Origin of the sequence: Nonomuraea sp. NPDC050478 (genome assembly GCF_044458265.1) — a bacterium.
In the GTDB taxonomy this organism is placed as follows: domain Bacteria; phylum Actinomycetota; class Actinomycetes; order Streptosporangiales; family Streptosporangiaceae; genus Nonomuraea; species Nonomuraea ferruginea.
Genome location: NZ_JBITHT010000007.1, coordinates 504,976 through 560,790, shown reverse-complemented (window position 1 = coordinate 560,790; position 55,815 = coordinate 504,976). Strand labels below are relative to the sequence as shown.

54 protein-coding genes (2 of these 54 cut by a window edge) are annotated in these 55,815 nt (G+C 71.6%); 39 read left to right on the top strand and 15 right to left on the bottom strand.

Translation table 11 applies throughout. The annotated features are described in order from the left end of the window. The 5 genes in view from ACIBF7_RS35440 to ACIBF7_RS35420 are tightly spaced (at most 15 nt apart) and all read left to right on the top strand, a layout consistent with a single transcriptional unit that may run on beyond the window. Positions 1–782, top strand: the 3' portion of a protein-coding gene (locus ACIBF7_RS35440) for a dihydrodipicolinate synthase family protein (RefSeq protein ID WP_397199092.1). The gene continues 112 nt to the left of window position 1, outside the view; only the last 782 of its 894 coding nucleotides appear in the window; its start codon lies off the left edge, out of view; the stop codon is at positions 780–782. Next, the gene (locus ACIBF7_RS35435) at positions 779–1,780 is read left to right on the top strand and encodes a proline racemase family protein (RefSeq protein WP_397199091.1); all 1,002 of its coding nucleotides are present in this window, start codon (positions 779–781) and stop codon (positions 1,778–1,780) included. The genes ACIBF7_RS35440 and ACIBF7_RS35435 overlap by 4 nt, the downstream gene beginning before the upstream one ends. Beyond that, positions 1,777–2,766, top strand: coding sequence for a proline racemase family protein (locus ACIBF7_RS35430; RefSeq protein WP_397199090.1), 990 nt, complete (start codon positions 1,777–1,779; stop codon positions 2,764–2,766). Before ACIBF7_RS35435 ends, ACIBF7_RS35430 begins: the two co-directional genes overlap by 4 nt. Continuing rightward, positions 2,763–3,716, top strand: a complete 954-nt coding sequence (locus ACIBF7_RS35425) for an ornithine cyclodeaminase family protein (RefSeq protein ID WP_397199089.1) — start codon at positions 2,763–2,765, stop codon at positions 3,714–3,716. Before ACIBF7_RS35430 ends, ACIBF7_RS35425 begins: the two co-directional genes overlap by 4 nt. 15 nt (positions 3,717–3,731) lie before the next feature. Then, on the top strand, positions 3,732–4,406 hold the full coding sequence (locus ACIBF7_RS35420) for a GntR family transcriptional regulator (protein WP_148031291.1): 675 nt from the start codon (positions 3,732–3,734) through the stop codon (positions 4,404–4,406). On the opposite strand, the gene ACIBF7_RS35415 is transcribed toward ACIBF7_RS35420, so the two are convergent. After that, positions 4,403–5,314, bottom strand: a complete 912-nt coding sequence (locus ACIBF7_RS35415; protein WP_397199088.1) for an EamA family transporter — start codon at positions 5,312–5,314, stop codon at positions 4,403–4,405. The two genes, ACIBF7_RS35420 and ACIBF7_RS35415, sit on opposite strands and share 4 nt — an antisense overlap. 109 nt (positions 5,315–5,423) lie before the next feature. On the opposite strand from ACIBF7_RS35415, the gene ACIBF7_RS35410 reads away from it, so the two are divergent. Beyond that, the gene (locus ACIBF7_RS35410; protein WP_222708920.1) at positions 5,424–6,623 is read left to right on the top strand and encodes an MFS transporter; all 1,200 of its coding nucleotides are present in this window, start codon (positions 5,424–5,426) and stop codon (positions 6,621–6,623) included. On the opposite strand, the gene ACIBF7_RS35405 is transcribed toward ACIBF7_RS35410, so the two are convergent. Together ACIBF7_RS35405 and ACIBF7_RS35400 are read right to left on the bottom strand one after the other, a co-directional pair. Then, on the bottom strand, positions 6,624–7,349 hold the full coding sequence (locus ACIBF7_RS35405; RefSeq protein ID WP_148034523.1) for an ABC transporter permease: 726 nt from the start codon (positions 7,347–7,349) through the stop codon (positions 6,624–6,626). A gap of 53 nt (positions 7,350–7,402) precedes the next feature. Next, the gene (locus ACIBF7_RS35400) at positions 7,403–8,311 is read right to left on the bottom strand and encodes an ABC transporter ATP-binding protein (RefSeq protein WP_148031294.1); all 909 of its coding nucleotides are present in this window, start codon (positions 8,309–8,311) and stop codon (positions 7,403–7,405) included. A gap of 196 nt (positions 8,312–8,507) precedes the next feature. On the opposite strand from ACIBF7_RS35400, the gene ACIBF7_RS35395 reads away from it, so the two are divergent. The 10 genes from ACIBF7_RS35395 (at position 8,508) to ACIBF7_RS35350 (ending at position 18,316) form a co-directional block, all read left to right on the top strand. Further along, positions 8,508–9,731, top strand: coding sequence for a multidrug effflux MFS transporter (locus ACIBF7_RS35395; RefSeq protein WP_397199087.1), 1,224 nt, complete (start codon positions 8,508–8,510; stop codon positions 9,729–9,731). Between the two features lie 91 nt (positions 9,732–9,822). After that, positions 9,823–10,542: a metalloregulator ArsR/SmtB family transcription factor gene (locus tag ACIBF7_RS35390; protein WP_148031296.1), complete on the top strand. Its 720-nt coding sequence runs from the start codon at positions 9,823–9,825 to the stop codon at positions 10,540–10,542. Continuing rightward, positions 10,539–11,951, top strand: a complete 1,413-nt coding sequence (gene sufB, locus ACIBF7_RS35385; protein WP_148031297.1) for a Fe-S cluster assembly protein SufB — start codon at positions 10,539–10,541, stop codon at positions 11,949–11,951. The genes ACIBF7_RS35390 and sufB overlap by 4 nt, the downstream gene beginning before the upstream one ends. Next, positions 11,951–13,072 carry a Fe-S cluster assembly protein SufD gene (gene sufD, locus ACIBF7_RS35380; protein ID WP_397199086.1) on the top strand — a complete coding sequence of 374 codons (1,122 nt, stop codon included), beginning with the start codon at positions 11,951–11,953 and terminating at the stop codon, positions 13,070–13,072. Before sufB ends, sufD begins: the two co-directional genes overlap by 1 nt. Beyond that, the gene (locus ACIBF7_RS35375) at positions 13,069–13,386 is read left to right on the top strand and encodes a non-heme iron oxygenase ferredoxin subunit (protein ID WP_148031299.1); all 318 of its coding nucleotides are present in this window, start codon (positions 13,069–13,071) and stop codon (positions 13,384–13,386) included. The genes sufD and ACIBF7_RS35375 overlap by 4 nt, the downstream gene beginning before the upstream one ends. Before the next feature lie 3 nt (positions 13,387–13,389). After that, the gene (sufC, locus tag ACIBF7_RS35370) at positions 13,390–14,136 is read left to right on the top strand and encodes a Fe-S cluster assembly ATPase SufC (protein WP_148031300.1); all 747 of its coding nucleotides are present in this window, start codon (positions 13,390–13,392) and stop codon (positions 14,134–14,136) included. After that, positions 14,133–15,395 (top strand): cysteine desulfurase, encoded by a 1,263-nt coding sequence (locus tag ACIBF7_RS35365; protein WP_397199085.1) that lies wholly within the window; start codon positions 14,133–14,135, stop codon positions 15,393–15,395. Before sufC ends, ACIBF7_RS35365 begins: the two co-directional genes overlap by 4 nt. A 2-nt stretch (positions 15,396–15,397) precedes the next feature. Further along, positions 15,398–15,838 (top strand): Fe-S cluster assembly sulfur transfer protein SufU, encoded by a 441-nt coding sequence (sufU, locus tag ACIBF7_RS35360; RefSeq protein ID WP_148031302.1) that lies wholly within the window; start codon positions 15,398–15,400, stop codon positions 15,836–15,838. Continuing rightward, on the top strand, positions 15,835–16,194 hold the full coding sequence (locus ACIBF7_RS35355) for a metal-sulfur cluster assembly factor (protein WP_148031303.1): 360 nt from the start codon (positions 15,835–15,837) through the stop codon (positions 16,192–16,194). The genes sufU and ACIBF7_RS35355 overlap by 4 nt, the downstream gene beginning before the upstream one ends. Before the next feature lie 304 nt (positions 16,195–16,498). Further along, positions 16,499–18,316 (top strand): DEAD/DEAH box helicase, encoded by a 1,818-nt coding sequence (locus ACIBF7_RS35350; RefSeq protein ID WP_148031304.1) that lies wholly within the window; start codon positions 16,499–16,501, stop codon positions 18,314–18,316. Between the two features lie 597 nt (positions 18,317–18,913). On the opposite strand, the gene ACIBF7_RS35345 is transcribed toward ACIBF7_RS35350, so the two are convergent. Together ACIBF7_RS35345 and ACIBF7_RS35340 are read right to left on the bottom strand one after the other, a co-directional pair. Beyond that, entirely contained in the window at positions 18,914–19,843 is a 930-nt protein-coding gene (locus ACIBF7_RS35345) for an RNA polymerase sigma-70 factor (protein ID WP_397199084.1), read from the bottom strand. After that, positions 19,840–20,751: an NAD(P)-dependent oxidoreductase gene (locus tag ACIBF7_RS35340; RefSeq protein ID WP_271275614.1), complete on the bottom strand. Its 912-nt coding sequence runs from the start codon at positions 20,749–20,751 to the stop codon at positions 19,840–19,842. Before ACIBF7_RS35340 ends, ACIBF7_RS35345 begins: the two co-directional genes overlap by 4 nt. Positions 20,752–20,897: 146 nt before the next feature. Between ACIBF7_RS35340 and ACIBF7_RS35335 the strand changes: the two genes are divergently transcribed. The 3 genes from ACIBF7_RS35335 (at position 20,898) to hisG (ending at position 22,971) form a co-directional block, all read left to right on the top strand. Further along, the gene (locus ACIBF7_RS35335; protein WP_397199083.1) at positions 20,898–21,665 is read left to right on the top strand and encodes an SDR family oxidoreductase; all 768 of its coding nucleotides are present in this window, start codon (positions 20,898–20,900) and stop codon (positions 21,663–21,665) included. 134 nt (positions 21,666–21,799) lie between these two features. Next, positions 21,800–22,063, top strand: coding sequence for a phosphoribosyl-ATP diphosphatase (locus ACIBF7_RS35330; RefSeq protein ID WP_397199082.1), 264 nt, complete (start codon positions 21,800–21,802; stop codon positions 22,061–22,063). A gap of 62 nt (positions 22,064–22,125) precedes the next feature. Continuing rightward, entirely contained in the window at positions 22,126–22,971 is an 846-nt protein-coding gene (gene hisG / locus ACIBF7_RS35325) for an ATP phosphoribosyltransferase (protein WP_148031309.1), read from the top strand. Positions 22,972–23,044: 73 nt separating this feature from the next. On the opposite strand, the gene ACIBF7_RS35320 is transcribed toward hisG, so the two are convergent. After that, positions 23,045–24,334, bottom strand: a complete 1,290-nt coding sequence (locus ACIBF7_RS35320) for an aminotransferase class V-fold PLP-dependent enzyme (RefSeq protein ID WP_397199081.1) — start codon at positions 24,332–24,334, stop codon at positions 23,045–23,047. Between the two features lie 9 nt (positions 24,335–24,343). Further along, positions 24,344–25,393 (bottom strand): EAL domain-containing protein, encoded by a 1,050-nt coding sequence (locus ACIBF7_RS35315; protein WP_364230529.1) that lies wholly within the window; start codon positions 25,391–25,393, stop codon positions 24,344–24,346. Positions 25,394–25,512: 119 nt separating this feature from the next. Here ACIBF7_RS35315 and ACIBF7_RS35310 point away from each other — a divergent pair, with 119 nt between their 5' ends. Then, entirely contained in the window at positions 25,513–26,160 is a 648-nt protein-coding gene (locus tag ACIBF7_RS35310; protein ID WP_364230532.1) for an acVLRF1 family peptidyl-tRNA hydrolase, read from the top strand. Between the two features lie 19 nt (positions 26,161–26,179). On the opposite strand, the gene ACIBF7_RS35305 is transcribed toward ACIBF7_RS35310, so the two are convergent. Further along, entirely contained in the window at positions 26,180–26,998 is an 819-nt protein-coding gene (locus ACIBF7_RS35305) for an NAD(P)H-binding protein (RefSeq protein WP_364230535.1), read from the bottom strand. 97 nt (positions 26,999–27,095) lie between these two features. Here ACIBF7_RS35305 and ACIBF7_RS35300 point away from each other — a divergent pair, with 97 nt between their 5' ends. The 12 genes from ACIBF7_RS35300 to ACIBF7_RS35245 all read left to right on the top strand — a co-directional run bounded on the left by ACIBF7_RS35300 (position 27,096) and on the right by ACIBF7_RS35245 (position 41,134). Continuing rightward, positions 27,096–27,662 carry a TetR/AcrR family transcriptional regulator gene (locus tag ACIBF7_RS35300; protein ID WP_397199080.1) on the top strand — a complete coding sequence of 189 codons (567 nt, stop codon included), beginning with the start codon at positions 27,096–27,098 and terminating at the stop codon, positions 27,660–27,662. A gap of 93 nt (positions 27,663–27,755) precedes the next feature. Next, complete coding sequence (locus tag ACIBF7_RS35295; protein WP_364230541.1) at positions 27,756–28,793, top strand: LacI family DNA-binding transcriptional regulator; 1,038 nt, start codon at positions 27,756–27,758, stop codon at positions 28,791–28,793. A gap of 30 nt (positions 28,794–28,823) precedes the next feature. Further along, positions 28,824–28,955, top strand: a complete 132-nt coding sequence (locus ACIBF7_RS35290; protein WP_397199079.1) for a hypothetical protein — start codon at positions 28,824–28,826, stop codon at positions 28,953–28,955. A 439-nt stretch (positions 28,956–29,394) separates the two neighbouring features. Then, a complete protein-coding gene (locus ACIBF7_RS35285) occupies positions 29,395–30,024 on the top strand; it encodes a YesL family protein (RefSeq protein WP_397199078.1) in 630 nt (209 codons plus the stop codon). Between the two features lie 56 nt (positions 30,025–30,080). Then, on the top strand, positions 30,081–31,580 hold the full coding sequence (locus ACIBF7_RS35280; protein ID WP_397199077.1) for an extracellular solute-binding protein: 1,500 nt from the start codon (positions 30,081–30,083) through the stop codon (positions 31,578–31,580). A 59-nt stretch (positions 31,581–31,639) separates the two neighbouring features. Then, a complete protein-coding gene (locus tag ACIBF7_RS35275; RefSeq protein ID WP_397199076.1) occupies positions 31,640–32,617 on the top strand; it encodes an ABC transporter permease in 978 nt (325 codons plus the stop codon). Positions 32,618–32,630: 13 nt separating this feature from the next. Further along, the gene (locus ACIBF7_RS35270) at positions 32,631–33,530 is read left to right on the top strand and encodes a carbohydrate ABC transporter permease (RefSeq protein WP_397199075.1); all 900 of its coding nucleotides are present in this window, start codon (positions 32,631–32,633) and stop codon (positions 33,528–33,530) included. Positions 33,531–33,535: 5 nt separating this feature from the next. After that, positions 33,536–36,154: a Tat pathway signal sequence domain protein gene (locus ACIBF7_RS35265; RefSeq protein ID WP_397199074.1), complete on the top strand. Its 2,619-nt coding sequence runs from the start codon at positions 33,536–33,538 to the stop codon at positions 36,152–36,154. Between the two features lie 122 nt (positions 36,155–36,276). Then, the gene (locus ACIBF7_RS35260; RefSeq protein WP_219547720.1) at positions 36,277–37,875 is read left to right on the top strand and encodes an ABC-F family ATP-binding cassette domain-containing protein; all 1,599 of its coding nucleotides are present in this window, start codon (positions 36,277–36,279) and stop codon (positions 37,873–37,875) included. Positions 37,876–37,988: 113 nt separating this feature from the next. Continuing rightward, positions 37,989–38,204 carry a helix-turn-helix domain-containing protein gene (locus tag ACIBF7_RS35255; protein ID WP_020547488.1) on the top strand — a complete coding sequence of 72 codons (216 nt, stop codon included), beginning with the start codon at positions 37,989–37,991 and terminating at the stop codon, positions 38,202–38,204. A gap of 119 nt (positions 38,205–38,323) precedes the next feature. Continuing rightward, positions 38,324–39,157 carry an enoyl-CoA hydratase/isomerase family protein gene (locus ACIBF7_RS35250; protein WP_397199073.1) on the top strand — a complete coding sequence of 278 codons (834 nt, stop codon included), beginning with the start codon at positions 38,324–38,326 and terminating at the stop codon, positions 39,155–39,157. Between the two features lie 90 nt (positions 39,158–39,247). Beyond that, positions 39,248–41,134, top strand: coding sequence for an ABC transporter ATP-binding protein (locus ACIBF7_RS35245; protein ID WP_148031318.1), 1,887 nt, complete (start codon positions 39,248–39,250; stop codon positions 41,132–41,134). Here ACIBF7_RS35245 and ACIBF7_RS35240 read toward each other — a convergent pair. Further along, the gene (locus tag ACIBF7_RS35240) at positions 41,106–41,987 is read right to left on the bottom strand and encodes a sulfotransferase (RefSeq protein WP_271275625.1); all 882 of its coding nucleotides are present in this window, start codon (positions 41,985–41,987) and stop codon (positions 41,106–41,108) included. The genes ACIBF7_RS35245 and ACIBF7_RS35240 overlap by 29 nt on opposite strands. Before the next feature lie 51 nt (positions 41,988–42,038). On the opposite strand from ACIBF7_RS35240, the gene ACIBF7_RS35235 reads away from it, so the two are divergent. Further along, positions 42,039–42,932, top strand: a complete 894-nt coding sequence (locus tag ACIBF7_RS35235) for an LD-carboxypeptidase (RefSeq protein ID WP_148034529.1) — start codon at positions 42,039–42,041, stop codon at positions 42,930–42,932. Between the two features lie 40 nt (positions 42,933–42,972). Further along, on the top strand, positions 42,973–43,830 hold the full coding sequence (locus ACIBF7_RS35230) for a hypothetical protein (protein WP_397199072.1): 858 nt from the start codon (positions 42,973–42,975) through the stop codon (positions 43,828–43,830). A 3-nt stretch (positions 43,831–43,833) separates the two neighbouring features. On the opposite strand, the gene ACIBF7_RS35225 is transcribed toward ACIBF7_RS35230, so the two are convergent. Beyond that, complete coding sequence (locus tag ACIBF7_RS35225; protein WP_397199070.1) at positions 43,834–45,603, bottom strand: glycoside hydrolase family 15 protein; 1,770 nt, start codon at positions 45,601–45,603, stop codon at positions 43,834–43,836. Positions 45,604–45,618: 15 nt separating this feature from the next. Next, on the bottom strand, positions 45,619–46,221 hold the full coding sequence (locus ACIBF7_RS35220; RefSeq protein WP_219547725.1) for a YitT family protein: 603 nt from the start codon (positions 46,219–46,221) through the stop codon (positions 45,619–45,621). A gap of 63 nt (positions 46,222–46,284) precedes the next feature. Between ACIBF7_RS35220 and ACIBF7_RS35215 the strand changes: the two genes are divergently transcribed. Continuing rightward, entirely contained in the window at positions 46,285–47,715 is a 1,431-nt protein-coding gene (locus ACIBF7_RS35215; protein WP_148031323.1) for a PLP-dependent aminotransferase family protein, read from the top strand. Positions 47,716–47,719: 4 nt separating this feature from the next. On the opposite strand, the gene ACIBF7_RS35210 is transcribed toward ACIBF7_RS35215, so the two are convergent. Further along, positions 47,720–48,328, bottom strand: coding sequence for a trimeric intracellular cation channel family protein (locus ACIBF7_RS35210; protein ID WP_148031324.1), 609 nt, complete (start codon positions 48,326–48,328; stop codon positions 47,720–47,722). A gap of 10 nt (positions 48,329–48,338) precedes the next feature. Continuing rightward, on the bottom strand, positions 48,339–49,832 hold the full coding sequence (locus ACIBF7_RS35205; RefSeq protein ID WP_397199069.1) for a peptide MFS transporter: 1,494 nt from the start codon (positions 49,830–49,832) through the stop codon (positions 48,339–48,341). A 135-nt stretch (positions 49,833–49,967) separates the two neighbouring features. Between ACIBF7_RS35205 and ACIBF7_RS35200 the strand changes: the two genes are divergently transcribed. The 3 genes from ACIBF7_RS35200 to ACIBF7_RS35190 all read left to right on the top strand — a co-directional run bounded on the left by ACIBF7_RS35200 (position 49,968) and on the right by ACIBF7_RS35190 (position 53,282). Then, entirely contained in the window at positions 49,968–51,803 is a 1,836-nt protein-coding gene (locus ACIBF7_RS35200; protein WP_397199068.1) for an AMP-dependent synthetase/ligase, read from the top strand. Positions 51,804–51,872: 69 nt separating this feature from the next. Next, complete coding sequence (locus tag ACIBF7_RS35195) at positions 51,873–52,679, top strand: hypothetical protein (RefSeq protein ID WP_397199067.1); 807 nt, start codon at positions 51,873–51,875, stop codon at positions 52,677–52,679. Positions 52,680–52,805: 126 nt separating this feature from the next. Then, positions 52,806–53,282: a hypothetical protein gene (locus tag ACIBF7_RS35190; RefSeq protein WP_364230567.1), complete on the top strand. Its 477-nt coding sequence runs from the start codon at positions 52,806–52,808 to the stop codon at positions 53,280–53,282. Between the two features lie 48 nt (positions 53,283–53,330). On the opposite strand, the gene ACIBF7_RS35185 is transcribed toward ACIBF7_RS35190, so the two are convergent. Continuing rightward, on the bottom strand, positions 53,331–54,083 hold the full coding sequence (locus ACIBF7_RS35185) for a carbon-nitrogen hydrolase family protein (RefSeq protein WP_397199066.1): 753 nt from the start codon (positions 54,081–54,083) through the stop codon (positions 53,331–53,333). Positions 54,084–54,218: 135 nt separating this feature from the next. Between ACIBF7_RS35185 and ACIBF7_RS35180 the strand changes: the two genes are divergently transcribed. Then, complete coding sequence (locus ACIBF7_RS35180) at positions 54,219–55,382, top strand: histidinol-phosphate transaminase (protein WP_271275634.1); 1,164 nt, start codon at positions 54,219–54,221, stop codon at positions 55,380–55,382. 116 nt (positions 55,383–55,498) lie between these two features. Here the strand turns inward: ACIBF7_RS35180 and ACIBF7_RS35175 are convergent, their stop codons facing one another. Further along, positions 55,499–55,815 carry the 3' end of a CAP domain-containing protein gene (locus ACIBF7_RS35175; RefSeq protein ID WP_271275635.1) on the bottom strand. It continues 640 nt past the right edge of the window, so only the last 317 of its 957 coding nucleotides appear in the window; its start codon lies beyond the right edge, outside the window; its stop codon occupies positions 55,499–55,501.

Here is a 55,815-nt window from a genome sequence, read left to right as displayed (position 1 = left end):
TGGAGAGCGGCTGCGACGGCGTCGTCCCCAACGGCTCGCTCGGCGAGTACCAGACCCTCACCCCCGAGGAGCGCGCCAGGGTCCTGGAGACCGCCGTCGAGGCGGTCGGCGGCGACCGCGTGATGGCCGGCGTCGGCGCGTACGGCGCGGCCGAGTCGCGGCGGTGGGCCGAGAAGGCCGCCGAGCTGGGCTGTGGGTCGGTGCTGCTGCTGCCGCCGAACGCCTACCGGGCCGAGGACCGGGCCGTCTTCGCGCACTATCGTGAGGTGGCCGGAGCCGGGGTGCCCGTCGTCGCGTACAACAACCCCTACGACACCAAGGTCGACCTGACCCCGGCGCTGCTGGCCAGGCTGCACGAGGAGGGGCTGATCGTGGCGGTCAAGGAGTTCACCGGCGACCCGCGGCGCGCCTACGAGCTGGCCGAGCTGGCCCCCGGGCTCGACCTGCTCATCGGCTCCGACGACGTGCTGCTGGAGCTGGCGCTGGCCGGGGCCAAGGGCTGGATCGCGGGCTACCCGAACGCGCTGCCCGTCTCCAACGTCGCCCTCTACCAGGCCGCCACGGCGCACGACCTGGCGACGGCGCTGCCGCTCTACAAGCAGCTGCACGCGCTGCTGCGCTGGGACTCCAAGACCGAGTTCGTCCAGGCCATCAAGCTCTCCATGGACCTCGCCGGCCGCCGCGGCGGCCCGTGCCGCCAGCCCCGGCAGCCGCTCACCGCCGAGCAGGAGGCGGCCGTCCGCGCCGTCACCGAGAAGGCGCTCGCGGAGGGCCTGCGATGAGGACCAGGCGGGTCTTCCACGCCGTCGACTCGCACACCGAGGGCATGCCGACCCGGGTCATCACCGGCGGCGTCGGGGTCGTCCCCGGCGCCACCATGGCCGAGCGGCGGGTCCACTTCCGCGACCACCTCGACCACGTACGCAAGCTGCTGATGAACGAGCCGCGCGGCCACGCCGCCATGAGCGGCGCCATCCTGCAGCCGCCCACCCGGCCCGACGCCGACTGGGGCGTGCTGTTCATCGAGGTGTCCGGGCTGCTGCCGATGTGCGGCCACGGCACCATCGGCGTGGCCACCGTGCTCGTCGAGACCGGCATGGTCGAGGTCACCGAGCCCGTCACCACCGTCCGGCTGGAGGTCCCGGCCGGGCTGGTGGAGGTGGACGTGGCGGTCCAGGACGGCATGGCGATGTCCGTGACGCTGCGCAACGTCCCGTCCTACGCCGACCGGCTCGGCGCCGTCGTGGAGGTCCCCGGGTACGGGGAGATCCGCTACGACCTGGCGTACGGCGGCAACTTCTACGCCATCGCCGACCTCGACGCGTACGGGCTGCCGTTCGACCGCAAGGCCGGCGGGGAGATCCTCGCCGCCGGGCTGGCCACCATGGAGGCGATCAACGCCGCCGCCGAGCCGGTGCACCCGGAGGACGACCGCATCCGCGGCTGTCACCACGTCTACCTCGCCGCCCCCGGCTCCGACGCCCGCCACTCGCGGCACGCCATGGCCATCCACCCCGGCTGGTTCGACCGCTCGCCGTGCGGCACCGGCACCAGCGCCCGGATGGCCCAGCTGCACGCCCGCGGCGAGCTGCCGATCGGCCGCGACTTCGTCAACGAGTCGTTCATCGGCACCCGGTTCGTGGGCAGGCTGCTGGAGGACACCAGGGTCGGCGGCAGGACCGCCGTGGTGCCGTCCATCACCGGCCGCGCCTGGATCACCGGCACCGCCCAGTACTTCCTGGACCCGCGCGACCCCTTCCCGGAGGGCTTCGAGCTGTGACCATCCCCACGACCATCCCGACAACCGTCACGACGGTCGACTACCACACGGCCGGCGAGCCGTTCCGGATCGTCACCGGCGGCGTCCCCGACATCCCGGGCGCCACCGTCCTGGAACGCCGCGCCAACGCCGCGTCCGCCGACCACGTCCGCAGGCTGCTCTGCCACGAGCCGCGCGGCCACGCCGACATGTACGGCTGCTTCCTCGTACCGCCCGACGACCCCGGCGCGCACCTCGGCGTGCTGTTCTGGCACAAGGACGGCTACTCCACCGCGTGCGGCCACGGCACGATCGCGCTCGGCGTGCACGCCGTGCGCGAGGGCCTGGTCGAGGCCGCCCCCGACGGCGAGACGGACGTGGTCATCGACGTGCCCTCCGGCCGCGTCACGGCGCGGGTGCGCCGCGCCGGCGGCCGCGTCACCGCCGTCACCTTCGTCAACGTCCCCTCGTACGTGGTCGCGCGCGGCGTCGAGGCCGCCGGGGTGAAGGTCGATGTCGCGTACGGGGGAGCGATCTACGCCTCGGTGCCGGCCGCGGCCGTGGGGCTGAAGGTCGGACCCGAGCACCTGACCGAGCTGATCGCCTGGGGACGGCGCATCAAGGCGGACCTGGCCGGGCACCCGGCGGCCCGCCACCCGGGCGACGACCGGCTGTCCGGCGTGTACGGGGTCATCTTCCACGAGGAGCTGGACGGGGAGCCCGGGTACGCGTGCCAGCGCAACGTGACGGTGTTCGCCGACGGGGAGGTCGACCGGTCGCCGTGCGGGTCGGGCACCGCCGCCCGGCTGGCGCTGCTGCACGAGGACGGGCTGCGCGACCCGCTCGTGCACGAGAGCGTCGTCGGCACGACGTTCCTGGGACGGGTGACCGGCGTGACCGATGCCGGGGTGATCCCCGAGATCGAGGGCATGGCCTACCGCACCGGGCGGCACTCCTTCGAGCTCGACCCCGACGATCCGCTCGGCACCGGGTTCACGCTGCGATGAGCGGCCTGCCCTACCTCGACGCGGCCGCCGTGGCGCGGCTGGTGCCCGCCGCGCGTGCCGTACAGCTGCTGGAGGACGCGCTGCGCGCCGGGCTCGACCCCGACGAGACGCCGCGGCGGCCCGTGGTCGAGCTGCCCGCCGGGCAGCTCCTGCTCATGCCCGCCGCCTTCGGGCGCTACGCCGGCGTGAAGGCGGCCACCGTCGCGCCCGGCAACGCCGCCCGCGGGCTGCCCCGCATCCAGGGCACCTACCTGCTGTACGACGGCGAGACCCTGGCGCCGCTGGCCGCCATGGACGGCATCGCGCTCACCTCCCTGCGCACGCCGGCCGTCTCGGCGCTGGCGGCCCGCCACCTGGCCGACCCCGGCGCGGGCGACCTGGTGGTGTTCGGCACCGGGCCGCAGGCGTGGGGCCACGTCCTGGCGTTCGGCGAGGTCCGCCCGCTGCGCCGGGTCACCGTCGTCGGCCGCGACCCGGCCCGCGCGGAGGACTTCGCGGCCCGCTGCGCGGCCCTCGGCCTGGAAGCGGGCGCACTCACCGCGCGGGTGACGGACGAGGTGGCGGAGGCTGTCGGAGGGGCCGATCTCATCGCCTGCTGCACGACCGCCAGGGAGCCGCTGTTCCCCGGCGGGCTGGTCCGCGACGGCGCCACCGTCGTCGCCATCGGCTCGCACGAGCCGGACGCGCGGGAGCTCGACGGCGACCTGATGGCCCGCTCTACGGTGGTCGTGGAGGCCAGGACCGCCGCGCTCGCCGAAGCAGGCGATGTCGTCATCCCGATCAGCCACGGTACGATCACCACCCACCATCTCGCCGGCGACCTCGCCGACCTGGTAGCCGGCCGGGTGGCCGCCGGGGCCGGGCCGCGCGTGTTCAAGGGCACCGGCATGGCATGGGAGGACCTGGTGGTCGCGGCCGCCGCGTACGAAGCCTGGCATGGTGAGACCTGAGCGAAGGGAAGGGCGATGGCTGCCGAGGACCGGCTCGACCTGCCGATGGTGGGCGAGCGGCAGAGCCTGCGCGAGCAGGTGGCGCAGGCGCTCAGGGCGGCGCTGATCACCGGCGAGATGCGGCCCGGGGTGGTCTACTCGGCGCCGGTGCTGGCGGCCCAGTTCGGCGTCTCCGCCACGCCGGTCCGCGAGGCCATGCTCGACCTGGCCAAGGCGGGCCTGGTGGAGGCCGTGCGCAACAAGGGCTTCCGGGTGACCGAGCTGTCCGAGCGCGACCTGGACGAGCTGACCGAGATCCGCGAGCTCATCGAGGTGCCGACGGTCGCCCGGATGGCCGACGCCGGCCGGGCCGCCGACTTCGAGCGGCTGCGCCCGGCCGCCGAGGAGATCCTCGCCGCCGCCCAGCGGGGCGACCTGCTCGCCTACGTCGACGCCGACCTGCGCTTCCACCTGGAGCTGCTCGGCCTGTCCGGCAACGGCCACCTGGTCGAGGTGGTCAAGGACCTGCGCACCCGCGCCCGCCTCTACGGCCTGTCACAGCTGTCGGAGCGCGGCATGCTGGCCGACTCCGCCAGGGAGCACCTCGCGCTGCTCGACGCGCTCAAGGGCGGCGACGAGCGAGCCGCCGAGCACATCATGAGCGAGCACATCCGGCACGTCAGGGGCATCTGGGCGGCCCGCGAGGGCTAGCGCCGCCGCACCGCCCTGGTGGTGCCGAGGCTGGCCGCGACGATGCACACCACGGCCACCCACTGCTGGACGTGCAGCACCTCGCTGAGCACCAGCACGCCGATCAGCGCGGCCGCGGCGGGCTCCAGGCTCATCAGGATGCCGAACACGTGCTTCGGCATCCGGCGCAGCGCGTTCAGCTCCAGCGAGTACGGGATCACCGACGACAGCAGCCCCACGCCCAGCCCGATCAGCAGCAGCTCGGGCTGGAGCAGGTCGGCCCCGCCGGAGACGACCCCCACCGGCGCGACGACCACGGCCGAGACCACCATCGCGAACGCCAGCCCGGTCGTGCCGGGGAACCGGCTCCCGGCCGCCGCCGACAGCAGGATGTAGGCCGCCCAGCAGGCGCCCGCCGCCAGCGCGAACGCGATGCCCACCCAGCTCGCCGACGCCGACTCGCCCCAGGGCGCGAGCAGCACCACCCCGGTCCCGGCCAGCCCCACCCAGACCAGGTCCAGCCGCCGCCGGGAGGCGGCCACCGCCACGCCCAGCGGGCCGAGGAACTCGATGGCGACCGCGACCCCCATCGGCAGCCGCGCCAGGGCCTCGTAGAAGGTCAGGTTCATCAGCGCGAGCGTCACGCCGAACCCGATCCCCACGGCCCAGTCGCGCCACGCCATGCCCTTCAGCCTCGGCCGCGCCACCGCACCGATGATCAGCGCGCCCATGGCGATGCGCAGGAACACCACCGCGCTCGGCGGCAGCGCCGTGAACAGCTGCTTGGCGAACCCGGCCCCGAGCTGCACGGAGAAGATCGCCAGCAGCACCAGCCCGGACGGCGGGATGGAGTCGGCGGCGGTGCGCAGCAGGTTCCCCGGCCGGGGCAGGCCGCGGTCGACCGGGTCGTCAAGGGTGAAGGCGGGCACGGAACTCCTCGTATCGGACACAACGCCCTGAAGCGTACCGACCTCGCCCGACATTCCTGTCAGAGGGTGTTTTACTGATCAATATCCCCTCAAACGGATGCAGGAGCACATGAGCGCCTCAGCCCCGCCCGTCACCCTCACCCGGCCGCCGGCCGCGCTCGCCGCCGCCTCGTTCGTCAGCAGCTTCGACCGCCTGGTCGTGACGCCGCTCCTGGTGCTCATCGCGGCCGAGCTGGAGGTCCCGCTGGCCACCGCGGTGGCCGTGGCCAGCGGCTACTACCTCGCCTACGGGGTGTCGCAGCCGGTCTGGGGGGTGCTGTCGGACCGGTTCGGGCGGGTGCGGGTGATGCGGCTGGCCCTGCTCGGCGCCGGGCTCGCGGGCCTGGCCTCGGCGGCCATGCCGGCGCTGCCCGCGCTCATCGTCGCCCGGGTCGCCGCGGGCGCCTGCTTCGGCGCGGTCATCCCCACGTCGCTGACGTACGTGGGGGACACGTTCCAGGTGTCGGTACGGCAGCGCGCCCTGTCCGACCTGATGGGCCTGATGGCGCTGGGCACCGCGCTGGCCACCGGGCTCGGCGGCGTGCTGGGCGACCTGGCCGGCTGGCGGGCGGCGTTCACCGTGCCCGCGGTGTGCGCGCTGGCCTGCGCCGTGGCGCTGCGGACGCTGCCCGAACCGCCGCGCGCCGAGATCGGCGGCCTGGGCAGGCACGTCGGCGCGGTGCTGCGCCGCCCGTGGGCCCTGCTGGTGTTCGCGCTGGCGTTCGTCGAGGGCGCCGTGCTGCTCGGCATGCTGACGTTCCTGGCCACGGTCCTGCAGCACCAGGGCGTCTCCTCCGCCCTGGCAGGCCTGGCCGCGGCCGCCTACGGCCTGGGCGTCTACCTGTTCTCTCAGGTGGTCAAGCGGCTGGCGGGAGGCCGGCCGGTGTGGTCGCTCATCCTGATCGGCGGGGCGCAGATGTGCGCCGGGTACGCGATCGTGGCCGTGGAGGCGAACCTCGGCACGGTCGCGCTGACCGCGCTGCTGCTCGGGGGAGGCTGGTCGTTCATGCACTCGTCGTTGCAGACCTGGGCCACCTCGGTGGTGCCGCAGGCGCGCGGCACGACGGTCGCGTTCTTCGCGTCGTGCTTGTTCATGGGCAGCGCCGTCGCCTCGTGGGCGGCCGGTCCGCTGGCCGGGAGCGGATCGTACGGGCTGCTGTTCGGCCTGGCCGCGGCCGTCGCCGCGCCGCTCACGGTGGTCGCCGCGGTCAGCCGCCGCCGTTACGGCGCGCGCGCTCCCGAGGAGGACGCCGCGCCCCGCCCCGAATGATCACTCCCAGCGGAAGGTCCTGGCGGCCAGCACGAGGGAGACGACGGCCCACGCGGCCAGCACCGCCACCGCGGCCACCGGCAGCGCGCCGCCGCCGAGCACGGTGCGCAGGCCGCCTGTCAGCGCCGAGATCGGCAGCAGCTCCAGCACGGGCCGCACCGACTCGGGGAACTTCGCCAGCGGGAACACCACCCCGCCCGCCGCCAGCAGCAGCAGGTAGACCAGGTTGGCCGCGGCCAGCGTCGCCTCGGCCCGCAGCAGACCGGCCATGAGCAGCCCGAGCCCGCTGAAGGCGGCGGTGCCCAGCAGCACCAGCAGCGCGCAGCCCAGCACCGCGGCCACCGGCGAGCCCTGCGGGCTCCAGCCCAGCGACAGCGCCACCGCGACGAGCACCACCACCTGGACGGCCTCCACCGCGAGCACCGCCACCGTCTTGGCCAGCATCAGCCCGCCCCTGGACAGCGGGGTCGCGCCCAGTCGCTTCAGCACCCCGTAGCGCCGCTCGAACCCGGTCGCGATCGCCTGGCCGGTGAACGCCGTCGACATCACAGCCAGCGCCAGCACGCCCGGCGCCAGGAAGTCGACCCGGCTGCCGCCGCCCACGTCGATCAGCGGCGCCACCGAGAAGCCGACCAGCAGCAGCACCGGGATGATCATGGTGAGCAGGAGCTGCTCGCCGTTGCGCAGCATGCCGCGGATCTCGGCCCCCGCCTGCGCCAGCACCATCCGCGGGAACGGCGCCGCTCCCGGTGCGGGCGTGAAGTCGAGTGTGGGTGTCGTCACCGCAGCTCCCTGCCCGTCAGCTCCAGGAACACGTCTTCCAGCGTGCGCCGCTCGATGCGCAGGTCGTCGGCCGTCACGCCCTCCGCCGCGCACCACGCGGTCACGGTGGCCAGCAGCCCGGGGTCGACCTGCCCCTCGACGATGTAGTGGCCGGACGGCGACTCCTTGGCCGCGCTGCCGATCGGCAGCGCGTTGAGCAGCTCCTCCAGCGCCAGCCCCGGGCGGGCGCGGAACCGGAGCTGCCGCTCGGCCCCCGTCAGCGCGGCCGGGCTGCCCTCGGCCACCACCCGGCCCCTGTCGATGATCACCACGTGGTCGGCCAGCCGCTCCGCCTCGTCCATGTGGTGGGTGGTCAGCACCACCGACACCCCGGCGGCGCGCAGCTCGCCCACCAGCTCCCAGCAGGCGTGCCGCGCCTGCGGGTCGAGCCCCGCCGTGGGCTCGTCGAGGAACACCAGCTCGGGCCGGCCGATGACGGCCGCGGCCAGCGACAGCCGCTGCTGCTGCCCGCCCGACAGGCGCCGGAACGGGGTCCGTACGTGATCGGAGAGGCCCAGCCTTGACAGCAGGGCGCCCGGATCCAGCGGCCGGGCGTGGAAGCGCGAGACCAGCCGGAGCCACTCGCCGCAGCGCGCGGCGGGCGGCACGCCGCCCGACTGCGGCATGACACCGACCCGGGGGCGCAGCGCGGCCGAGGCGGGCGGCAGGCCCAGCACCCGCACCGTGCCGCCGTCGGCCGTGCGGAACCCCTCGCAGATCTCCACCGTCGAGGTCTTGCCCGCGCCGTTGGGGCCGAGGACGGCCGTCACCGCGCCGCGGGCGGCGCTCAGCGTGAGCCCGTCGATCGCGGCGGTGCTTCCGTACCGCTTCACGAGGTCGACGATCTCGACGGCTGGGGATGTCATGAGCACGAGTCTAGGGACCGCCGGGGGTGGTTCGCCGGTCAGCCCCGCGTCGGCTTGTCAGGGAGGTTTCACCTACGAACGATACGTTTACCGGAAATTTCCGGAAACCGGGAATGAGTATTACCAGAAAAGGGTTTAGTCCTCTCGGTTCATGTCCGCATCTCACATTTTGGCCCGCATGGAGAGGTAAACGCGCATGTCCGTGGCAGAAGCCGCGCAACCGGTCGTCCAGGAGAGCCGCCGCCGCGCGGGGCTCCTGCTCTTCATCCTCGGGGCGCTCTCCGCGATCGGGCCCCTGTCCATCGACATGTACCTGCCTGCGCTGCCGGCCATCACCGAGGAGATGCTCAGCGTCCCCGCCCAGGTCCAGCTCACGCTGACGGCCTGCCTCGTCGGCGTGTCCGTCGGTCAGGTGGTGGCCGGGCCGCTCAGCGACGTGCGCGGCCGGCGGGTGCCGCTGATCGTCGGCGTGGGCGGGTTCATGGTGGCGTCGCTCCTGTGCGCGTTCGCCCCGTCCGTGCCCGTGCTCATCGCGCTGCGGCTGGTGCAGGGCATGCTCGGCGGCGCGGCCCTGGTCATCGTGCGCGCCGTGGTGCGCGACCTGTACGACGGCGCCGCCATCGCCCGCATCTTCGCCAGCCTCATGCTGGTCAGCGGCCTGGCGCCGATCCTGGCGCCGATCGCCGGGGCGCAGCTGCTGGAGTTCACCTCGTGGCGGGGCGTGTTCGTGGCGCTGAGCCTGGCCGGGCTCGTGCTGATGCTGGCCGTGCTGGCCGGGGTGCGCGAGACGCTCCCGGCCGACCAGCGGGAGAGCGGCGGTTTCAGGCACACCCTGCGCAGCTTCCGGCGCCTGCTGCGCGACCGGCCGTTCATGGGCTGCGCGCTGACCGCCGGGCTCGCGTTCGGCGCCATGTTCGCCTACATCTCCGGCTCGCCGTTCGTCCTCCAGGACGTGTACGGGGCCTCGCCGCAGCAGTACTCGCTCATCTTCGGGCTCAACGCGTTCGGCCTGATCGCCATGTCGCAGGTCGGCGGGCGCCTGGCCGGGCGGGTGCCGCAGGTCCGGCTCATCCTCGCCGGTCTGGGCGTCGCCCTGGCCGGCGGGGCGCTCCTGCTGCTGGCCGTCGTCATCGGGCTCGGGCTGACCGGGGTCGTGGCCGGGCTGTTCGTCATCATGTGCGGCCAGGGCCTGATCCTGCCGGGCACCGGCGCGCTGGCCCTGGCCGGACAGCCGCCGCAGGTGGCCGGAGCGGCCTCGGCGCTGCTCGGCGTGCTGCAGTTCGCGCTGGGCGCGGTCGCGGCGCCGTTCGTCGGGCTGTTCGGCGCGGACACGGCGCTGCCCATGGCCGTCGTCATGACCGGCCTGTTCGCCTGTTCCGCCGTGGTCTTCGCGATCATGGCCCCGAAGTCTGTTAGGTAAGCCTTACCTGAGTGAGAAATTGCATTGACCCGCTGCTCGGAACCGTTTGTGGACCGGGAAGGAATTAGGGCACACTGATGTTGTGAAAAACGTGCCCTTGATAGAGCCAGGCAGCGAGCGCAGCACCCGTGCGCGCGTCGCCCGGCTCATTCTGGAGCACGGGCCCATCGCCGCGTCGGCGCTGGGCGAGCGGCTCGGGCTCACGCCCGCGGCCGTCCGCCGCCACCTCGACGCGCTGCTCGCCGACGGGATGATCGAACCCCGTACGGTGCGGCCGCGCGGTCAGCGGGGGCGCGGGCGTCCGGCCAAGCTGTTCGCCATCACCGACGCGGGGCGCAGCGCCTTCGAGCACGCCTATGACGACCTGGCCGGGAGCGCGCTGCGTTTCCTGGCCGCGCGTCTGGGGGAGGAGGCGGTGGCCGACTTCGCCCGCACACAGGTCTCAGGCCTGCTGCGGCGGCTGGAGCCGGTCATGCGGCAGGTGCCACCCGACCAGCGCGTCCAGGTGCTGGCCCAGGCTCTGTCCGCGGAGGGCTACGCCGCCTCGGCCACCAAGGCCAAGTCGGGCGGCGACCAGCTCTGCCAGCACCACTGCCCGGTGGCCCACGCGGCCGCGGAGTTCCCGCAGCTGTGCGAGGCCGAGACGGAGGCGTTCGCGCAGCTGCTCGGCACCCCCGTGCAGCGGCTGGCCACGATCGCGCACGGCGACGGGGTCTGCACCACGCACGTGAGCCCCCAGACGCTGGGGGTCCCACATAGAGCAACTGCCGAGAAAAGCACTCGCGAGAAGAGCAAGGAGACCGGAGGGTGACTGTCACCGACCGCCCGGAGCTGGAAGGCCTCGGGAATTACAAGTTCGGCTGGGCCGACCCCGACGCCGCCGGCGCGGCGGCCAAGCGAGGCCTGTCCGAGGAGGTCGTACGCGACATCTCCACGCTGAAGAACGAGCCGGAATGGATGCTCGACCTTCGCCTGAAGGGCCTCCGCCTGTTCGACAGGAAGCCGCTGCCGACGTGGGGCTCCGACCTCACCAGCATCGACTTCGACAACATCAAGTACTTCGTGCGTTCGACGGAGAAGCAGGCGACGTCCTGGGACGAGCTGCCCGCCGACATCAAGAACACCTACGACAAGCTCGGCATCCCCGAGGCGGAGAAGCAGCGCCTCATCGCCGGCGTCGCCGCCCAGTACGAATCCGAGGTCGTCTACCACAAGATCCGTGAGGACCTCGAGGAGAAGGGCGTCATCTTCGTCGACACCGACACGGGCCTGAAGGAGCACGAGGAGCTCTTCAAGGAGTACTTCGGCTCCGTCATCCCGGTCGGCGACAACAAGTTCGCCGCGCTCAACACCTCCGTGTGGTCCGGTGGCTCGTTCATCTACGTGCCGCCGAACGTCGAGGTCGAGATCCCGCTGCAGGCCTACTTCCGGATCAACACCGAGAACATGGGCCAGTTCGAGCGGACCCTGATCATCGTCGACGAGAACAGCTACGTCCACTACGTCGAGGGCTGCACCGCGCCGATCTACTCGTCCGACTCGCTCCACTCCGCGGTCGTCGAGATCATCGTGAAGAAGAACGCCCGCTGCCGTTACACGACCATCCAGAACTGGTCCAACAACGTCTACAACCTGGTCACCAAGCGCGCCGTCGCCTACGAGGGCGCGACCATGGAGTGGATCGACGGCAACATCGGCTCCAAGGTCACGATGAAGTACCCCGCCGTCTACCTCATGGGCGAGCACGCCAAGGGCGAGACCCTGAGCGTCGCGTTCGCGGGCGAGGGCCAGCACCAGGACGCCGGGTCCAAGATGGTCCACCTCGCCCCGCACACCAGCTCCACCGTCATCTCCAAGTCGGTGGCGCGCGGCGGCGGACGCACCTCCTACCGCGGTCTCGTGCAGATCGAGGAGGGCGCCCACGGCAGCGCCAGCACCGTCAAGTGCGACGCCCTGCTCGTCGACCAGATCAGCCGCTCCGACACCTACCCGTACGTCGACGTCCGCGAGGACGACGTGTCGATGGGTCACGAGGCCACGGTCTCCAAGGTCAGCGAGGACCAGCTGTTCTACCTCATGAGCCGCGGGCTCGACGAGGACGAGGCGATGGCGATGATCGTGCGCGGCTTCGTCGAGCCGATCGCGCGCGAGCTGCCCATGGAGTACGCACTCGAGCTCAACCGGCTGATCGAGCTGCAGATGGAAGGAGCCGTCGGCTGATGGGCCTGAACGAGAAGCCCCTGTCGACCCTGCACGAGAAGGCGTCGTACGACCTGGCCGACTTCGAGGTGCCGGCCGGGCGCGAGGAGGCGTGGCGCTTCACCCCGCTCTCGCGCCTGAAGGGCCTGCACGACGGCAAGGCCGTCGCGGAGGGCCACGTCAAGGTCGACGTGGACGCCGCGCCCGAGGTCACCGTCGAGACCGTGGGCCGCGACGACCCGCGGCTCGGCAAGGTCTACGTGCCCGCCGACCGGGTCAGCGCGCAGGCGTTCAACGCCTTCGAGAAGGCGACCGTGCTCACGGTGCCGCGCGAGGCCGTCACGTCCAAGCCGACCGTCGTCACGCTCACCGGCGCCGGCGACGGCGCCGCGTACGGTCACCTGCTGGTCCAGGTCGAGCCGATGGCCGAGGCCGTGATCGTGCTCGACCACCAGGGCAGCGCGGTCTACGCCGACAACGTGGAGTTCGCCGTAGGCGACGGCGCCACGCTGCGCGTGGTCAGCCTGCAGGACTGGCAGGACGACGCCGTCCACGTCAGCCACCACCACGCCAGGCTCGGCAGGGACGCCACCTTCCGCAGCTTCGTGGTGACGCTCGGCGGCGACCTGGTCCGGCTGTCGCCCAGCGTGTCCTACGACGGGCCCGGCGGCGACGCCGACCTCACCGGCGTCTACTTCGTCGACGCCGGTCAGCACCTGGAGCACCGCCTCCTGGTCGACCACTCGCAGCCCAACTGCAAGAGCAACGTCGACTACCGCGGCGCCCTCCAGGGCGAGGACGCGCACGCCGTCTGGATCGGCGACGTGATCATCCGGGTCGCGGCCGAGGGCACCGACACCTACGAGCTCAACCGCAACCTCATCCTCACCGACGGCGCCCGCGCCGACTCGGTGCCCAACCTGGAGATCCTCACCGGCGAGGTGGCCGGCGCGGGGCACGCCTCCACGTCCGGTCGGCTCGACGACGAGCACCTGTTCTACCTCCAGGCCCGGGGCATCCCGTACGACGAGGCGCGCCGCCTGGTCATCAGGGGCTTCCTCGGCCAGCTCGTCGAGAAGATCCAGATCCAGGAGATCCGCGACCGCGTCATGGCGGCGCTGGAGGCGGAGCTCGCCCGATGAGTTTCGAGAAGGTCTGCCAGATCGGCGACATCCCCGACGGTGGCGTCATCGCCGTCGAGCTCGGCGAGACGCCGGTGGCGCTGGTGCGCAAGGGCGGCGACGTGTTCGCCCTGCACGATGTCTGCTCCCACGCCGAGGTGCGGCTCAGCGAGGGTGACGTCTACGACGGCACGCTCGAGTGCTGGCTGCACGGCTCGTGCTTCGACATCCGCACCGGCAAGCCCACCGGCCCGCCCGCCACCAAGCCCGTGAACGTCTACACAGTCAAGATCGACGGCGACGACGTGCTCGTCTCGCTCTCGAAGGAGTCCTAAGCAATGTCCACCCTTGAGATCCGTGACCTGCAGGTCGCCGTCGAGGACAAGGAAATCCTGCGCGGCGTCAACCTGACCGTGAAGTCGGGCGAGACCCACGCCATCATGGGCCCCAACGGCTCCGGCAAGTCCACGCTCGCCTACGCGATCGCCGGTCATCCGAAGTACACGATCACCGGCGGTCAGGTGCTGCTCGACGGCGTCGACCTGCTGGAGCTGTCGGTCGACGAGCGGGCCCGCGCGGGCCTGTTCCTGGCCATGCAGTATCCCGTCGAGGTCCCCGGCGTGTCGGTGTCCAACTTCCTGCGCTCGGCCGTCACCTCCGTCCGCGGCGAGGCGCCCAAGCTGCGCCAGTTCGCCAAGGACCTGAAGAACGGCATGGACGCGCTCGCCATCGACGGCTCCTTCGCCCAGCGCAACCTCAACGAAGGCTTCTCCGGCGGCGAGAAGAAGCGCCACGAGATCCTCCAGCTGGAGCTGCTCAAGCCGAAGATCGCGGTGCTCGACGAGACCGACTCCGGGCTCGACGTCGACGCGCTGCGCGTGGTGTCGGAGGGCATCAACCGCTTCCGCGAGTCCGGCGAGACCGGCGTCCTGCTGATCACGCACTACACTCGCATCCTGCGCTATGTGAAGCCCGACTTCGTGCACGTCTTCGCCAACGGCAAGATCGTCGAGGAGGGCGGGCCGGAGCTGGCGGACAAGCTCGAGTCCGAGGGCTACGAGCAGTACACGAAGGCATCTGCATGACTCAGACCAGCTTTGACGTGGAGAGGATCAGGAAGGACTTCCCGGTTCTCTCCCGCGAGCTGCCCGGCGGGCGCCCGCTCGTCTATCTCGACTCGGGCAACTCTTCCCAGAAGCCCACACAGGTCATCGAGACCATGCGCGAGCACCTGGCGCTGCACTACAGCAACGTGGGGCGTGCCATGCACGCCCTGGGCGCCGAGTCCACCGAGGCCTACGAGAGCGCCCGCGACAAGATCGCCGCTTTCGTCGGCGCTCCCTCGCGTGACGAGGTCGTCTTCACCAAGAACGCCTCCGAGGCGCTCAACCTGGTCGCCTACTCCTTCGGCAACCCGGCCAACACCGACGACCGCTTCAGGCTCGGCCCCGGTGACGAGATCGTCATCTCCGAGATGGAGCACCACTCCAACATCGTGCCGTGGCAGCTGCTCGCGCAGCGCACCGGCGCGACGCTGAAGTGGTTCGGCGTCACCGACGAGGGCCGGCTCGACCTGTCCGGGCTCGACGACCTGGTCACCGAGCGGACGAAGATCATTTCGATCGCTCACCAGTCGAACGTCCTCGGCACCGTCAACCCGGTCGCCGACGTGCTGGCCCGCGCCCGGCAGGCCGGCGCGCTGGTGATGCTCGACGCCTCCCAGTCGGTGCCCCACCACCCGGTGGACGTGGCCGCGCTGGGCGTCGACTTCGTCGCCTTCACGGGCCACAAGATGGTCGGCCCCTCCGGCATCGGCGTGCTGTGGGGCCGGGGCGAGCTGCTCGAGGCCATGCCCCCGTTCCTGGGCGGCGGGGAGATGATCGAGGCGGTCTGGATGGACCGCTCGACCTACGCCCCCATCCCGCACAAGTTCGAGGCCGGCACGCCGCCGATCGTCGAGGCCATCGGCCTCGGCGCGGCCGTCGACTACCTCAGCGGGGTCGGCATGGCGGCCGTCGAGGCCCACGAGCGCGAGCTCGCCGCGTACGGCCTCGACGCGCTGCGCGAGCTGCCGGGGCTGCGGCTGATCGGCCCCGACTCGCTGGAGATGCGCGGCGGCACGCTCGCGTTCACGCTGGACGGCATACACCCGCACGACGTGGGGCAGATCCTCGACGACGCGTTCGGCGTCGCGGTGCGCGTCGGTCACCACTGCGCGCGCCCGCTGCACCTGCGGTTCGGAATACCGGCGACCACGCGGGCGTCGTTCTATCTGTACAACACCACGGGCGAGATCGACGCCCTGGTGCGCGGCCTCCACCACGTCCAGAAAGTGTTCGCATAGCGATGATCGGCGAGTCGATGTACCAGGAGCTGATCCTGGAGCACTACAAGCACCCGCAGGGGCGGGGGCTGCGCGAGCCGTACGACGCCGAGGTTCACCACGTGAACCCGACGTGCGGCGACGAGATCACGCTGCGGGTCAGGGTGGGCGAGGCCGGCAAGATCGAAGACGTCTCCTACGACGGTCAGGGCTGCTCCATCAGCCAGGCCGCGGCCTCGGTGCTGCACGAGCTGACGACCGGCTCGACCGTACGGGAGACCCTGTCCGTGGTGGACGAGTTCACCCGCCTCATGCAGGGCAGGGGGCAGGTGGAGCCCGACGAGGACGTGCTCGGCGACGCGGTGGCGTTCGCCGGGGTGGCCAAATTCCCCGCGCGCGTCAAGTGCGCGCTGCTGTCATGGATGGCCTACAAGGACGCTGTGGTGAGGAGTGCTGCACAATGAGCAAGCCTGTCGAGACCCCGACCGGCTTCGACGGTGACGCGACCGTCGAGGAATTGATGGAGGCGCTCAAGGACGTCGTCGACCCCGAGCTCGGCATCAACGTCGTCGACCTCGGCCTGATCTACGGCCTCAACCTCGATCCCGGCCAGGACGGCAAGCCCGTCGCCACCATCGACATGACCCTGACCAGCGCGGCCTGCCCGCTGACCGACGTCATCGAGGACCAGGCGCACTCCGCGCTCGACGGCATGGTCTCCGACGTGAAGATCAACTGGGTCTGGCTGCCGCCGTGGGGCCCTGACAAGATCACTGACGAGGGCCGCGACCAGCTTCGTATGCTAGGCTTCAACGTCTGATCTTTTCTGCTGGAGGCTGGCGCCTCGGCGCCGGCCGCTTCAGCATGCCGGAGGTCCCCGGAAAGTCCGGAGATCCTCCTCGGGAATAAGCGTGATCTCTCCCGTGTTGGCACCCAAGGACACCTGACGCCTCATCGCGCGTCCCGCGCCGCCTGCGGCCGGCGCCCTCAGGTGCGCCTTCCCCCAAGCTCCGCCCCGATGGCGGGCGCACTGCAATGTGTACGGCAATGTCGCCGTACGTCCTGGCTCGTCCTTTCGCAGAAGTGACGTGCCACTTCGACTGAAAGGCACGAATTTCGTGACCATGCTTGACGCTGTCCTGCCCGAGACGACCCCCGAGCAGGGCCCGTCCGAGTTCGAGCTGCTCGGCCTGCCCAAGCCGCTCGTGAACGGCCTGGCCAGGCAGGGCATCGGCTCCCCGTTCCCCATCCAGAGCGCGGCCATCCCGGACGTGCTCGCCGGCGCCGACGTGCTCGGCCGCGGCCAGACCGGCTCCGGCAAGACCCTCGCCTTCGGCCTCCCCATGATGGCCCGCATCTCCGGCGTCAAGCCGGCCCCCGGCCGCCCCCGCGCGATGGTCCTCGTCCCCACCCGCGAGCTCGCCCTCCAGGTGCACGACGCCCTCGAACCCCTCGGCCGCGGCCTCGGCCTGCGCATGAAGGTCGTCGTCGGCGGCATGTCCATGGGCAAGCAGATCGAGGCGCTGCGCCGCGGCGTCGACGTCGTCATCGCCACTCCCGGCCGGCTCGGCGACTTGATCCGGCAGGGCGAGTGCTCGCTGGAGGACATCGAGATCAGCGTCCTTGACGAGGCCGACCACATGTGCGACCTCGGCTTCTTCCCGGTGGTGACGGAGCTGCTCGCGCAGACCCCGCCCAGCGGGCAGCGGCTGCTGTTCTCCGCCACCCTCGACGGCGACGTCGACAAGCTCGTCCAGCGCTTCCTCAAGGACCCCATCAGCCACTCCGTCGCACCGGCCACCTCGCCCGTCGACACGATGGAGCACCACGTGCTGCAGGTGACCCGCGACGACAAGTTCGACATCACCGCCGAGATCGCCAACCGCGAGGGCCGTACGATCATCTTCGTGCGCACCCAGCACGGCGTCGACCGCCTCTGCAAGCAGCTGGCCAGGGTCGGCGTCAAGGCCGGCGGCCTGCACGGCGGCAAGCGCCAGAACCAGCGCACCCGCATCCTGGCCGAGTTCCGCGAGGGCTCCGTCAACGTGCTCGTCTGCACCGACGTCGCCGCCCGCGGCATCCACGTCGACAACATCAGCCTGGTGCTGCACGTCGACCCGCCCCAGGACAGCAAGAGCTACCTGCACCGGGGCGGCCGCACGGCCCGCGCCGGCGAGAAGGGCACCGTCGTCACGCTGGTGCTGCCGAACGAGCGCCGCTCCACCGAGTCGCTGACCCGGCGGGCCGGCATCCACCCGTTCCGCCTCAAGGCGACCCCCGGCCACCCCCGGGTGGCGGAGGTCACCGGCGCCCGCGTGCCGAGCGGCGAGTCGATCCCCGTGTGGGAGCCGGACGTCCGCAAGCCCCTGCGCCCGCGCCGCGACAACCACAACGGCCGCTCCCGCCGTCCCCGTCGCGACTTCGACGGCGAGCGCCGTCCCCGGCGTCACGAGGACGGTTTCTCCGGCCCTCGCCGTCACGAGGACGGCTTCTCGGGTCAGCGCCGCCACGAGGGCGAGCGGCCGTTCGGCGGCCCGCGCCGCCACGACGGCGGAGACGCGCAGCCGCGCAGCTTCGGTGAGGACCGCCGCGACCGCCCCTTCCGCGAGGGCGACCGTCCCCGTGGCGGTGGCTACCGTGACGACCGCCCCAGCGGTGGTTACCGCGACGACCGTCCCGCCCGCGACGGTGACCGTCCCCGTGGCGGCGGTTACCGTGACGACCGCGGGACGCGAGGCGGCGGGTTCCGTCCCGACGACCGCGGCAACCGCTACTCCGCCGACCGCGGCCGCCCCTCCACGGGTGACCGCGACCGCGGCGGATACCGCTCCGACGACCGTCCCCGCGACGGCTACCGTCCCGGCAACTTCCGCTCGGACGACCGCGGCACCAGGGGCGGCGGCTACCGCCGCGGCAGCTCCGGCCGCAGCTTCGACCGCTGACCCACACCGCCCGTGACGGGTTCCGTCCATCCGACGGGGCATCGCAAGGCCAGGCCATACGAACACCCCTGTTCCGTTCACCCGAACGGTGCGGGGGTGTTCGCGTGTGCGGGGGTTTTACGGCGGATCGTGGGTGGTGATTGCGCTCCATCCGGCAGGGCACGCAAGGCCGGCGCCATACGAACACCCCTGTTCCGTTCACCCGAACGGTGCGGGGGTGTTCGCGTGTGCGGGGGTTCTACGGCGGATCGTGGGTGGTGATTGCGCTCCATCCGGCAGGGCACGCAAAGCGAGGCCATACGAACACCCCCGCGCCATTCACCCGAACGGGCGCGGGGGTGTTCGTGTGTGCGGAGGTGTTGGTCAGTGGTGTGTACGGCGGGTCGTGGGTGATGTGTTCGGCGGGGCGCGCACGACCGCAAGTCATGTGAGCGCCCCCGTTTCCGTTCAGTCGAACGGTGCGGGGGTGTTCGCGTGTGCGAACGTTTGGGTCAGTGGGGCGTGTTGTTCGCGCTCGCGAGTTGCGGACCGGGTGTTGTGGCTGGGGTGTGGGGCGGTGGGGGGTGTTGTTCGCGCTCGCGAGTTGCGGACCGGGTGTCATGGCTGGGGTGTGGGGCGGCGGGCTTGGTTGGCTTCGCGGACGATGGCCCAGGCGTCCGCGACCGGGCCCAGGTGGCGGAGCTTGTCGGGGTTGATCACTGCGCGGATCGTCTGGACGCGGCCGGAGAGGATGTCGAGGGTCAGGGTGTTGACGATCCTGCCTTCTCGGTCGCGGAAGATCGCGCCCGGCTGGCCGTTGACCTCGTGCGGCTGCACCACGCCGCCGATGCGGACGAACGGCCCGGCGATCCCGGCCAGGACCCTGGCCACCTTGCCGGCGCCGAAGACGCCCGTGCCCCACAGCGGGGCGTTGCCGCCGCTGTCGCCGACCATCCGCACGTCGGCGGCGAGCAGGTCGCGCAGCCCGTCGACGTCCCCGTCACGGAAGGCGTCGAAGAACCGTCCGGCGAGCTCGTCCCGCTCGCGGCGGTCGGTCTCGAACCGGGCGCGTCCCGCCTCCATGTGACGGCGCGCCCGCACGGCGAGCTGACGGCACGCCGCCTCCGAGCGCCCCACCGCCGCGGCGACCTCGCCGAAGCCGAACCCGAACACCTCCCGCAGCACGAAGACCGCCCGCTCCAGCGGGCTGAGCCGCTCCAGCAGCAGCAGGGCCGCCATCGACAGCGAGTCGGCCAGCTCCGCCGACCGCTCCGGATCCTCGTAGGGGTCGGCCAGCAGCGGCTCGGGGAACCACCGGCCGGTGTACTGCTCCCGCCGGACGCGGGCCGAGCGCAGCACGTCGATCGCGATCCTGGACACCGTGGCCGCCAGGAACGCCTTGGCCGACGCCGGTCGCCCGGGGTAGGCGTCGTAGCGCAGCCAGGCCTCCTGGACCGCGTCCTCGGCCTCGCCCACGCTGCCCAGGATCCGATAGGCGATCGAGAACAGCAGCGGCCGCAGCTCCTGGAACTCCTCCGCCCTGGTCACGCCAGCTCCTCCTTGAAGCCCAGACGCCAGGAAGGGTGGCGCAGCCGCCAGCCGAGCTCCCGCTTGGCCTTGGCGTTGGAGAAGCCGCGCCCCTCGGTCATCATCGCCACCGCGGTCCTCCCGGCCAGCGGCCTGGCCAGCCAGACCGGGATCCGCATCGGCGGTTTGGCCCCCGCGCACGCGGCCAAATATGGCAGCCACTCGCGCGCCGGGGCCGGCTCGTCGTCGACGATGTTGAACACGCCCCTCGCCCGCTGTTCCACGGCCAGGACGGTGGCCTCGGCCGCGTCGTCGAGATGCACCCACGAACTGTAGCCGCCGCCGTCGCCGATGACCGGATACTGCCGCTTACGCACCAGCTCGACCTGGGCGTCGGTGGCCCCGGGCCCGTAGAAGGCGCCGTAGCGCAGGACCGCGCCCCCGGCCGCGGCGACCACCTGTTCGAGGTGGCGGATCGCCGCCGCCCCCTGGCCCGTGCTCGTCGGGTCCAGCGGATCCTCCTCCGTCTTCACCCACCCGCCCGTACGGATGCCGTTCCACGAGGCGTAGCTCTGCGCGACGACATGGGAGACGCCGGTCGCCTCGGCGGCGGCCAGCAGGTGGTCCGTCCCCTCGGTGCGCAGCCGGTTGGTGGTGGCGAACCAGCGGTCGAAGTGCTTGATGTCGGGCTTGCCGCCGATGGCGGTCATCTGGTGCACGATCACGTCCGGCCGGGCCCTGGCCACCGCCTCGCCGACCGCTTCCGCGTCCAGCCCGTCCATCACGACCGCCTCGGCGCCGAGGCGCTCCAGGAGGCCCAGCTTGCCCGCGCCCGTCGTCGTCGCGGTCACCTGGTGGCCGCGCGCCACGAGCCGCCGCACCAGCCGCCGTCCCAGCACCCCGGCCCCGCCGGCCACGAACACCCGCATGACCATCACCTTTCCCACGTCACTGGCTGTTTCCGCCACCCGGGACGAGACAGCACAGCCGTCTGTGACATCGGCCGTGCATGTCACAGCGCGGCCGGCCTGTCTCGTCCCGGGGCGGACAGACTCACCGAGACAGGAGCTTGGCCATGGACGAGCGGAACACACACCGGAAGATCGCCCTGATCACCGGGGCGAACAAGGGGATCGGCCGGGCGACCGCGGAGCGACTCGCCGAACTGGGCGTGACGGTCCTGATCGGCGCCAGGAACGCGCGGCGCGGCGAGGAGGCCGCGGCGGCGGTGCGCGCGGGAGGCGGCGACGCGCACGCCGTCACCCTCGACGTCACCGACCTCGCCACCGTCGAGGCGGCCGCCGGATGGGTCGAGGAGCGGTTCGGCCGCCTCGACGTGCTGGTCAACAACGCCGCCATCACCGGCTCCGGCCAGGTCCCGCCCGAGGACGCCGTCGACCAGATCCCCAGCGGCGTCGACCTGGACATGGTCCGGTCGGTGTTCGAGACCAACGTCTTCGGGGTGATCGCGGTCACCAACGCCATGCTCCCGCTGCTGCGGCGGTCGCCGGCGCCGCGGATCGTCAACCTCAGCAGCGGCGGCGGGTCGCTGGCCCTCAACAGCGAGCCGGGCGGCCCGCTGAGCGGGCTGCCGCAGTCGGCCGCGTACTCGCCCTCCAAGACCGCGCTCAACGCGCTGACCGTGCAGTACGCCAACGAGCTGCGGAAGGACGGCATCCTGGTCAACGCCGCGGCCCCCGGCTACGTCGCCACGGACATCAACGACCACCGCGGGTTCCTCACCCCCGCGCAGGGCGCGACGGTCGTGGTACGACTGGCGACGCTGGACGCGGACGGGCCGACCGGTGGATTCTTCAGCGAGGACGGCCCCGTGCCCTGGTGACTGCCGGTTGAACGGACCACTCCACCCGAGAGGCCGGGCGCGACGCGCCAGGGAACGCGCCCGGCCGCGGGTGAGTCCGGTGCCTGGCGCAGACTAGGCTTGAGTAGCATCCCTGCCGAACGACGAGAGAGATCATGAAGACCTTCGAAGAGCTGTTCGCCGAGCTGTCCGAGAAGGCGCAGACCCGGCCCGCGGGCTCGGGCACCGTGGCCGCGCTCGACGTCGGCGTCCATGCCATCGGCAAGAAGGTCGTCGAGGAGGCCGCCGAGAGCTGGATGGCCGCCGAGCACGAGTCGAACGACCGGGCCGCCGAGGAGATCTCGCAGCTCCTCTACCACGTGCAGGTGCTGATGATCGCGAAGGGCATCGGGCTCGACGAGGTGTACAAGCATCTCTAGGGCGCCCCGCGCCCGCCTCCGCCCGTCCCGCACGTTTCGCGACCCATCCGAGGACCACTGACATGCTACGTCTGGCCGTACCCAACAAGGGCGCTCTCAGCGAGGCCGCCCAGACCATGCTCAAGGAGGCCGGCTACCGGCCCCGCAGAGACAGCAAGGAGCTGTTCGTCGTCGACGAGGCGAACGGCTGCGAGCTGTTCTTCCTGCGCCCCCGCGACATCGCCGTCTACGTCGGCGAGGGCACGCTCGACGCCGGCATCACCGGCAGGGACATGCTCATCGACTCCGGCGCGCCCGTCGAGGAGATCATGCCGCTCGGCTTCGGCGCCTCCACCTTCCGGCTGGCCGCCAAGGCCGGCACCCTGACCAGCGTGCACGACCTGCAGGGGCTGCGGGTGGCCACCTCCTACACCGGGCTGCTCGAGAAGTACCTGTCCGACCAGGGCGTCGACGCCCGCGTGATCAAGCTCGACGGCGCCGTCGAGACCGCCATAAGGCTGGGCGTCGCCGACGCGGTGGCCGACGTGGTCGAGACCGGCACCACCCTGCGCAACGTCGGGCTTGAGGTGTTCGGCGAGCCGATCATGCGCTCGGAGGGCGTGCTGATCAAGCGGAACGGCACCCCCGACTCGCCCGCCATGCAGCAGATCGTCCGCCGCATCCAGGGCGTGGTGCACGCCCGCGACTTCGTCATGATGGACTACGACATCCGCGCCGAGCGGATCGAGGAGGCCATCGCGCTCACGCCCGGCATGGAGGGGCCGACGGTCTCGCCGCTGCACCGTGAGGGCTGGGTGGCCGTCCGCGCGATGGTCCGCCGCCAGGGCCACCAGCAGGTCATGGACAAACTGTGGGACCTCGGCGCCCGCGCCATCCTCGTCACCGACATCTACGCCTGCCGGCTCTAGTAGCGCAACCCGTAGTCGGAGCGGCGGGCCGGGCGAAACGCGTGCCCGAGGCGGGAACCCTCACGGGAGGACGTCAGGCGAGTCCTTTCACCGCTTCGACGGCGTGGTCGACCTGCTCGGGCGTGGTGACGATGCTGGTGCCGAAACGCAGCAGTGACGGCACGTACGGGGTGGTGGAGGCGATGACCTTGCGCCCGTGCAGGCGGGACACCGCCTGGGCCGCGTCCATGCCGTCGATCGAGCAGCACACGAGCCCCGCCGAGAGGCCGGGGGAGTCGGGGGTGGCCAGCCGGACGTGCGGGAGCGCGCGCAAGCCGCTCTTGAGCCGGGTGGCCAGCTCCTGGGTGCGCCGCTGGATGCGGTCCTTGCCGATCGCCTTCTGGAAGTTGAACGCCTGTGTCATCGCCCACCGGTGCTCGAACGCCTTGTAGCCGCCCGGCGTGGCCAGGTCGGCCGTGGTCTCGGCCGGCCCCTCGCCGCGCTGCCAGGCCACGAACGAGGACCGCCCGAAGCCGGGGATGACCGGGGCGAGCGCGTCCCAGGCCCGGCCCCACAGGATGCCGGTGCCGCGCGGCCCGAACAGCCACTTGTGCGTGCCGCTGGCCATGAAGTCGCAGCCCAGGTCGCCCATCTCGTCGGCCATCGCGCCGAACCCGTGCACGCCGTCGACGCACAGCAGCGCCCTGTCGGCCTCGTCGCGGCCCCGGTTGGCCTCGGCCAGCATGTCGGCGATGGCCCGGATCGGCAGCCGCACCCCCGTGCTGGAGTGCACCCACGTCACCGCCACCACGCGGGTGCGCGGCCCCAGGCCGTCCTTGATCGCCTCGACGATCCGGGCCTCCGACGCCTGGGCGGGGTCGTCGTACAGCCTGACCCTGCGCACCTTCGCGCCGGTGCGGTCGGCGAGCAGCCGCACCCCCTCGTGGGTGGCCAGGAAGTCGTGCTCGGTGGTGAGCACGTCCTGGCCGTCCTTGAGACGCATGCCGGAGTAGAGCAGGCCCAGGCCCATCGTGGTGCTGTCGGTGAGCGCGAGCTGCCGGGCGTCGGCGCCGACGAAGCGCGCGGCCGTCTCCCGTACGGTGGCGTCAGGAGAGGCGTTGCCGGCGGGCAGGTAGTGCGGGTCGGCGTCCAGGCCCGCGCGGTGCCGCTCGATCGCCGCCCGCACCGGGGCCGGCGCGGGGGCCAGCACGAACGCCGCGAACTGCCCGTACGCCGGATCGAGCGTGAACTGCGCGCGCACCGACTCCCAGTCGTCCGCGTCGAAGGCCGGAGACGGCTCGGGGGCGGGGGAGGAGGTGCAGGCCGCCACCCCGGCGAGCATCCCCGCGCCGAGCACCGCCCGTCTGTTCAGCTGCCGCGTCACGCTCCCTTCCTATCCCGGGACGCGCCGATCTGCCCAGAGCGCCGGGCGAGTCGTTACCTGCCTGATCAGGTCCGAGATCCGGACGATGCCCAGGCAGCGGTTGACCTCGTCGGTGACCACCAGGTCGTCGTAGACGCGGCCGGTGTCCCGGCCGGCCGCCTGCATCGCCGCCACCGCCGGAGTGGTCCGCGGCACCGTGCGGGGCGGATCGGCCAGCCGCCGCGCCGGTTTCGACCCGTACAGCGCGTGCCCGTACCGGGAGGCGATCGAGAGCAGGAACCGGCCGCGGTCCAGGCTGCCCAGCGGACGCTGGTACTCGTCCACCAGGACCACGCTGGTGATCGTCGGCTCGCGCCCGAACGCCTCCACCGCCTGCTCCGCCTTCGCCGCCTCGGGCAGCGTCACCGCCGGCAGCAGCAGCTCCTGCACGCGGGGGCCGAGCGTCGCCTCCGGCTGGTCGTCGGCCGTGCCCAGCGGCACCCGTACCAGCCCGTCGGGGCCGGGCGACAGCAGCGGCCCGGTCGCCATCCGCGCGCCCCACGAGCGCGCCGCGGCCAGCTGCGCCTCGTCCTCGATCGCGGGCGCCAGCACGTGCGCGCCCACGCCGCGCGCCAGCGTCACCACCGCGCGCGCCGCCGCCACCGCCCGGTGGTCGCGGGGCGCCCGCGCGATCAGCTCCGGCGCGATCCCCACCAGGTACGGGGACGCGTCCGCGATCAAATCGAGCGGCACGTGCTCGGTCCCGGCGCCGCCGAATCCGAGCAGGTAGCCGTGGGCCCGCAGCCCGTCGAGCGCCACCCTGAGCAGCCTTCGCTCCTGCGGCGCGCACGGGCCGCTCAGCAGCAGGATCAGCTCGCGCGGATGCCGGCCGGCGCGGCGCAGCGCCTCGTGCAGCGGGGCCATCGCCCCCGCGCCCGACAGCACCACCTGGACCGGGACGTCCAGGACCATCGGCAGCGGGGCGGCCCGCAGATTCCCCGACGGGTCGAGCATCGCCGGCCGGGCGATCACCGAACCCGTGTCGAGATCCACAAGAGGGCCTGTGAGCAGGGAGGACACGTAGCGATGATGGGCTGGTCCGGGACCCCGCGACAGTCTCCCGCGGTGGAATTCACCGACATTTCCCCGGAGATTCCCCGGCCGGTGAACGCGCGCCGCCGGTCGGTTAGCCTTCCGGCATGAACGCGCGACCGGCGAAGGGCGGCGGCCGGTGGGTCTCCGTGCCGCCTGAGCGGCTGAATCCGTGGATCGACGGGTTCGCCGCCCGCCACGGGCCCTTCGAGGCCGCCGGCGACGACCGCCTGGTGCGGCTGACGGCGCGCGACGGGGCGGTGGCCGAGCTGCACGTGCCCTTCCCGCCGATGCGTCCGGGCCCGCCGCACGTCACCCGGCTCGTCGAGCACTCCCGCGCCGCCCGTCGGGTGGGGGTCGTGCTGGTGCGGCTCGGAGGATACGCGGCCGGGGTGTTCGACGGGACCGCGCTGGTCGCGTCCAAGGTCGGGTCGCGGCTGGTCCAGGGGCGCACGGCGGCGGGCGGCTGGTCGCAGCAGCGCTTCGCCCGCCGCAGGTCCAACCAGGCGGGCAAGGCCTTCGAGGCGGCCGCAGAGACGGCCCTGCGGGTCCTGACGCCGCACGAGCTGGACGCCGTCGTGCTGGGCGGCGACCGCAGAGCGGTGGACGCCCTGCGCGCCGACCCGCGCCTGGCGCCGCTGCTGGCCCTGGAGACAGAGCCGTTCCTGACGGTCCCCGACCCGAAGCTGGCGGTGCTCAAGGAGACCCCGGCCCAGTTCCGGGCCGTCCGCGTGCGCGTCACCGACCCCGCGTGACCGCGCCCGGCGGAGGAGGTCAGGCGCCGAAGGCGTGGGCGTGGTCGGCGAGGAAGGCCGTCAGGGGGCGCGGCGGGCGGCCGGTGAGGTCCTCGACCGCGGAGGTGACCGAGGCCCAGTCCTCCGTCTCCATCTCCCGCATCATCGTGGCCACCTCCGTGGCGGCGCCCTGCGGCACCCCCTGGGCGGCCAGGTGGGCGGCCATGGCGGGGACCGGGAGGTCGACGTAGGTCACCGGCCGGCCGATCGCCGCCGTGACCGCCGCGGCGATCTCGTCGTGGGTGTGCGCCTCGGGCCCGGTGAGCGTGTACGTGGCGCTCGGGCCCACCGGCGCGGTCAGCAGGGCGGCCGCCGCCGCGGCGATGTCCCGGGCGTCGATGTAGCTGACCTTGGCCGCGCCGTACGAGCCGTGGATGCGGCCGTCGCGCACCTCGCCCGGCAGGTTCTGCATGAACCCGCCGGGCCGCAGGATCGCGTGCGGCAGGCCGGACGCGCGCAGGTGCTCGTCGATGCGGCCGTGCGGGTCCTGACCGAGCCTGCCGCCCGGCCTGGCGTGGCGTACGGAGACCGTCACCACCTGCGCCACCCCGGCCTCCCGCGCCAGGTCGACGACCGCGCGGTGGGCGTCCACCACGCCGGGCCAGAGCGAGCTGTTGAGGAACAGCCGGTCGCCGGGCGACAGGTGCGCGCCGATCGACTCGGGCCGTTCCAGGTCGCCCGGCACGTACGGACCGCCGAGACCGGCGGGCTCGCGGGTGACGGCGGCGACCTCGCCGGGCGGGAGCAGGGCGACGAGCGCCCGGCCTATGGAGCCGGTGGCGCCGGTGACCACGATCATGGACTTCCCCTAAGTGGATGACATCATTCCGGTTAGGGGGACCGTACAGGAAGCGGAATCTCGTCGTCCACTTATTCGGGGCGGTACGATTTCCTCCGTGCGGGCGGACGCCAGGCGGAACCTGGGCAAGATCGTGGAGGCCGCGGCGGCCGTCATGGCCGAGCGGGGCTCCGCCGCGCCCATGGAGCTCATCGCCCGCCGCGCGGGCGTCGGCGTCGGCACGCTCTACCGGCGCTTCCCCGATCGGGCCGCGCTGCTCGCCGCCATGGGGGAGCACTACGTGCACTCGCTGGGCGAGGCCCTCGACCGCGCCGTGGCCGAGGAGCGCGACGCCTGGAGCGCGCTGCGGGCGTTCGTGCTGTGGGCGGGCGACTCGGGGCGGGGCGTGCTCGCCGCCGTGCTGGCCGGGGTGCCCGAGGAGGCGACGGTCGGGCCGGGGTTCGAGGAGACCCGTCAGCGCTGGCTGGAACGTTTCACCGCGCTCGTCCGGCAGGCCCAGGCCGACGGCCGGATGCGCGCCGACGTGGGGGTGGACGACGTGGTGGCGCTGCTCAACCTGTTCGCCTGCCATCCCGGCCCGCTGCCCGCGCACGTCGCGGCCCGGCCCACCTGGTTCCTCGGGCTGATGCTGGACGGGATGGCGGCCGGGGCCGCGCAGGGCTGATCACGGGATCGCCACGTCTTTGAGACGATTCAAAAAAATCTTCAAGGCCGCTATGATGAACCCGTTAACAGCGGCACGGCCTCGTGAGGATCAATGGGGACCAGGAGCATCAAGGAGGTCGCGCAGCTGGCGCGGGTCTCGGTCGGCACCGTGAGCAACGTGCTCAACCGCCCCGAGATCGTCTCGCCCGCCACGCGTGAGCGGGTCTTCGAGGCCATCCGCGAGCTGGGGTTCGTCCGCAACGAGGTGGCCCGTCACCTGCGGGTCGGGCGCAGCCGCACGGTGGGGCTGGTCGTCCTCGACGTCTCCAACCCGTTCTTCGCCGACGTCGCCCAGGGCGCCGAGGCGGTGGCCGACGAGCACGACACGATGATGATGCTCTGCAACAGCGCCGCCGACCCCGACCGCGAGCGCCGCCACCTCGACCAGCTGGAGCAGCAGCGGGTGCTGGGCGTCCTGATCACCCCGGTCGACGCCGCCAGCCCGCGCCTGGCCCAGCTCACCGCCAGGGGCACGCCCGTGGTGCTGGTCGACAGCGCCGCCACCGGCATGCAGTGCTCGGTCGCCGTCGACGACCGGCTCGGCGGTCAGGTGGCCGCCGCCCACCTGATCGAGCGCGGCCACCGGCGCATCGCGTTCGTCGGCGGGCCGCTGTCGATCAAACAGGTCGCCGACCGCCACGCCGGGGCCTCCGCCGCCGTGTCCGCCGCTGTGTCCGCCTCCGCCGGGGAAGGCGCCGAGCTCGTCGACTTCGAGACCACGGCGCTGGGCGTGGCCGCCGGGCGGGCCGCCGGGGAGCGCCTGGCCGCGCTGCCGGGGGCCGAGCGGCCGACCGCCGCCTTCTGCGCCAACGACCTGCTCGCCCTCGGGTTCCTGCAGGCCATGTCGTTGCGAGGGCTCAAGGTGCCCGACGACGTGGCGATCGTCGGCTACGACGACATCGACTTCGCCGCCGCCGCGGCGGTGCCGCTGTCGTCGGTGCGTCAGCCGCGTGAGCTGCTCGGCCGTACCGCCATCGAGCTGCTGCTGGAGGAGGTCTCCTCACCGGACGAGCACCGTCACAGGCAGGTGATCTTCCAGCCCGACCTGGTCGTCCGCGAGTCGAGCAAGGCGATCCGCAGAGACGCCTGAGCGGCGCTCCACCGTCCGGGAAGCGGACGCGTGCCCGCTCGCAGGGACGACGCCTCGCCGGTCGTGTGGAGTGTGCGTCCGCTCGTGCCTGGCGGGGCGACGGCGAGAGCCGAGGAGATCGCGCTGATGTGCCGGCGTCCGGCCGAGATGCGGATCGAGTGAGGCATCCGGCCTGTCCGCGAGCAAGGGCCGGCGATCGGGAAAGATCGTTGCATACCTGCAATCTGCGAGAGCCAAGGCTTCCACCTGGTCGCGCAGGGGGTGGACCCGCCGCCGGCGGTGCACGACGCCGACGGCCGTACGCGGTCGCGCTGCACGTTCAGGTGACGCGGTGACCTTCGCGGTCAAGGGCCTGACATTGGTCCGCTGGACCGGCGACGGCTCCGTGAAGGGTCCCGCCGCTGACGGGCGGACGGGTGAGGTTCAGCCAGGTGGCGGCGAGTCCGGGAATCCGGGGGTGGCGACGCATTGACTTTGAGTCGATTCAACACTACTTTCGCAGCAACCGACCGCCGTTCACCCCCGCGTAACGGGACGGGAACCAGCATGCAACGGCTCCCGTCCCCGGGTCCGCGCACACGCCACGAGAAGGTGCTGCCGGATGAGCCATCCCGCCATGTCAATCAGGTTGCAGGCCGCCTGTTCCGAGGTGGTCTGGGCGGCCCGGCTGAACGTGCTGTGGATCGTCTTCACGCTACTCGGCGGCGTCGTGCTCGGGCTCGGGCCCGCCACCGTGGCCGCGTACACGCTGGCCCGGAGGCACGCTCGTGGTGAATCGATTCATGCGCTGCCCGAGTTCTGGCGCGTCTACCGGCGCGAGTTCGTCCGCGCGTCCCTGCTCGTCCTGCCCCTGGCGGTGGTCGCCACCGTCCTCGTCGGCAACCTCCTCTACTTCGCCGCACTCGGGCCCGGCGCCAGGGCGTGGCAGGTGGCCACCCTCGTGGCCCTCGTGGCGCTCGCCTGCGTCGGGTCCTACCTGGGGCCGCTCTACGCGCACTACGACCTGCCGCTGCCGGCCTACCTGCCGAAGGCCTCACTGCTGGCGCTCACCCGGCCGGCCTCGTCCGTGCTCCTGCTGTTCGTGCTCGCCGCGATCGTCTTCGCGACGGTGGCGGCCCCCCTCCTCGCGCTCCTCCTCAGCGTCGGCGCGTGGATCTGCCTCAACACGTGGCTGTGCCTGCGGTTCTTCGAGGAGAACGAGGCGCGCCTGCACTCGAAAGGGAACCGATGACCGCATCCCGTCGTCGCCGGCTGGCCGCCGGTGCGTTAACGCTAACAGCAGCTCTCGTGGCGTCCGCCTGCTCCAGCGGCGCCGGTGAGGGGGCGGCGGAAAGCGACACGCTGACCATGATGGTCCCGCTGTTCCAGACCGCTCCCGACCCCAAGGGCGAGATCCAGCAGGCCGTCGAGAAGCTCGTGGGCAAGAAGCTGCAGATCACCTGGGTGCCCAACGCCGAGTACAACGACAAGACCAACGTCATGCTGGCCTCCAACGCCATCCCGGACGTGGTGGTCATCCAGGACAACAAGGGCGCGTCGTTCGTCCAGGCCGCGAAGGCGGGAGCGTTCTGGGACCTGACCGACAAGCTCGACAAGTACCCGAACCTCAAGCCGAAGTCGCAGCAGGCCTGGATCAACTCCAAGACCGACGGCCGCAACTACGGCATCTACCGGGTCCGCCCCCTGCTGCGCTCGGCGGTCGTGCTCCGCAAGGACTGGCTGGAGAATCTGGACCTGGAGCCGCCCAAGACCACCGACGACCTGTACGAGATCGCCAAGGCGTTCACCGAGAAGGACCCCGACGGCAACGGCAAGAAGGACACCTACGGCCTCATCCTGCCGAAGTGGCCCGCCCCCGTGTTCTCCGCGTCCAGCCCGTACAACGCCATCGACGTCTGGTTCGGCACCCCGAACAACTACGGCATGCGCGACGGCAAGCTCGTCCCCGAGTTCGACGTGCCGGAGTTCTGGGAGGCGCAGAAGTACACCAAGAAGTTCATCGACGAGGGCCTGGTCAACCCCGACTGGGCCACCCTGGACACCGGCAAGTGGAACGACCCGTTCCTCCAGGGCAAGGGCGGCATCATCATCGACGTCAACGTCCGGGCCGGCGAGCTCTTCGACAAGTTCAAGGAGCTGGACCCGGAGACCTACGACCAGAAGGTCGCGATGGCGGGCAACCTGACCCGGCCCGACGGGCAGAAGTTCTCCCTGCCGTTCACCGGCTACAACGGCATCGTGGCTATCTCCAAGCAGCGCGTCCAGACCGAGGAACAGCTCGACGACGTGCTGACCACGCTGGACAAGCTGGCCGGCAAGGAAGGCTCGATCCTGTTGAACAACGGCATCGAGGGCCGCAACTTCAAGGTCGAGGACGGCTACGCCGTGAAGATCAACGAAGACGACCCGGCGGTCAAGGTCATCAACAACGACGTGCAGTTCGGCTTCATCCAGCTCGGCACGACCGCCAGCGTCGGCGTCGCCGGTGACGCGTACGAGTGGATGCGCCCCAGCCAGGCCGAGCAGGACTGGCTCAAGCAGCGTGACGAGCTCATGGAGCTGGACCTGCAGACCGCCGTGCACGACCCGTCGCTGCCGGTCATCTCGCAGACCGCGGTCGAGAAGGGCGCCACGCTCGGCCCGATCCCGACCGACGCCCGGATCAAGTATCTGGCGGGTGCGCTGACCGAGGACGAGTTCAAGGCCGAGATCAAGCGCTGGTACGACAGCGGCGGCACCCAGATCCTCGCCGAGCTCCAGGACGGGATCTCCAAGATAGGCGGCTGACCGGCTCGACCGAGAGGCCCGGGGGCCACCCGGGCCTCTCCTTTCGAAAGGAGGCCGCCGTGGCCACCGATCTGGCGTCGCCCGTCACCGAGGCGGCCCCCAAGAACGACCGGGACGGATCCGGCAGGGTGTCGGTCCGCGCGGCGCTGACGCGCTACCGCTGGCTGTACGTGATGCTCATCCCCGGCCTGGCCTACTTCGCGATCTTCAGATACCTGCCGTTGTACGGCCTGACCATCGCCTTCCAGGACTTCGTGCCGTTCCTCGGCTACTCCGGCAGCCCCTGGGTCGGCCTCAAGCACTTCGAGGCGCTGTTCACCGGGCCGGACTTCGCGCGCCTGCTCTTCAACACCCTGTTCCTCGCCCTGCTGACCGCGATCTTCGTCTTCCCGGCGCCGATCATCCTGGCGTTGCTGCTGAACGAGCTGCGGGTAAGCGTCTACAAGCGGTACGTGCAGTCGCTCATCTACATCCCGCACTTCCTGTCGTGGACGATCGTCTTCTCGCTGACGTACCTGCTGTTCGCGGTGGACTTCGGCGTGATCGCGGGCTGGATCCACAGCCTGACCGGCGGCGGCCCCAAGGTCGACTACATGGCCCAGCCGGAGTGGTTCAGGCCGCTGGTCATCCTGCAGCTGCTGTGGAAGACGTCAGGCTGGGGGACGATCATCTACCTGGCCGCGCTGGCCAGCGTGGACACCCAGCTGTACGAGGCGGCGCGGATGGACGGCGCCGGCCGCTTCCGGCAGTTCTGGCACGTCACGCTGCCGGCGATCCGGCCCACGATCGTGGTCATGGCGATCCTGACCTCCGGCAACCTCCTCGACCAGAGCTTCGAGCAGATCTGGCTGCTCACCAACTCGCTGAACCGCTCGACGGCGGAGGTGTTCGACACCTTCGTCTACTACGTCGGCATCGCCGGGGGCGGCTACAGCTACGCCACGGCGGTCGGCCTGTTCAAGGGCATCGCCGGCGTCATCCTGATCTTCGGCGCCAACTGGCTGGCCAAGCGCATGGGCCAGCGCGGACTTTTCTGAGGAGCGCGCGGCCGTGTCCGACAAGAAACCTGCCAACACGCCGATCAAGCACTACAGCTCGCTCGGCAGCCGCGTGTTCGACATGCTGAACGTCGTCGTGCTCGGCGCGGTGGCGCTGGTCACCGTGCTCCCGTTGTTCTACGTGCTCGCCGGGTCGTTCGCGACCGAGGCGGAGATCTCCACCCGGCCGTTCTTCCTGTGGCCGGAGAAGTTCGTCACGAGCACGTACGAGTACATCTTCGCCAACGACACCATGCTGCGGGCGCTGCTCACCACCATCGCGGTGACCGCCGTGGGGACGGTGCTGCAGGTCGCGCTGACCTTCACCATGGCCTACCCGCTGTCGAAGCGTTACCTGCCGGGCCGCACCCTGGTGCTCAACCTGGTCGTCTTCACGCTGGTCTTCGGCGGCGGGATCGTGCCGACCTACCTGGTGGTGCGCGACCTGGGGATGCTGGACAGCTACTGGGCGCTGATCCTGCCGCTGGCGATCAACCCCTTCTACCTGATCATCGTGAAGTCGTTCTTCCAGGAGCTGCCGCAGGCCCTGGAGGAGGCGGCGCGGATCGACGGCTGCAACGAGCTCGGCGTCTTCTTCAAGATCGTCATGCCGCTGTCCAAGCCGATCATCGCCACGTTCTCGCTGTTCTACGCGGTGGGCATCTGGAACGACTACATGTCGCCGCTGCTCTACATCAACGACAACGACAAATGGACCCTGCAGGTGCTGGTCCGGCAGCTCACCAGCCCCGACGCGGCCAACGCCATCAGCGCGCTGGACACGGTGTTCTTCCCCGCGAGGGGCCTGATGTTCGCGGTCGTGGTGATCGCCACGCTGCCGATCCTGTTCTTCTACCCGTTCCTGCAGAAGCACTTCGCCAAGGGCGTGCTGATCGGGTCGGTGAAGGAGTGACCGGAGTGGAGACCTCGCTGCGCTGGCTGGACCGTCCAGGCGGCGGACAGGGGGTGACCTGGGGCGTGCCGTGGCCGCGCGGCGCCGTCGCCCCCGGCGCCCCCTTCGCCCTGACCGGCCCCGGCGGGGGAGAGGTGCCGGTGCAGAGCTGGGTGACCGCCACCTGGCCGGACGGCTCGGTCAAGTGGTCCGCCCACGCCGCGGCGGCCGCCGGGGAGGACGCGTACGTCCTCGTACCGGGAAGGGAGCCCGCGGCGCCGCGCGTGCCCGTCACCGTCACCCGCGAGGGCGGCCTGATCAGAGTGAGCACCGGGACCGTCGCCTGGACGATCGAGCCGTCGGGGGACACGCTGGTCCGCTCCGCCGGGCGGGACGGCAGGGAGATCCTCCGCGACGTCCGCCTCGTCAGCCTGCGCCAGGACGGGCCCACGCCCGACGACGGGGGCGCGGTCCGACGGGAGAGCGCCACGGGACGGATCGAGCGGGTCACCGTGGAACAGGACGGGCCGGTGCGCGCGGTGATCAGGGCGGAGGGCCGGCACGGCGACTGGCTGCCCTTCACCGTCCGCCTCTACTTCTACGCGGGCGCCGAGGACGTGCGGATCGCGCACACGTTCGTCTGGGACGGCGACCCCGGCCGCGACTTCCTCGCCGGGCTGGGGCTGCGGGCCGGCGTCGCGATGCGGGACGAGCTCCACGACCGGCACATCCGGCTGGCCGGCCGCGACGGCTTCCTCACCGAGGCCGTGCGCGGCCTGACCGGCCTGCGCCGCGACCCCGGCGAGCGGGTGCGGCGCGCCCAGGTCGAGGGCCGCCCGTGCGGGCCCGTCGGCAACCCCGAGGTGGCCGGCCGTCTCCACCTCGTCCCCGCCTGGAACGACTACACGCTCGACCAGAACTCCGCCGACGGCTACCTGCTGCGCAAGCGCACCGCCGAAGGCCACGCGTGGGTGACGATCCCGTCCGGGACCCGCTCGGCCGGGTACGGCTACGCCGGCGGCACGAGCGGCGGCCTCGGCTTCGGCCTGCGCGACTTCTGGCGCCTCCACCCGGCCAGGCTCGACGTCCGCGACGCCGCCACCGGCCTGGCCACCGCCACGGTCTGGCTCTGGTCGCCGTCCGCGCCCGCCATGGACCTGCGGTTCTGGCACGACGGCCTGGGCCAGGACACCTTCGCCGAGCAGCTCGAAGGCCTGGAGATCACGTACGAGGACCACGAACCCGGCTTCGGCGACCCGTACGGCATCGCCCGCACCCACGAGCTGACCCTGCGCGTGTACGGGGCCACGCCCACGCACCCGGACCTGGCCGCGCACGCGGCCGCGATGAACGAGCCGCCGCTGCTGGTCGCCAGCCCCGAGCGGATCAGGGCGGCGGGCGTGTTCGGCGACTGGGCGCCGCCCGACCGCGCCACCCCCGCCCGCGCCGCGATCGAGGACCGCCTGGACTTCCTGTTCGACCTGTACGCGCGCGAGCGCGAGCAGCGCCGCTGGTACGGGTTCTGGGACTACGGCGACGTCATGCACACCTACGACGCCGACCGGCACACCTGGCGCTACGATGTCGGCGGCTACGCCTGGGACAACTCCGAGCTGTCGCCCGACCTGTGGCTGTGGTACCAGTTCCTGCGCACCGGGCGGGCCGACGTGTTCCGCTTCGCCGAGGCCATGACCCGCCACACCGGCGAGGTCGACGTCTACCATCTGGGCCGGTGGAAGGGCCTGGGCAGCCGGCACAACGTGCAGCACTGGGGGTGCAGCTGCAAGCAGTTGCGGATCTCCAGCGCCGCCTACCGCCGTTTCCTCTACTACCTGACCGCCGACGAGCGCACCGGTGACCTGCTCGACGAGGTGGCCGGCGCCGAGGAGGCGTACGCGGCGCTCGACCCGCTGCGCAAGGTCCGCGAGGACGACTACACGCCGGACCCGTCGGCGCTGTCGGTCGGGCTCGGCGCCGACTGGGGCGCGCTCGCCGCCGCCTGGCTGACCCGCTGGGAGCGCTACGGCGACGAGCGGGCCAGGGACAAGCTGCTGCGCACCATGGCCGGCATCGGCGCGCTGCCCCACGGGTTCCTCACCGGCGAGGCCCGCCTCGACCTGGCCACCGGCCGGTTCGACACCTCGCGCGACACCGTCGCGGTCTCGCACCTGTCGGCGGTCTTCGGTCTGCCCGAGGTGTGCTCCGAACTGCTCTCGCTCGGACTGGACGTGCCCGGATTCGAGCGGGCGTGGCTCGACTACTGCCGCCTCTACCTCGCCACGCCCGAGGCGCAGGCCGCCGAGACCGGCCGCCCGCTGACCGGGATCTCGCTGATCCAGGCGCACAGCCGCCTGGCCGCCTATGCCGCCGCCCGTCTCGACGACGCGGACCTGGCCGCGCTGGCCTGGCGCAGGTTCTTCCACGACGAGGGCGACCAGCTCAACAGCAACCCGTTGCAGCGGGAACCCGACTGGCGGCTGACCCGGGTCGAGGGGCCGCACGTGCCCGCCCCCCTCTGGGACGCGCCGTTCGTCAGCACCAACGACGCCGCCCAGTACGGCCTCGCCGCGATCCAGAACCTGGCCCTGATCGCCCGGCACCTGCCGGAATCGAACGACGGCCCCCCGGCGTTCCCCGCTGTGTGACGCTTCGAGAGAAGGCGGAGCTCCAGGCACGGGCCCTACACTGATCCGTATGCACACTCCCGATTGACCGGCGTCGCACGCCCTCATCCCTCGTTTCCTAGCACGGGAGTGCTTCGTCAATCATGATCATTGCCACTGACATCGAACTGCGTGCGGGCTCGCGCCTCCTCATCGAGAACGCCTCCTTCCGGGTCAACCCCGGCGACAAGATCGGGCTCGTCGGGCGCAACGGCGCCGGCAAGACGACCCTGACCAAGGTGGTGGCAGGCGAGGCGCTGCCCGCCGCCGGCACCGTCACCCGCACCGGCAGCGTCGGCTACCTGCCGCAGGACCCCCGCACGGGCGACCTGGAGGTGCTCGCCCGCGACCGCGTCCTGTCGGCCAGGGGCCTGGACGAGGTGCTGCGCAAGCTGCGCGAGGCCGAGGCCGGCATGTCCTCCGCCGACGAGCGCACCCGCGAGAAGGCCGTCAGGCAGTACGGCCGCCTGGAGGACCAGATGCACGTGCTCGGCGGCTACGCCGCGGAGTCGGAGGCGGCCTCCATCGCCTCCAGCCTCGGCCTGGCCGACCGGGTGCTCGGGCAGCCGCTGAAAACGCTTTCTGGCGGCCAGCGCAGGCGGGTGGAATTGGCGAGAATTCTTTTCAGCGGGGCGGAAACTCTCCTTCTCGACGAGCCGACAAACCACCTAGATGCGGACTCAATCGGGTGGCTTCGTGATTTTTTGCGCTCTCATCAGGGCGGCTTGGTGATCATCAGCCACGACGTCCAGCTTCTTGAAGCCACGGTCAACAAGGTGCTCCACCTCGACGCCAACCGGTGCGTCGTCGATCACTACAACGTCGGCTGGAAGGCCTACCTCGCCCAGCGCGAGACCGACGAGAAGCGCCGCAAGCGCGAGCGCGCCAACGCCGAGAAGCAGGCCGGCGCGCTCCTCTCGCAGGCCGACAAGATGCGCGCCAAGGCCACCAAGGCGAAGGCCGCGCAGGACATGATGCGCCGCGCGCACCGCCTGCTGGCCTCCACCGAGGAGGAGCGCGTGAGCGACAAGGTCGCCCGGCTGCGCTTCCCCGATCCCCAGCCGTGCGGCCGCACCCCGCTGATGGCGGAGGGCCTGTCCAAGTCCTACGGGTCCCTGGAGGTCTTCACCGACGTCGACGTGGCCATCGACCGAGGTCACCGGGTGGTCATCCTCGGGCTCAACGGCGCCGGCAAGACCACGCTGCTGCGCCTGCTGGGCGGGGTGGAGCGGCCCGACACCGGGGAGATCCGGCCGGGCCACGGGCTGAAGATCGGCTATTACGCCCAGGAGCACGAGACGCTCGACAGTGACAGAACCGTCCTGGAGAACATGCGTTCGGCAGGCGGAACGTTCACTGACACCGAGCTGCGCAAGGTCCTCGGCTCGTTCCTGTTCACCGGGGACGACGCCGACAAGCCCGCCGGAGTCCTGTCCGGAGGCGAGAAGACCCGCCTGGCGCTGGCCACGCTGGTGCTGTCGAGCGCGAATGTCCTGCTGCTCGACGAGCCGACGAACAACCTCGATCCGGTCAGTCGTGAGCAGGTTCTCAACGCTCTGAGGTCGTATTCAGGAGCGATCGTGCTGGTGACCCATGACGAGGGTGCCGTTGACGCCCTGTCACCGGATAGGGTGATCTTGCTGCCAGACGGAACTGAAGACGCGTGGAGCGAGGAATTTTCCGATCTTGTGGCACTTGCCTGATCTTAATTTGGGTGGGTACGGATCTTTTCCCGTGGAGTAGGTAGCCGATCCCGCTGAAATGACTGATCATGGCGGAGTAACGCTGCGGAAGTCCGGCACTACAGGAGGTACTCGTGGCCGAGACACTGAAGAAGGGCACCCGGGTGACGGGGGCCGATCGCGAGAAACTGGCCGGCGATCTGAAGAAGCGCTATGCCGCGGGCGAGAGCATCCGCGCCCTGGCGGCTTCGACCGGCCGGTCCTACGGGTTCATCCACCGCATCCTCAGCGAGTCCGGGGTGACTCTGCGCGGACGCGGAGGGGCGACCCGGGGCAAGTCCAAGCGCTGACGGCCGCCTCGGAACGCGCGACCGCAGCCGCTCGTCCCTAGTCAGCCTGCCGTCGCGCCCGGGCCAGAATCTCATTCTGTAAGCTCGGGCGCGACGGTACAGCGAGGAGGGCAGCGGTGATGGGCGACGCGAAGGCGCCACAGCAGCGCGGGGGGTACGCGGAGGAGGTTTCCGCCGAGGAGCTGGCGGAGATCGGCCTACGCTACGAGGTGGACGGTGAGATAGCCACGGTCACTCTGAACCGGCCGGACAAGCGGAACGCGCAGACGTCCGCGACCTGGTCGGCTCTTGCACGCATCGGCGCCGGCCTGCCGGAGCAGGTGCGCGTGGTCGTGGTGAAAGGTGAGGGACCGTCCTTCTCGGCAGGCATCGACCTGCGGATGTTCACGAAAGAAGGGGTGCCGGGGCAGGGCTCGTTCGGCTCGGCCGGCAGGCAGGACGACAGCTCGCTCAAGCGACTGGTCGACCAGGCTCAGCAGGGTTTCCTGTGGCTGCGCCGCCCCGAGATCGTCTCCATCGCGGCCGTGCAGGGTCACGCGATCGGTGCGGGCTTCCAGCTCGCGCTCTCCTGCGACCTGCGGATCGTGGCCGACGATGTCAAGTTCTGCATGAAAGAGCCCGCGCTCGGGCTGGTGCCCGATCTGACCGGCACCAAGCCCCTGGTGGAGCTGGTGGGCCTGGCCAAGGCGATCGACATCTGCCTGACGGCCAGGATCGTGGAAGCCGACGAAGCCTTCCGCATCGGCCTGGCCGAACACGTGGTCGCGGGGGGCGACCTCGACAAGGCCGTGGCCGACAAGGCCGCGCAACTGCTGTCGGCCAACCGGGACGCGGCGGCCGCGACCAAGCGGCTCCTTCAGGGCGCGTCCGCGCGCACCCTGGAGGAGCAGAGAGCCGCGGAGGGCGCCGAGCAGGCCGAACGCCTCAGGGCCCTCTTCAACGCCCAGTCTTGACGGGGCGGGGCGGTTTCGCCAGAAGCTGATAAGGGAATCGACGGACGGCCCCGCGACGCTTAGCTGGGGGAGTGAGAGGATTTCCCCTGGATGGCGATGATGGGAGGGGGTTTCGGCCCCCAAGTGTGGGCGTCGCTGCGGCGGGACGGCTCGGTGACCAAGCAGCGGCTCGCGCCCGGCACGGTGCGGCGGATCGCCGGCTATGCCCGCCCCTACCGGCGGCAGATCGCGGCGTTCCTGCTGCTGGTGGTGGCGGGCGCGGTCGTCGTCGTGGCCAACCCGCTGCTCATGAAGGCCATCATCGACGACGGCATCCTGCCGAAGCGGACCGGAGTGGTGATCGGCCTGGCGGTGGCGATCGCCACGCTGGCGGTCGTCGACGCCGGGCTGACCCTGGCGCAACGGTGGTTCTCCGCCCGCATCGGCGAGGGCCTGATCTACGACCTGCGCACCGAGGTCTTCGACCACGTGCAGCGGATGCCGGTGGCGTTCTTCACCCGGGCCCAGACCGGGGCGCTGGTGTCACGGCTCAACACCGACGTGATCGGCGCCCAGCGGGCGCTGACCAGCACGCTGTCGTCCGTGGTGTCCAACATCGTCAGCCTCGTCCTGGTGCTCGCCGCCATGCTCGTGCTGTCGTGGCAGGTGACGCTGGTCGCCCTGGTGCTGCTGCCGATCTTCATCGTGCCCGCCAAGTGGGTCGGCCGCCGCATGTCGGCGCTGACCCGCGAGCAGATGCAGCTCGACGCCGAGATGAGCAGCGTCACCACCGAACGGTTCAACGTGGCCGGCGCGATGGTGGCCAAGCTCTACGGCCGGCCCGAGGACGACGCCGCCGTCTTCGGTGAGCGCGCCGCCCGGGTGCGCGACATCGGGGTGCGGGTCGGCATGTACGCCGCCGTCTTCCGGGTCGCGCTCGGCCTGGTCGCCGCCCTGGCGACGGCGCTGGTGTACGGGATCGGCGGCGTGCTGGCCGTGGGCGACGTGTTCGAGCTGGGCACGCTCGTCGCCCTGGCCGCGCTGCTCATGCGCCTGTACGGGCCGCTCACGTCGCTGTCGAACGTGCACGTCGACGTGATGACGGCCCTGGTGAGCTTCGACCGGGTCTTCGAGATCCTCGACCTGAAGCCGATGGTGGCCGAGCGGCCCGGCGCCCGTCCGGTGCCGGACGGCCCGGTCACGATCGAGTTCGACGACGTGAGCTTCCGCTACCCGTCGGCGGATGAGGTGTCGCTGGCGTCCCTGGAGTCGGTCGCCAAGCAGGACACCGGCCCGTCGGCGCAGGTGCTCGACGGCGTGACCTTCACCGCCGAGCCCGGCAGGCTCATCGCCCTGGTCGGCCACTCCGGCGCCGGCAAGACCACGATCACCTCGCTCGTCTCCCGGCTCTACGACGTCACCGGCGGAGCCGTCCGGATCAACGGCCTGGACGTGCGCGACGCCACGCTCGCCTCGCTGCGCGACACCGTGGGCGTGGTCATGCAGGACCCCCACCTGTTCCACGACACGATCGGGGCCAACCTGCTCTACGCCCGCCCCGGCGCGAGCGAGGAGGAGATGTGGGCGGCGCTGCGGGCCGCGCAGATCGGCGAGCTGGTCGAGGCGCTGCCCGACCAGCTGGAGACCGTGGTCGGCGAGCGCGGTTACCGGCTGTCCGGCGGCGAGAAGCAGCGCCTGGCGCTGGCCCGGCTGCTGCTCAAGGCGCCGCGCGTGGTCGTGCTCGACGAGGCGACCGCCCACCTGGACTCGGAGTCGGAGGCGGCCGTGCAGCAGGCGCTCAAGACCGCGCTGACGGGCCGCACCTCGCTGGTGATCGCGCACCGGCTCTCCACGATCAGGGAGGCCGACGAGATCCTGGTCGTGAACGCCGGCCGCGTCGCCGAGCGCGGCCGCCACGAGGAGCTGCTGGCCCGCGGCGGGCTGTACGCCGAGCTCTACCGCACCCAGTTCAGCTCGTCAGGTAGCCCAGCCGGGTGAGCTCCTGGCGGGCCACCTTCTCCACCAGCTCGGCGTCCTCCGCCCGCAGGCGGGCGCGCCAGCCGCCCACCCGGGGCGCGGGCCCGTACAGGGCGACCTTCGGCACCCGCGTGTCCAGGAACTCCGACAGCCTGGCCGCCTCCTGCGCGGGTCTGAGCGCCAGGTCCTCGTAGCGGACCGTGATGAGCTGGTCCTCCGGCAGCTCCTGGCGGAGGGTCGCGTTCAGCCGCACCGCGCTGCGCCAGCGCAGCGCGCTCTTGCCGGCCACCGGCATGGTCTTCCAGCGGTCGCGGTGCTCGTCGCGGTTGACACCGAGGAACTCGTTGGGGAACTCGGTGTCCTCCGGCAGCATCACGGGCTTGAACCAGGCCAGGCAGGCCGGGTCGTCGAGCATGTCGGCGGTGACGTCCCGGCCGTCGCGGATGAGCTGCACGAACCGCGCGTCGGGGAAGGCGCGCCGCAGCACGGGCACGGCGTAGAGCAGGTCGGGGCTGGCGTCGCCGAACCTGGTGACCTCGCCGGTCGCCACGCACGGGCCGGTGCTGGTCACGCCGCCCGCCTCCCGGCAGGCGTCGGAGCACAGCCCGCACGAGCCGTTCAGCACCTGCCACGACTCGGCCAGTGCGTCGCGCAGCACCCGCACCGCGCCGGAGGTGCGGCCGATCGACGGCCGGCGGGCGAAGGCGTACACCACGTGCGCCACGCACGCGCGGCCCGTCGTCAGGTGGAACCCGGGCGCCCGTTTGAGGGCGCGGGCCAGCAGGTCCGTGCCCGAGTGCGGGGCGCCGACCAGGAACACCGGCCTGCGGACCTTGATGCCGTTGACCACGAGGATGTGGGGCGGAAGTCGCATACGAGAGGTAAGTGTGACACCGTTTTCCGGGTGATAGAGACAACCGGATTCTTGCACCATGACGCCACCGTCGCCGTCGTGTCCCCGTCGGGCCCGGCGGACGCCGCCGTGCTGAAGCGGGGGGTCGAGCGCCTGGAGGGGCTCGGCATGAAGGTCATCGTCGGCCCGCACGCGCTCGACCGCCAGGATCTGCCCTACCTGGCCGGTGAGGACGCGGCCCGGGCGGCCGACCTGCAGGCGGCGTGGTGCGATCCGGCGGTGTCCGCGGTGTTCTGCGCCAGGGGCGGCTACGGCGCGGCCCGGCTGCTCGGCCTGATCGACTGGGACGCGATGCGGGCCGCCGGGCCGAAGGTGCTCATCGGCTCCAGCGACATCACCGCGCTGCACCAGGCGTTCGCCGTGGAGCTGGGCGTGCCCACGCTGCACGGCCCGATGCCCGGCAACGTGCTGATCGGCGGCGAGCAGGGCCCCGAGCCGGTCACCTGGGACGCGATGCTCGCGGCCCTGTCCGGCGCCGCCGCGCCGGTCACGGGCGATCGGGTGCTGGTGCCCGGCCGGGCCGAAGGGGTGCTGACCGGCGGTAACCTGTCGCTGCTGGCCTCGCTGTGCGGCACGCGCCACCAGCCGTCGTTCGACGGCCGGATCGCGTTCCTCGAAGACATCGGCGAGGAGCCCTACCGCGTCGACCGCATGCTCACCCAGCTCCTGCAGGCCGGCGCGTTCGCGGGCGTGCGGGGGATCGCGCTCGGGTCCTGGGTCGACTGCGGCGATCCCTACCCGGTGCTCCGTGACCGCCTGGAGCCGCTCGGGGTGCCGGTCGTCGCGGGGCTTCCCGTAGGGCATGGATCGCCCCAGATGAGTGTGTGGCTTGGGGCTCTTGGGGCTATTGATACCGAATCGTGCTCCCTGACCGGCCCCTACTGGAACGAGGACCAGGCAAGGTAGGACAAGAAGGGGACAAAACCGACAGAAAGGGACACGGCGCGTGCCATCCTTCCCACAGGAGCCCTCGCGACGATCGGTGGAGGACGTCGACCTCGACTCGCTGCTCGCCCTCGTCACCGAGTCCCTCGGCTACACCTGCGTGTTCGCGGCCGACGGCGCCTCCCTGACCATGCGCGGCCCCCGGGAGATCCGGGTCAGGCTGACCGGGTTGCGCAGGGAGGCGGTCCGCCGGGCCCGCGAGGACTGGCCGACGCTCGTCTCCGAGCACCTGGCGCACGCCGTGGCGGGCGGCCCGCTCGACTACTGCGACCTGGAACAGGTCCGGCCGCTGCTGACCACCCGCGTGGAGCCGGCCGGCGAGGTGGCCGACCCCGCCCGGGTGGTGGGCCGCCACCTCAACGGCGACCTGGTCGAACTGCTCGCCGTCGGCGACCGCCCGGTACGGCCCGAGGAGGCCGGCTGCTGGCCGGTGCCGGCCGCGCGGGCGCTGGAGCTGGCCGTGTCCAACGTGCGGCTCGGCGTGCGGCTGACGACCGAGTCCGTCGAGCTGTCCGGCACCCCGGTCACCCGGCTCACCGCGGCCACCCCGGCCGCCGCGACCCACCTGCGCTGGCTGGAGGAGTATCTCCCGGTGCCCGCCGACGGGGCGCTGGTCGTCCTGCCCGACCCGTACACCCTGCTCGTCCACCCGGTTGACGGGATCGGCGTGGTGCGCGCGATCGAGCGGCTGCGCGTGCACGCCGCCCGTACCGGCGGGCTCAGCTCGCAGGTCTACTGGTGGCACGACGGCCGGCTCGCGCTCATCAGGGCCGACATCGAGCTGCGGCAGGGCCAGACGAGGCTGGTCGTGGCCCCGCCGCCGGAGTTCGCCGAAGTGCTCGCCAGGCTGGCCGTCTAGGGCTCACATGAGCTTCGACAGCGCCCGCGCCGCGTGGATCAGCGGGACGTGCGAGAACGCCTGCGGGAAGTTGCCCACCAGCCTGTCGTAGCGCGGGTCGTACTCCTCGGCCAGCAACCCGACGTCGTTGCGCAGCGCCAGCAGCCGGTCGAACAGCTCGGCCGCCTCCTCCTTGCGCCCCTGCATGGCCATGACCTCGACCAGCCAGAAGCTGCACGCCAGGAACGCGCCCTCGCCGCCGGGCAGCCCGTCGACGTCGTTGTCCTCGGCCACCGGGTAACGCAGCACGAAACCGTCGGCCATCAGCTCCTTCTCGATGGCCGCGACCGTGCCCGTCACCCGGGGGTCGTCGATCGGCAGGAACCCGAGCATGGGGATGAGCAGCAGCGCCGCGTCCAGCTCGTGGGAGCCGTAGGACTGGGTGAAGGTGTTGCGGTGCGGGTCGTAGCCCTTGTCGCAGATCTCGGCGTGCATCTTGTCGCGCGCCGCGCGCCAGCGGTCGGCCGGGCCGGTGCGGTCGAACCGCTCGACGTACTTGACCGCCCGGTCGAGGGCCACCCAGCACATCACCTTCGAGTGCACGAAGTGGCGGCGCGGGCCGCGCACCTCCCACAGGCCCTCGTCCGGCTCGTCCCAGTGTTCCTCGACGTAGTCGAGCAGCTTCCGCTGGATCGACCAGGCCCGCTGGTCCGGCCCCAGACCGGAGGTACGGGCGAGGTACAGCGAGCTCATCACCTCGCCGTACACGTCGAGCTGGAGCTGGTCGACCGCCTGGTTGCCGATCCTGACCGGCCGGGAGCGCTCGTAGCCGTCGAGCCAGCCGAGCTCCAGCTCCGGCAGCCGGCGCTCGCCCGCGACCCCGTACATGATCTGCAGGTCCTGCGGCCGGCCCGCGATGGCGCGCAGCAGCCACGCCCGCCACGCGGCGGCCTCCTCCAGGTAGCCGGAGCCGATGAGCGCGTCCAGCGTCATGGTGGCGTCGCGCAGCCAGCAGTAGCGGTAGTCCCAGTTGCGCACGCCACCGATGTCCTCGGGCAGGGAGGTGGTGGGCGCGGCCACGATGCCGCCCGTGGGGGCGTAGGTGAGCGCCTTGAGCGTGATCAGGGAGCGGATCACGGCGTCGCGCCACCTGTCCGGCCCCTGGTAGGAGCAGGCGCCCACCCAGTCGCGCCACATGACCTCGGTCTGCACGAGCTGGTCCTCGCACTCGATCTGGGGCGGCATCGGCTCGTGTGACGGGTGCCAGGTGAACACGAACGGCAGCCGGTCGCCCGCCTTCACCTCGAAGGTCGCGGTGTGCGCGTAGTCGCCGCCGCGCAGCGGGATCGGGGAGTGGAGCCAGGCCGAGTCGGGGCCGCCGACGGCCTGCAGGTGGCCGCCGTTGCGGCGCATCCACGGCACGATCCGGCCGTAGTCGAAGCGGACCCGCAGCTGGGTGGACATCTCGACGGTGCCCGACACCCCCTCCACGATGCGGACCACGTCGGGGTTGACGTCGCGCGGCGGCATGAAGTCGATCACCCGGACGGTGCCGGTGGGGGTGTCCCACTCGCTCTCCAGGATCAGCGTGTCAGGCCGGTAGCGGCGCCGGTCGGCCGGCCGCCTGCCGGTCGGGCCGAGCCACCAGTGTCCGTTGCGGTCGTTGCCCAGCAGGGCGGCGAAGCAGGCTGGGGAGTCGAACCTGGGCAGGCAGAGCCAGTCGATGGAGCCGTCCCTGCCGACCAGAGCCGCCGACTGCATGTCACCGATGAGCGCGTAGTCCTCGATCCGCATGCCCCGACACTAACCTCAATCGAGCGGGAACCAGCGGGTGAAGAGCTGGGTGAGCGGTCCGATGGCGAGCGCGAAGGCCAGGGTGCCGAGCCCCGCCGTGCCGCCGAGCAGCCATCCGGCGGCCAGCACGGTGATCTCGATGAGGAACCGGCTCAGCCGCACCGAGAGGCCGAGCTTGGTCAGGCCGGTCATGATGCCGTCACGCGGGCCCGCGCCCATCCTGGCGCTGATGTACAGGACCGTGGCCAGCGCGACGGACGTCACGCCGAGCGCGACGTAGAGCCAGCCGACGACCGGGTGCCCGGGGGAGGGCAGCAGGTGGAGCGCGGCGTCGGCGAACAGGCCGATGAAGATCACGTTGCTGATCGTGCCGAAGCCGGGCCGCTGCCGCAGCGGTATCCAGAACAGCATGACCACCGCGCCCACTATGATGATCATGGTTCCGATGGAGAGGCCGGTCCACAGCGCGGTCCCCTGGTGGAAGACGTCCCAGGGGCCGTTGCCGAGGCCGGATTCGATCTGGAGCCCGATGCCGCCCCCGTAGAGCGCCAGGCCGCCGTAAAGGCGGAGCAGGCGTCCGGGCAGGGAACCGGCATGCGGGATGGTCGCTTCGCTCATGATGACCTCACCGTGGCACACAGCCGGTTTGCCAAGACAGGGCCAATCCTGAAAAGTGGCCTTATGCGGTTTCTTTCGGCAGGTCAGGTGGCCCGGCTCGTCGACGCCGGCCCGCACGCGCGGCCCTACTACCGGGCGCTCGCCGACGCGATGCGCGCCGCCGTCATGGGCGGGCAGATCCCGGTCCGGGTACGCATGCCCGCCGAACGCGACCTGGCCAGGACGCTCGGCGTCAGCCGCACCACCGTGACCGCCGCCTACGACCTGCTGCGCGAGCGCGGCTTCCTGGAGAGCAGGCAGGGCTCGGGAAGCTGGACCGCGCTGCCCGACCCGGCCGTCACCGCCGACAACCCGTGGCTCGCCGTCGACGGCGAGGGCCTCATCCAGCTGCACGCCGCCGCCCCGCCCGCGCCGTCCGCGCTGCGCGCGGCCATGGCGCAGGCCGTCGAGGAGGTGCCCAGGTACGGCATGGGCAACGGCTACCACCCGCTCGGGCTGCCCGTGCTGCGCGAGCGGATCGCCGCCCGCTACACCGAGCGCGGCCTGGCCACCCGCCCGGAGCAGATCCTCGTCACCACCGGCTCGCAGCACGCCATCATGGTGGTGCTCGGCGTGCTGGCCGGCGCCGGCGACGCGATCATCGTGGAGTCGCCCACCTACCCGCACGCCATCGACGCCGCCCGCCGGCTCGGCGCCCGGGTCACGTCCGTCGGCGTCTCCTCGGGCGGCTGGCCGGAGGACCTGGTCTCCGGCGCGATGCGGCAGGCCGCCGCCCGGCTCGCCTACCTCATGCCCGACTTCCAGAACCCGACCGGCGCGCTCATGGACGACGCCACCAGGTCCGCCGTCGTGGGCGCCGCCAGGCGGGCCGGCACCTTCCTGCTCGTCGACGAGACCTGGTCGGAGCTGGCCCTGGACGAGGTGCCGCGCACCGCGCCGATGGCCGCGTTCGACACCGGTGGCACGGTGATCAGCATCGGCTCGGCGTCCAAGCTGTGGTGGGGCGGGCTGCGCATCGGCTGGATCCGCACCACGGCCGCGCTCGCCCGCCGGATGGCGCAGCACCGGGCGTCGGTCGACATCGCCAGCCCGGTGCTGGAGCAGCTCGTCGTGGCCGCGCTGTTCGAGCGCCTGGCGCAGACCAGGGCCGAGCGCCGCCGCACGCTGCGCGCCTCACGCGACGCGCTCGTGACCGAGCTGCGCGCACGGCTGCCGGGCTGGGAGTTCGCGGTGCCGCCGGGCGGCGGCACGCTCTGGATCCGGCTCGACTCCGGCTCGGCCGTCTCCCTCGCCGAGGCCGCCGCCTGTCATGGCGTACGGATCGCGCCCGGCCCCTGGTTCGGCCTGGAGGGGACGCTGGACGGCTACCTGCGGCTGCCCTTCACCCAGCCGCCCCAGGTGCTGAGGGAGGCGGTCACCCGGCTGCACACGGCCAGGCGCCTCGGCCTGACGGGGGCGGTGCGCAGGCCGGACGCGCTCAGCCCCATGGTCTGAGCGGTCATTCGCCGACGCCGCGGGCCAGGGGGGCGCGCCAGTTGTACCGCATCGCGGCGATGCGCAGCCCGAAGGTCAGCACCGCCGCCCCCAGCGCCACCGGCCAGCCGTTCAGCCCGGCCCACGACATCCCGGCCATCGCCGCCGAGCCGATGAGCGCGGGGACCGCGTACAGCTGCCTGTCGTACAGCAGCGTGGGGATCTCGCCCGCGAGCACGTCACGCAGCATGCCGCCGCCCACGCCGGTGGTGACGCCGAGCAGGGTGGCGTGCAGCGGGCTGAGCCCGTACTCCATCGCCTTGGCGGTGCCGACGGCGCAGAACAGGCCGAGCCCGGCCGCGTCCAGCACCAGGATGAGCGGCATCACCCGGGTCACGTGCGGATGCCAGAAGAACACCACGGTCGCCGCCGCCAGCGGCACCAGCACGTAGCCGAGACTCTGGAAGGCCACCGGGGAGACGTTCAGCACCAGGTCGCGCATGATGCCGCCGCCGAGCGCGGTGATCTCCGCCAGCACCGCCATGCCCACCACGTCCAGACGCTTGCGCACCCCCATCAGCGCGCCGGTGAGCGCGAAGACGAAGATGCCGACGAGATCGAAGAGTTCTGCCACGCTGGACTGTCTACCGGACCGGCGGCATCGCGGGTGGCGCGTGGTGCTCGGCCATCATGGCGCGCAGCTTGCGGTTGAACGCGAACAGCCCCAGCCCCGCGACGATCGCCATCGCGGCCAGCAGCAGGTAGTAGGCCGGTTCGGACATCACGTCGCCGAGCCGCCCGGTCTGCCCGCCGACCGCGTCGCCCACCGACACCGCGATGAACCAGACCCCCAGCATCTGGCCCTTGAACGCCCGCGGAGCCAGCTTGGTCGTCACCGACAGCCCCACCGGGCTGAGCGCCAACTCGCCGAACACCTGCACCAGGTAGACCAGCACCAGCCACCACACCGACACCCGGCCGCTCTCCGCCAGGTTCGCCGCCATCGCCATGACGACGAAGCTCAGCCCGACCATGACCAGCGCGAAGCCGAACTTCTGCGCCGTGCTCACCCGGTCGCCGAGCTTCACCCACAGCGCCGCGAACACCGGCACGAAGATCATGATGAAGAGCGGGTTGAACGACTGGGTGGTGGCCGCGTGGATCGGAATGCCGAACAGCGACAGGTCGGTGTTGTTCTCGGCGAAGAACAGCAGCTTGCTGGGCGCCAGGTCGTAGATCATCCAGAAGATCGAGGCGGCGGCGAACAGCCAGATGTAGGCCTTCATCCTGGACCGCTCGTCCTCGCTCAGGTCGTGCGCGCCCAGCATGATGTAGCCGAAGTAGGCGATCGGCACGGCGATGATCACCGCCGTCATCACCGCGGTGAACCGGCCGAGCGTGAACGTGCCCGTCGCCGCCCAGGCGCCCAGCGCGATCGCGACCGCCACCGCCACCCCCGCCGCCGTCAGCCCGACCCGCCGCAGCTCGTGCGGGTGCAGCGGGACCTCCGGCCGGTCGCCGACCCCGCGCAGGCTGACCCGGCCGCCGATCGTGTACTGCAGCAGGCCGAACGCCATGCCGACGGCCGCCGCGCCGAAGCCCAGATGCCACCGGTCGCCGGCCGCCAGCGAGCCGACCACGATCGGCGCGAAGAACGCGCCCAGGTTGATGCCCAGGTAGAACAGCGAGAACCCGGCGTCCCTGCGCGCGTCGTCGTCCTCCGGGTACAGCTTGCCCACCATGACGGAGATGTTGGGCTTGAGCAGCCCGGTGCCGAGGACGATCAGCAGCAGGCCGAGCCAGACATAGGCGGGCGAGGAGACCGGGACGGCCATGCTGATGTGGCCGCACATGATGACGAACCCGCCCCAGAACACCGACCGGCGCGCGCCCAGGATCCGGTCCGCGATCCACCCGCCGGGCAGCGCCACCAGGTAGATCAGCGCGCCGTAGATGCCCACCACGGCCTGCGCGGTCTCCTGCGACAGGCCCAGCCCCTGATGGGCGGGGGAGGCGACCATGAACGTCGCCAGGATGGCGCGCAGCCCGTACCAGCTGAACCGCTCCCACATCTCCGTGCCGAACAGAGTCGCAAGCGCCCACGGGTGACCGAAGAACGTCTTGCCGTCGTTGCTCATCCGGGCCCTCCGGTCACAGGAAGCACGTGAATAATCACTGTACGTGACGGCTTCTCCAGATACTTGCCGCTACTCGCGCCGTATGGTGCGATGCATCCCAGCTGCGCAAGTGATTACTGACTGAAGGCGGGTGTCATGGCCGACGTCCTCGAGGTGCGGGCGGAGATCGAACGTTCCATCGCCGGGCTCACCCTGTGCGAGCAGTTGAGAAAGACCGCCGAACAATACCCCGACGCCCCCGCCTACTCCGATCCGGACGGCGACGGCTGGTCCACCCTCACCTACGGCCAGGCCAGGGAGCGGGTCCTGGAGATCGCGGCCGGCTTCGCGGCCCTCGGGCTGGAGCCCGGCGACGCGGTCGCGCTCATGATGGTCAACCGGAGCGAGCACGTGCTCGCCGACCTCGGCGCGGTGCACGCCGGAGGCGTCGGCTGCACCATCTACGGCACGTTCGCGCCGGACCAGGTCGCCTTCGTGGCGGGCGACGTGGCCGCCAAGATCGCGGTGATCGGCGGGCCCGCCGAGCTGGCCCGCTGGGAGCCGTCGCTCGACCGGCTGCCGGACCTCCGCAAGATCATCATGCTGGAGGGGGCGCCGGAGGGCGACCGCTTCATGTCCTGGCAGGACTTCCTCGACCTGGGCCGCGCCCGGCTGGCGGAGGACCCCGCCGCGGTCGAGGCCCGCTGGCGGGCCGTCACCGCCGGCGACCCCGTCACCGTCCTCTACACCTCGGGCACCACCGGCCAGCCGAAGGGCGTCCCGCTCAGCCACGCGAACGTCTTCTACGAGGTGGCCTGCACCGACCGGATGGCGAACCTGCCGCTGGAAGGCACCCAGATCTCCTATCTGACGTACGCGCACATCGCCGAGCGGGTGCTGAGCCTGTACCTGCCGCTGGTCAAGGTCTCCCACGTCTACTTCTGCACCGACCTGGCCAACCTCGGCGCGACGCTCGGGCAGGTCAGGCCCGTGCTGTTCTTCGGCGTGCCGCGCGTGTGGGAGAAGATGATGGCCCGGCTGCTCGCGGTCATGTCCACCCAGCCGGAGGAGCAGCAGGCCGCCGTGCGCCAGGCCATGGCCGCCGGCGTCGCCTGGGTGGAGGCCGGACAGTACGGCCACACCATGACGCCGGAGATCGAGGCCGCGTACGAGAAGGCCGACAGCTCGCTGCTGTCGATCATCCGCGGCATGATCGGGTTCGACCGCGCGGAGTGGACCGCCACCGGCGCCGCGCCGCTCCCCGGCGAGGTGCAGCGCTTCTACGCCGGGCTCGGGCTGAAGGTCATCGACGTGTACGGGATGACCGAGACGACCGGGGCGTTCACCGGCAACGCCCCCGACTGCTACCGCCTGGGCACCGTGGGCAGGGCCGAGCCGGGCGCCGAGGTCCGCATCGCCGAGGACGGCGAGATCCTCACCCGGAGCCCGCTCAACACCAGCGGCTACCTCAACCGGCCGGAGGCCACGGCCGAGCTCATCGACGCCGACGGCTGGGTGCACACCGGCGACATCGGCACCGTCGACGAGGACGGCTTCTACCGGGTGGTCGACCGCAAGAAGGAGCTCATCATCACGGCCGGCGGGGAGAACATCTCGCCCGCCGAGATCGAGAACCACCTCAAGGAGCACCCGCTGATCGGCCAGGCGCTCGCGTACGGCGACCGCCGCCCCTACCCGGTGGCCATCCTCACCCTCGACGGCGAGATCGCCCCCAGCTGGGCGCAGTCGCGCGGCATCTCCTACACCACGCTCGCCGACCTGGCCGAGCACCCGGACGTGCTCAAGGAGGTGGGCGGCGCGGTGGAGACGGCCAACGCGAAGCTGGCCCGGGTGCAGCAGATCAAGAAGTGGGCGCTGCTGGGCACCGAGTGGACGCCCGAGAGCGAGGAACTGACGCCCAGCCTCAAGCTCAAGCGGCGGGTGGTGCACAGCAAGTACGGCGATCTGATCGAGAGCCTCTACACCGGCTGAGCCGGTTTTGCCATCAGGGGCGTGTGTCGTGGCCCCGGTCATGGCCGAGCGGTTCCTACCGTCTTGCGCATGATCAGATGCCTACTTCTCGCCTCGTTCGCGGCGGCGGCGCTGAGCGTGCCCGCTCCGGCGTCCGCCGCCGAGGACGAGCCCGTCATCAGGGAGATCGACGTACGGCCCGCCGCGCCCGTCGTCGGAGCCGAGGACTCCGTCCGTCTGGTGATCGACGTGGTCGCCAGGGGAGTGAGCGGGCGGCACGGGGTCGTCGTCGAGGTCGAGCCGGGCGCTCCGCCGGGGCCGGTGCTCGACAGCCGCCGGCCGGTCCGGCCGCCCGCCGCGGACGAGCGCGAGGAAGGCCGGTTCCCCCAGGAAGGCCCCGGCGAGCCCAAGTCGAGCGGGTCCATCGCGGCCACGATGGCCTCCCGCCTGGTCACCGACGGCTGGCAGACCTGGCGGTTCCTGCCCGACAAGCGGCTCAACCGCTTCTATCCGGCCGGCACCTGGACCGTGACCGTGACCGCCAGGGGCGAAGGGGGAGCGGAGCGGACCGAGTACGCCTCGTTCCAGCTCAGGCGGGAGACCAGGCTGGCGGCCGTGAAGGCGGAGCGCGACGGTGCGGGCGTGCGGGTGAGCGGCCGCCTGAAGAGGCTGGATCCGCGCGGCTACGCCGGATTCCTGCCGTTCCGCGAGCAGCGGGTCGAGATCCTGTGGCGGCGGGACGCGTCGGACGGCTGGGAACGCGCGGCCGAGGCCGTCACCGACGGCCAGGGCGCCTTCTCGCGCACCGTGCCCGGCCGGGAGGACGGCGAGTGGCGGGTCCGCTACCCCGGGAACGGTCAGCAGGCCGAGGACGACTCGAAGATCCACCAGTTGTAGGGACAGCCGGCGGCGTTGCGGAATCGTGATCGGCTTTACCGCAACTTTTCCTTACCCTTACGCGTCATTGGCGTTGACGCGCCCTGTCGTGGGGCGCGTCCTCCTACGGGGAAGGAAGTCACTTTCATGATGCGACGACTCGCCGCCGGAGTGGCGGCGGCCGCCATGGGCGCCGCGGTGCTCGCCGGCACGGCCACCCCGGCGATGGCCGACGACGGGGGCCGCACGCGCCTGCAGATCGACGTCAACCCCGAGCCCGCGTGGCGCGGTCAGCCGCTGTCGGTCAAGGGCAAGCTCTCGGTGAAGTGCGACGAGGACTACATCGACGGCTTCGTGTCGGTCCACCACGCCGACCACTGCGACGAGACGGGCACCTGGCACCACCTCGGCTGGAAGCGGATCGTCATCCTCTTCAAGCCGGCCGGCAGCGGCAGGTGGGAGCACGTCGACACGGTCAAGACCTACCGTGACGGCTCCTTCCACACCAAGGTCAGGGCCCGCACGTCCGGCACCTGGCGCGGGGTCTTCGAAGGCTCCCGCCACCTGGCGCCCTCCGAGGGCGCCGACTGGGTGAAGGTCCTCGGCCACCGTCACCGCCACTGAGAAACGCACGATGTCGCCCGGTCCCCCCTCGCGGGGCGACCGGGCGATCTACTTTGTAAAGGCGAAGCTCCGGTCGGCCCGGTTGCGGCGGAACCTGCCCAGCCGCTCGAAGTCCAGCTCGTACGCGGCGACGGCGGCCGACGGCTGGGCGGTGAAGAACCCCGCGCCGTCAGCCGGCGACGGGTTCGCCAGGCCGGTCACCCCGGCGCAGGGCTGCCCGTGGTACCCGGCCTCGTGATGCCAGTCGCTGACCGCCACGTACGTCATGAACTCGTACGCCCGCGCCACGCTCATGTGCTCCCACAGGCTGCGCGCCGGGCCGGGCGTGGGCCACTGCGTCACCGAGAACGCGGGCACCACCACCACGTCGGCCGGCGGGCCCGCCAGGCTCCCCGAGTACCACAGGTCGGCGCAGAGCAGCACCCGCACCCGGCGGCCGGCCACCTCGAAGCCGTCCCCGATCGGCGCGGGCACGACCCCGTCGTCCCGCTCGACCCCGTACGGGTGGGACTTGCCGTACCCGGCCAGCACCTCGCCGGACGCGGAGACCGCCAGACCCTGGTTGACCTTGCCGGCGCCGGCGGGCGCGTAGTGGGAGCCGCCCACGACGGCGGCGCGGGCCCGTGCCGCCAGGCCGCGCAGCCGCTCCAGGTACTCCCGCCGCGGCAGCTCGGAGCCGGCCAGCTCGGGGAGCACCACCAGGTCGGCGGGCGGGGCGCCGGTCAGCAGCGTCTCGACGGCGGTGAGGTTCGCGTGGCCGTCGGGGGACCAGCGGGAGGGCTGGACGAGGAGGATCCGCACGAATCCGCTCCTTCGGGGGTTTTCCTCGCATCATGCCAGGCGGCCCCGAGGCGGCCTCGGGCCGTCCCCCCGCTGAACCCGGGTCTGCCCTGGCGCGTACCTTCTCACGTTCTGTTCAGGTGCCATGGAGGTGTCGTGGAGCTCAGCCTTTTGCGTGCCCAGGCGCACAGCCCTTCGTACTTCTCGTTGCTGCGCGGCTCCGACGGCCAGCGCCCGCCGGTGGACTTCTGCATCCCGTGCAACCCGTACTTCCCCACGCCGGAGATCTTCGAGCACCTGGGGAGGAACCTGGAGACGATCCTGAAGTTCTACCCGAGCGGCGCCGACACCATCACCGCCGAACTGGCGGCCACGATGGGACTCCACCCCAAGACCGTGGCCATGGGCAACGGCTCCACCGAGCTGATCACCTGGATCGACCACCTGCTGGTGCGGGAGAGCCTGGCGATCCCCATCCCCACCTTCGGCCGCTGGACCGACCAGCCGATGGAGACCGGCAAGCGGGTCGACATGTATCCGCTGCTGGAGAGCCGGGGCTTCGCGCTCAACGTCAACGACTACGTGTCGTTCATCCGTACCCGCGGCTCCCGCGTCGCGGTCATCTGCAACCCGAACAACCCCGACGGCGGCTACCTGCCCAAGCACGAGGTGCTGCACCTGCTCGACCAGCTCATCGACCTCGACCTGGTGATCGTGGACGAGTCGTTCGGCGACTTCGTGGACGCCGAGCCCTACCCCGGGGTGGCGGCGGAGGCGGCGGTGCGGCCGAACGTGATCGTGCTGCGCAGCCTCGGCAAGAACTTCGGGCTGCACGGCATCCGCTTCGGCTACCTGGTCGCCAACCCGGCGCTGGCCGGGAAGATCGCGGACGCGCTGCCCAAGTGGAACCTGAACTCGTTCGCCGAGGTGGTCGTGTTCATGATGAAGCAGTGCATGGGCGAGTACCAGGAGAGCCTGCGGCGGCTCGCCCAGGACCGGCGCGCCATGTACCACCAGCTGTCGTGCATGCCGGAGCTGACGGTGTTCCCGTCGCAGGGCAACTTCCTGCTGGTGAAGCTGCCGTCCGGCTTCGACGGGGTGCCGCTGCGCGACCACCTGCTCGCCGAGCACGGCGTGTACGTCCGCGAGTGCGGCAACAAGCTGGGCACCACCAGCCGGTTCCTGCGCCTGGTGGTGCGCCCTCAGGAGGACGTGCGGCGGCTGCTGGTCGGCATGACCCAGTTCCTCTACTCGGGGAGCCTGCACGAGGTGCCGGTGATCGGGGTGCACCACCGTCACCCGAACTCGCTGTCGGCCTGACAGGCCTGGTAGGTCTGGGGGGCGCGGCGGCTGACATGCCGCGGCGCCCCGCGGTGGGAGTCGCGAGGCGCCGCGGTCTCCTCCACACGCCGCGTGAGGAGAAGCTCAGCAGGCTGTCAGCGGGCGGCGAAGTTCTGGGTCCAGTAGATCTGGCCCGAGGAGTTCTTCACGGCGCCGACGCCGATCAGGTTGTACGAGCAGTTCATGATGTTGGCCCGGTGACCCGAGCTGTTCATCCAGGCCTTGACCACGTCGGCCGGCGTGCGCTGGCCCATGGCGATGTTCTCGGCCCAGCCGCGGCCGCCGGTGAAGCCGGCCTGCCGGATGCGGTCCATGAACGAGCGGCCGTCCTGCGAGGTGTGGCTGAAGTAGCCGTTCCTGGCCATGTCCGAGGAGTGCCCGGCGGCGGCCTTGTTGAGCTGCGCGTCGTGCT

What these genes read in the sequence shown, in the direction of transcription:
- ACIBF7_RS35225 (WP_397199070.1), bottom strand. Translation starts at nt 45,603, where the DNA reads ATGCGGATCGAGGACTACGCGCTCATCGGTGACATGCAGTCGGCGGCT.
- ACIBF7_RS35305 (WP_364230535.1), bottom strand. Translation starts at nt 26,998, where the DNA reads ATGATCGTGGTCACCGGCGCCACCGGCTCCATAGGCCGGGCGCTCGTC.
- ACIBF7_RS35240 (WP_271275625.1), bottom strand. Translation starts at nt 41,987, where the DNA reads ATGCGACTTCCGCCCCACATCCTCGTGGTCAACGGCATCAAGGTCCGC.
- ACIBF7_RS35405 (WP_148034523.1), bottom strand. Translation starts at nt 7,349, where the DNA reads ATGGTGCTGGCGCAGGCGGGGGCCGAGATCCGCGGCATGCTGCGCAAC.
- ACIBF7_RS35335 (WP_397199083.1), top strand. Translation starts at nt 20,898, where the DNA reads ATGGACGAGCGGAACACACACCGGAAGATCGCCCTGATCACCGGGGCG.
- ACIBF7_RS35355 (WP_148031303.1), top strand. Translation starts at nt 15,835, where the DNA reads ATGAGCAAGCCTGTCGAGACCCCGACCGGCTTCGACGGTGACGCGACC.
- ACIBF7_RS35330 (WP_397199082.1), top strand. Translation starts at nt 21,800, where the DNA reads ATGAAGACCTTCGAAGAGCTGTTCGCCGAGCTGTCCGAGAAGGCGCAG.
- sufC (WP_148031300.1), top strand. Translation starts at nt 13,390, where the DNA reads ATGTCCACCCTTGAGATCCGTGACCTGCAGGTCGCCGTCGAGGACAAG.
- ACIBF7_RS35420 (WP_148031291.1), top strand. Translation starts at nt 3,732, where the DNA reads ATGGCTGCCGAGGACCGGCTCGACCTGCCGATGGTGGGCGAGCGGCAG.
- ACIBF7_RS35200 (WP_397199068.1), top strand. Translation starts at nt 49,968, where the DNA reads ATGGCCGACGTCCTCGAGGTGCGGGCGGAGATCGAACGTTCCATCGCC.
- ACIBF7_RS35350 (WP_148031304.1), top strand. Translation starts at nt 16,499, where the DNA reads ATGCTTGACGCTGTCCTGCCCGAGACGACCCCCGAGCAGGGCCCGTCC.
- ACIBF7_RS35410 (WP_222708920.1), top strand. Translation starts at nt 5,424, where the DNA reads ATGAGCGCCTCAGCCCCGCCCGTCACCCTCACCCGGCCGCCGGCCGCG.
- ACIBF7_RS35435 (WP_397199091.1), top strand. Translation starts at nt 779, where the DNA reads ATGAGGACCAGGCGGGTCTTCCACGCCGTCGACTCGCACACCGAGGGC.
- ACIBF7_RS35250 (WP_397199073.1), top strand. Translation starts at nt 38,324, where the DNA reads ATGGGCGACGCGAAGGCGCCACAGCAGCGCGGGGGGTACGCGGAGGAG.
- ACIBF7_RS35365 (WP_397199085.1), top strand. Translation starts at nt 14,133, where the DNA reads ATGACTCAGACCAGCTTTGACGTGGAGAGGATCAGGAAGGACTTCCCG.
- ACIBF7_RS35425 (WP_397199089.1), top strand. Translation starts at nt 2,763, where the DNA reads ATGAGCGGCCTGCCCTACCTCGACGCGGCCGCCGTGGCGCGGCTGGTG.
- ACIBF7_RS35195 (WP_397199067.1), top strand. Translation starts at nt 51,873, where the DNA reads ATGATCAGATGCCTACTTCTCGCCTCGTTCGCGGCGGCGGCGCTGAGC.
- ACIBF7_RS35245 (WP_148031318.1), top strand. Translation starts at nt 39,248, where the DNA reads ATGGCGATGATGGGAGGGGGTTTCGGCCCCCAAGTGTGGGCGTCGCTG.
- sufD (WP_397199086.1), top strand. Translation starts at nt 11,951, where the DNA reads ATGGGCCTGAACGAGAAGCCCCTGTCGACCCTGCACGAGAAGGCGTCG.
- ACIBF7_RS35310 (WP_364230532.1), top strand. Translation starts at nt 25,513, where the DNA reads ATGAACGCGCGACCGGCGAAGGGCGGCGGCCGGTGGGTCTCCGTGCCG.
- ACIBF7_RS35285 (WP_397199078.1), top strand. Translation starts at nt 29,395, where the DNA reads ATGAGCCATCCCGCCATGTCAATCAGGTTGCAGGCCGCCTGTTCCGAG.
- sufU (WP_148031302.1), top strand. Translation starts at nt 15,398, where the DNA reads ATGATCGGCGAGTCGATGTACCAGGAGCTGATCCTGGAGCACTACAAG.
- ACIBF7_RS35400 (WP_148031294.1), bottom strand. Translation starts at nt 8,311, where the DNA reads ATGACATCCCCAGCCGTCGAGATCGTCGACCTCGTGAAGCGGTACGGA.
- ACIBF7_RS35340 (WP_271275614.1), bottom strand. Translation starts at nt 20,751, where the DNA reads ATGCGGGTGTTCGTGGCCGGCGGGGCCGGGGTGCTGGGACGGCGGCTG.
- ACIBF7_RS35205 (WP_397199069.1), bottom strand. Translation starts at nt 49,832, where the DNA reads ATGAGCAACGACGGCAAGACGTTCTTCGGTCACCCGTGGGCGCTTGCG.
- ACIBF7_RS35295 (WP_364230541.1), top strand. Translation starts at nt 27,756, where the DNA reads ATGGGGACCAGGAGCATCAAGGAGGTCGCGCAGCTGGCGCGGGTCTCG.
- hisG (WP_148031309.1), top strand. Translation starts at nt 22,126, where the DNA reads ATGCTACGTCTGGCCGTACCCAACAAGGGCGCTCTCAGCGAGGCCGCC.
- ACIBF7_RS35375 (WP_148031299.1), top strand. Translation starts at nt 13,069, where the DNA reads ATGAGTTTCGAGAAGGTCTGCCAGATCGGCGACATCCCCGACGGTGGC.
- ACIBF7_RS35220 (WP_219547725.1), bottom strand. Translation starts at nt 46,221, where the DNA reads ATGAGCGAAGCGACCATCCCGCATGCCGGTTCCCTGCCCGGACGCCTG.
- ACIBF7_RS35395 (WP_397199087.1), top strand. Translation starts at nt 8,508, where the DNA reads ATGTCCGTGGCAGAAGCCGCGCAACCGGTCGTCCAGGAGAGCCGCCGC.
- ACIBF7_RS35260 (WP_219547720.1), top strand. Translation starts at nt 36,277, where the DNA reads ATGATCATTGCCACTGACATCGAACTGCGTGCGGGCTCGCGCCTCCTC.
- ACIBF7_RS35215 (WP_148031323.1), top strand. Translation starts at nt 46,285, where the DNA reads ATGCGGTTTCTTTCGGCAGGTCAGGTGGCCCGGCTCGTCGACGCCGGC.
- ACIBF7_RS35190 (WP_364230567.1), top strand. Translation starts at nt 52,806, where the DNA reads ATGATGCGACGACTCGCCGCCGGAGTGGCGGCGGCCGCCATGGGCGCC.